Source organism: Enterobacter sp. CC120223-11 (assembly GCF_900215375.1).
Taxonomy (GTDB): domain Bacteria; phylum Pseudomonadota; class Gammaproteobacteria; order Enterobacterales; family Enterobacteriaceae; genus Scandinavium.
The window spans coordinates 1-57,671 of the sequence record NZ_OBEF01000023.1; the positions used below are offsets into that span (position 1 = coordinate 1).

Sequence of the window (57,671 nt, forward strand, 5' to 3'; positions counted from 1 at the left end):
AAGACGTCACCAATAAAATTGGTGGGTCGTGCAGGATTCGAACCTGCGACCAATTGATTAAAAGTCAACTGCTCTACCAACTGAGCTAACGACCCATTGGGTGTTGCTTCGAAGAGGTACTGCTGAATACTCGGCACCAATTAATAAACAGAGTTAAAAATTGGTGGGTCGTGCAGGATGACTCGACTAACGTCTCGCCCTTCGGGCCGTTGCTGAAGCAACGTTATCCTTCACGCTTTACACTCGATTTCACCAAAATATTGGTGGGTCGTGCAGGATTCGAACCTGCGACCAATTGATTAAAAGTCAACTGCTCTACCAACTGAGCTAACGACCCGAGTGGTGGGTGATGACGGGATCGAACCGCCGACCCCCTCCTTGTAAGGGAGGTGCTCTCCCAGCTGAGCTAATCACCCGATACTACGCTGGATACTTCTTACTAACTGAAGTTAGTGGTGGGTCGTGCAGGATTCGAACCTGCGACCAATTGATTAAAAGTCAACTGCTCTACCAACTGAGCTAACGACCCACTATTTTCGCGGCTTTCAGGATGTTTGATATCCCTTGGCAACGGCGGCATATATTACTGGTTTCAGATTTCAGCGCAACAAATTTTTCTAAGAAAAAACGCTAAGTGCTTATGATTCATGCGGCATGACCAGAAAGAGTGCAATTTCAGGTCATGCCATGAGCATCAGAGCCCACTCAGGCGTTTTTGCGCCTGTTTGGCCCCTTCGGTGCCGGGATACTTCGCGACCACCTGCTGATAAACCGCTTTGGCTTTCGCAGTGTCACCTTTGTCCTGCATGATTACGCCAACTTTAAACATGGCGTCAGCAGCTTTCGGAGATTTCGGGTAATTTTTCACCACGGAGGCGAAATAGAACGCCGCATCATCTTTTTTACCCTTGTTGTAATTCAGCTGTCCGAGCCAGTAGTTGGCATTCGGCTGATAAGTTGAATCAGGGTACTTTTTGACGAAGGCCTGGAATGCGGCAATCGCATCATCCTGGCGCGAGGCATCCTTCACCAGCGCGATAGCGGCGTTGTAATCCGTATTGGCATCACCGCTTTGTACCGGCGCGCCTGACGCCGCAGCGCCCGCTGCTGGTGCCGCAGTGGCCGCAGCAGCCCCACTCTGGTCGCCCGTCGTGGATGGCGTCTGAGCCGCATTAGCGCCGCTGCTCATCCCATCCAGCTGTGACTGAATCTGCTTCTGGCGATCGACCGCCTGATTAAGCTGATACTGACTTTCCTGGATTTGACCACGCAGGGCGTCAATGTCGGCCTGGTTGTCCTGGAGTTGCTGCTGGAGTTGGGTCAAAAGTTGACTGTGAGCGTTGGAAATACGCTCGAGTTGAGTGACGCGGTCTTCGACCGAGCCTGAGCCGACACTACTGATTGGCGCCTGAGCATTAGCGGCCCAGGGGGCCGCTATGCCAACCAGTAACGACAGACTCAACAGGTGATGTCTGAAGTTACTGCTCATGCAATTCTCTTAGTAAACCAGTACGGCACGACGGTTTTTGGAGTAAGCCGCTTCGTCGTGACCCAGTACTGCAGGTTTTTCTTTACCGTAGGAAACGATAGAGATCTGGTCAGCAGAAACGCCTTTACCCTGCAGGTACATTTTAACCGCGTTAGCACGACGTTCGCCCAGCGCGATGTTGTACTCAGGAGTACCACGTTCGTCAGCGTGACCTTCTACGGTGACTTTGTAAGACGGGTTGCTACGCAGGAAGTTTGCGTGCGCGTCCAGCATGGCAGCGAAGTCAGAACGGATATCGTACTTGTCGAGATCGAAGTAAACGATGTTGTTCTGCTGCAGCTGCTGCATCTGCAGACGAGCTTGCTCTTCAGAAGACATGTTGCCGTTACCGTTAGCATCCATACCAGTGCCTGCACCCATCATGCCTTCACCGCTCTGATCGTTGCTGGCATTCTTGTTAGAAGAACACGCCGCGATAGCCATAACTGGCAGAGCGATCATCAGTCCTTTCAGCACTTTGTTCAGTTGCATTTCTTTGATTCCTATAATATTCAATTAATTATTATTACAGATACGGCGACCAGGCAGGGAATTTGACCTGTCCATCAGTTGCCGGAAGACGCGCTTTGAAACGCCCATCTGTAGAAACCAGATTCAGCACAGATCCCATCCCCTGAGAAGAGCTGTAGATAACCATTGTGCCGTTCGGTGCCAGACTTGGCGTTTCATCCAGGAACGTTGACGACAGAACCTGTACGCCACCCGCTGCCAGATCTTGTTTGGCGATGTGCTGCTGGCCGTTGGCCGAGCTCACCATCACCATAAACTTACCGTCGGCGCTCACATCAGCATCCTGGTTCTGAGAACCTTCCCAGGAAATACGCTGCGGAGTACCGCCGTTAACATTAACTTTATACACCTGCGGACGACCGGCCTGGTCTGAAGTAAAGGCCAGATTCTGGCTGTCCGGGAACCAGCTTGGTTCGGTGTTGTTGCTACGACCCGTTGTCACCTGGCTAATCTGCCCAGAGCCCAGGTTCATTACGTACAGCTGCAGGCTACCGGTTTTCGACAGCGCAAACGCAAGCTTAGAACCGTCTGGAGAGAAGGTTGGCGCGCCGTTGTGCTGCGGGAAGGAAGCAACCTGACGGATAGCACCGTTGGCCAGCGTCTGGATAACCAGCGCCGAACGACCGCTTTCGAAGGTCACGTAGGCCAGTTTAGACCCGTCCGGAGACCACGCCGGAGACATCAGCGGCTGTGGAGAACGGTGAACCACGAACTGGTTGTAGCCGTCGTAGTCGGACACGCGCAGCTCATACGGGAACTGACCGCCGTTGGTCTGCACCACATAAGCGATACGGGTACGGAAGGCACCTTTGATACCGGTCAGCTTCTCGAACACTTCGTCACTGGCAGTGTGACCGGCATAGCGCAGCCACTGCTTGTTCACTTTGTAAGAGTTCTGCGCCAGAACGGTACCTGGTGCACCACCGGTGTCCACCAGCTGGTAAGCGACGGTGTAAGAGCCGTCACCGTTAGGCGTCACCTGGCCGACAACAACGGCGTCAATACCGAGCGCAGACCATGCCGCAGGCTGAACTTCCTGAGCCGAGCCCGGCTGCTGAGGCAGGCGAGAACGGTCCAGTGGATTGAATTTACCGCTGTTGCGCAGGTCAGCCGCAACAATGCCGCCCACATCTTCAGGTGCCGCACCTGGCCCGGCCCATTTGAATGGCGCCACGCCGATTGGGCGTGCCGAGTCCACCCCTTGGGTTATCTCGATACGTACTTCTGCATGCAGCGCCGCTGCAAACAGCATCAGAAAACCAAATGCTACTTTTAATGCCTGCTTCATCATATCTCCCTTATCCAGGCGGAAAGCCCACGATAATTTAGCAGAATGTTAACAAACTCAAATACACAAAACTACCAAAACCCTGTGACCAGCCTGGTACATTTTTCCCCGTTTGCGCGAGGAAATTTGCCTTAAGGTTTGAAGTCCAGCGGCGCATTTTTGAACACTTCATACACGGCATCTGATGGCGGTTTAGGGAACCGTGCCTGTCGTGCTGCAGCCAGTGCCGCAGTGCAGAGCGCCGGATCGCCGCCTTCAGAGGTGATATTGGCTAACGTACCGTCCGTATTCAGCTTAATGCGCAGCGTACACACTTTGCCTGCGTAAGAAGATGCATCATAAAAACGACTCTCAATGGCCGCTTTTATCTGTCCGGCATAGTTGCTGATATCCGCGCCTGAAGCGCCGTTGTTCTTAGTGTTACCGCTCCCGGCTGCGGCGGCATTGTTTCCTTTCGCCCCACCACCGGTTTTCGGCGCATTCTTACCCGAGCTGAGATCGCCCAGCAGGTCGTCAACGCCTGATGCATCTTTGGCTTCTGCTGCTTTCTTCGCTGCGGCGGCTTTTGCTGCTGCGGCTTTATCAGCGGCGGCCTTCTCTGCTGCTGCTTTCTTGGCTGCAGCCTTCTCGGCCGCGGCTTTGTCTGCGGCGGCTTTATCGGCTGCCGCTTTTTCAGCTGCTTTTTCAGCTGCTTTTGCTTCGGCTGCTTTCTCAGCGGCTGCTGCTTTCTTCGCTGCATCCGCCGCTGCTTTTTTCTCAGCGTCCTGCTGAGCTTTTTTCGCTGCTTCGGCTTCAGCTTTCTTCTGAGCGTCAGCTGCGGCTTTGGCGGCTTCCGCCTCGGCTTTCTTCTGAGCATCCGCCGCCGCTTTCTTCGCGGCTTCGGCTGCAACTTTCGCCTGGGCATCTGCTTTGGCTTTCGCCAGCGCCTCCGCTTTCACGGCGGCCTCTTCAGCCTGCTTCTGCTGCTCCTGAGCCTGCTTAGCCGCCTGCTCTGCTTGTTTTTGCGCATCAGCCTGCTTAGCGGCTTCTTCCTGTGCCTTCAGGCGATCCTGTTCGAGCTGCTTCAGATGCTCCTGCTCAGCGGCCTGCTTCTCGCGCATCTCTTCCGCCTGCTGCTGCGCCTGCTTTTCGCGCTGCTCTTCGGCACGACGAGCGCTGGCCTGCTGGTTCTGCTGACGGTTGTAGTTCTGTACGACCGCTCCCGGATCGACCATCACCGCGTCAATAGAAGAGCCACCGCCCCCGCCTGCCGAAGCCTCTATATGCTCGTCGAACGAACTCCAAATCAGCAGTGCAATCAGGATGATATGCAGGACGACTGAAATGATGATCGCGCGTTTAAGCTTTTCGTTTTGTTGGTCGGTTGCCTTTGACACTCTCGGTTCCCAAAAACTGTTAGCCTGCTAGCCGGGTCAGATTGGCTGGGTCATTAAACCCACTGATTTCACGCCCGCGCTGTGTAACAGGTTTAGCGCTTTAATGATTTCATCGTACGGCACATCTTTCGCACCACCGATCAGGAAGATCGTCTTCGGATTCGCCTGCAGTCGACGCTGAGCTTCAGCAACGACCTGCTCAGGCGGCAGCTGTGGCATCTTGTCCGGACCGACATTGACGCTGTACTGCCCTACTCCCGACACTTCCACAATCACCGGCGGATCGTCATTGGTGCTGACGGCCTGCGATTCGGTCGCATCTGGCAGATTCACATCCACGCTCTGCGAAATGATCGGCGCTGTCGCCATGAAGATCAGCAGCAGCACCAGCAGCACATCCAGCAACGGAACGATGTTAATTTCGGACTTCAGTTCACGACGTCCGCGTCCACGTCTGGCCATGGTTTACCCCTTGTTGCTTTCGCTGGTGGTAAACGCCTGGCGGTGCAGAATCGCGGTGAACTCTTCCATAAAGTTGTCGTAATTCAGTTCCAGTTTGTTCACGCGCTGGTTCAGGCGGTTGTACGCCATTACCGCAGGAATTGCCGCAAACAGACCAATCGCGGTGGCGATCAGCGCTTCAGCAATACCCGGGGCAACCATCTGCAGCGTCGCCACTTTTACCGCGCCCAGCGCGATAAAGGCATGCATGATCCCCCACACCGTACCGAACAGACCGATATACGGACTGATGGAGCCTACGGTGCCGAGGAAAGGAATGTGGTTTTCGAGATTCTCCAGCTCGCGGTTCATGGAAATGCGCATCGCACGCGAGGCCCCTTCCACAATGGCTTCTGGCGCATGGCTGTTCGCCCGATGCAGACGCGCAAACTCTTTGAATCCGCTGTAGAAAATCTGTTCTGAGCCCGTCAGATTGTCGCGACGGCCCTGGCTTTCCTGGTACAGGCGAGAGAGTTCGATCCCGGACCAGAACTTATCTTCGAAGGCTTCCGCTTCGCGGCCTGCCGCATTAAGGATGCGCGTTCTCTGGATGATGATGGCCCAGGAAGCGATTGAAAAACCAATCAAGATCAACATGATAAGTTTAACCAGAAGGCTTGCCTTCAGGAACAAATCAAGGATATTCATGTCAGTCACTGCTTAAACTCCGCGACAATAGACTTGGGAAGCGCACGAGGCTTCATTAAGAGTGGATCAACGCAAACAATCAGCACTTCTGCCTCATTGAGGACTTTGTTTTCTGCGTTGACTATTCGCTGCGTGAACACCAGAGAGGTGCCCCGCATCGCTGTAATTTCCGTCTGGACTTCGAGCATGTCGTCGAGTCTGGCGGCGGCGAAATACTCCAGCGTCATCTTGCGCACCACAAAGGCAACGCGTTCAGCCAGCAGGACCTGTTGGCTAAAGTGATGGTGGCGCAGCATCTCTGTGCGTGCTCTCTCATAGAAAGCGACATAGCTGGCGTGGTAAACCACACCACCGGCGTCGGTGTCTTCGTAATAGACTCGAACCGGCCATCGAAACAGCGTTGTATTCACTTTACATCCCGGTAATGCAAAAAAGATTTAGGGCTTTCAAACTTCGCTACTATACGCGCGGCAATGATGGTTTGGAATGGGGGAAAGTAAACGGAGAGTAAATTTTTATGGGCTTGAACAAGCCCATAGCGATTAACGGATGTTTCTGAATCAGGCGTAGAAGAAAATCAGCCCGGCGAGAAGAACCAGGTCGGCCAGCAGTGGGCAGAATATCCCCTGCCAGTGAATGGCCTTTGGACGAAAACCGACGCCATGAATGACGCCTGCACACACCGCCCACATGATCAGGAAGCCATGCCAAATTTCAAGCGCGCTGGTTTTCGCCGCAAAGCGTGACGGGTCCCAGAAGATGCAGCCTGCCAGCACCAGCGCCATCAGTAACGAAAGGGCCCTTAAAGGGCCCTTATCCATTACCGCATACAGCGTTGCGATAATTTTGGTCATTAATGATCTTCTTTTTGTCCGGATTCGACGTGCTCAAGCGCCAGGGCGGTGATCACGCCGAATGCACAAGCCAGAAGCGTTCCCAGAATCCATGCGAAGTACCACATATCTTGCTCCTTACTCAGTACAGGGAATGGGTGTTGCGTTCGATGTCTTCTTTAGTGATACGACCGAACATTTTCCAGTAACACCAGGTGGTGTAGAGCAGGATAATCGGTACGAACACCATCGCCGCGTAGGTCATCACATTCAGCGTCAGCTGGCTGGAGGTCGCATCCCACATGGTCAGGCTCACGTTCATCATCGTGCTTGAAGGCATAATGAACGGGAACATAGCGATACCTGCGGTCAGGATGATGCAGGCCAGCGTCAGTGAGGAGAACAGGAACGCCCAGGCGCCCTTCTCCGCACGTGAAGTGACGATGGTCAGCAGTGGCAACACCACGCCCAGCGCCGGAATCGCCCACAGGGCTGGCATGTTGTTGAAGTTCACCATCCAGGCACCCGCTTCACGCACCACTTCTTTGGTCAGTGGGTTTGATGCAGCATGATGATCGAGAACCGATTTCACCACGTAGCCATCAATGCCGTAGTAAACCCAAACGCCCGCCAGGGCGAAGCACACCAGAGTCGCCAGCGCCGCCACCTGAGAAACGGTACGCGTGCGCAGATGCAGTTCGCCGACGGTACGCATTTGCAGATAAGTTGCGCCCTGCGTCAGGATCATCGCCACACTCACGATCCCTGCCAGCAGGCCAAACGGGTTCAGCAGCTGGAAGAAATTACCGGTGTAGTAGAGGCGCAGATACTCGTCCACGTGGAACGGCACGCCCTGCAGCAGGTTGCCGAAAGCCACACCAATCACCAGCGGCGGTACAAAGCTGCCGATGAAAATGCCCCAGTCCCACAGGTTACGCCAGCGGGTGTCTTCAATCTTCGAACGGTAGTCGAAACCAACCGGACGGAAGAATAAAGACGCCAGCACCAGAATCATCGCCACATAGAAGCCGGAGAAGGCAGCGGCATAGACCATCGGCCAGGCAGCGAACAGCGCACCACCAGCGGTGATCAGCCACACCTGGTTTCCGTCCCAGTGCGGGGCGATGGAGTTGATCATAATTCGACGCTCGGTGTCATTACGACCGAGGAAACGGGTGAGCATGCCCACCCCCATGTCGAAACCATCGGCAACCGCAAAACCGATCAGCAGAATGCCAATCAGCAGCCACCAGATAAAACGCAATACTTCATAATCGAACATTTGACGACTCCTGTCTTAGCGTGCCGGCTGACCAGACACCGGGGTCTGCTCAAAATGGTAACGACCGGTTTTCAGGCTGCTTGGACCCAGACGCGCAAACTTGAACATCAGGAACATTTCAGCCACCAGGAACACGGTGTACAGGCCGCAAATCAGCAACATCGAGAAGATGAGATCGCCTGCGGTCAGCGAAGAGTTCGCCACGGCTGTCGGCAATACTTCACCAATGGCCCAGGGTTGGCGGCCATATTCCGCAACGAACCAGCCCGACTCAATCGCAATCCACGGCAGCGGGATGCCATACAGGCAGACGCGCAGCAGCCATTTTTTGCTGCCGATGCGGTTACGAATCACCGTCCAGAAGCAGGCCGCGATGATGCCCAGCATCAGAATGCCGCAGGCCACCATGATACGAAACGCAAAGTACAGAGGCGCAACGCGTGGTATAGAGTCTTTCGTTGCCTGCTGGATCTGTGCTTCCGTCGCGTCAGAGACATTCGGCGTGTAGCGTTTCAGCAGTAGACCGTAACCGAGGTCTTTTTTCACATCGTTGAATTCGTTACGCACGGACTGATCTGCGGAGCCAGAACGCAGCTCTTCCAGCAGCTTGTACGCCTTCATGCCGTTGCGGATACGCTCTTCGTGCTGCGCCATCAGCTCTTTCAGGCCCGTTACCTGCTTATCAACAGAACGGGTGGCAATAATGCCCAGCGCGTAAGGAATTTGAATCTGAAGATGGTTTTTCTGCGCGTCCTGATCGGGAATACCAAACAGGGTAAAGGAAGCCGGAGCTGGCTGCGTTTCCCATTCGGCTTCGATGGCCGCCAGCTTGGTTTTCTGTACGTCGCCCATCTCGTAACCGGATTCATCACCCAGCACGATAACGGAAAGGATCGCCGCCATACCAAAGCTTGCTGCAATCGCGAAAGAGCGTTTTGCAAAAGCAAAATCACGCCCGCGCAGCATGTAGTAGGAGCTAATGCCCAGAATGAACATGGCGCCACAAACGTAGCCAGATGCCACGGTGTGGACGAATTTAACCTGAGCGACCGGGTTCAGGACGAGCTCGGAGAAGCTCACCATCTCCATACGCATGGTTTCGAAGTTGAAGTCTGATGCTACCGGGTTCTGCATCCAGCCGTTCGCGACCAGAATCCAGAGTGCGGACATGTTTGAACCCAGTGCGACGAGCCAGGTCACCGCCATATGCTGGACTTTGCCCAGACGATCCCAGCCGAAGAAGAACAGACCTACAAAGGTGGATTCGAGGAAGAAGGCCATCAGCCCTTCGATAGCCAGCGGCGCACCGAAGATATCGCCCACGTAGTGGGAATAGTAAGACCAGTTAGTCCCGAACTGGAACTCCATGGTCAGGCCGGTTGCCACACCCAGAGCGAAGTTGATACCAAACAACTTGCCCCAGAACTTGGTCATATCTTTATAAATCTGTTTGCCGGAAAGGACGTAGACCGTTTCCATAATGGCCAGCAGGAACGCCATACCGAGCGTCAGTGGCACAAAAAGGAAGTGGTACATCGCGGTCAAGGCAAACTGTAAGCGCGACAGTTCGACTATATCTAACATCATGACTCCTTGCTCATCGCATGAAGACTCCGAGAGTGGATCCCGTTAGAGAGGATTCACACGCATGCCCCAATACAAATTGATTTGCTTCCCGCCCGCTGTCGCGCTCGTATGCGATAACGACAATGAACAAAGGTTACAAATACGTTAATAAAAAACCCAAATTGATCCCACGAATATATTACGCCGTAAAACCCTTACAATAAACAGGTTTTTACCGAGTAAAATTTACGTTTTTCGACACTGATCAATATATAGCTAAGATGACTCATTTCGACCACTTTGATCGGCGACAATTTACCGCTTTGCGCTTCGTTTTTCCAAGCATTAGATATTGATTTAAATCAATTTTACATTTCAGTGTTAATTCTGTATGCGCTTGATGATGCATAGTAAAATCAATGTTAAAAATATGTTTTTAACATGACATTGACGGTTATCAAATAAGAGGGAAATAGCGAGAAAGGTAATGTTTTTTTAAACCAGAGCCGCGCCGCTGGAAGTATAGCTGCGGGCAATGCCAGGGAAGCAGAGGGAGAAATAATTTTCAGGCAGATAAGTATAGTCCGTTTTTATTACATTTCATTCACTGTATTGATTTTATTAATTAACACCACTCCGTGATTATCCTCTAAAAGCAAAACGGCAACGCAGGGCATGGCCGGGTTTGTTTGCTCTTTTGTTCATCAATGCTGACGCGCCAGACAGACATGCCTGATACTCAGACCATAAAAAAGGCCACTCGCTAAAGTGGCCAACCATGTCGAAAACGGACATATAAAGCTCCCCGCACGGGGAGCAGAGAGGATTATCAGTTAATGATAGTTTTCAGCGCTTCGCCGATGTCGGCGAGGCTGCGAACGGTTTTCACACCGGCAGCTTCCAGGGCGGCGAATTTCTCATCCGCGGTGCCTTTACCGCCCGCGATGATTGCGCCTGCGTGGCCCATACGCTTGCCTTTCGGCGCGGTAACACCTGCGATGTAGCCAACAACTGGCTTCGTCACATGATCCTTGATGTAAGCCGCCGCTTCTTCTTCAGCGCTACCGCCGATTTCACCGATCATTACGATCGCTTCGGTCTGCGGATCTTCCTGGAACATTTTCAGGATATCGATGAAGTTAGAGCCCGGGATCGGGTCGCCGCCGATGCCCACGCAGGTGGACTGGCCGAAACCGTAGTCGGTGGTCTGCTTAACCGCTTCGTAAGTCAGGGTACCAGAGCGGGAAACGATGCCCACTTTGCCTGGCTTGTGAATGTGGCCTGGCATGATGCCGATTTTGCTGGCACCTGGCGTGATCACACCCGGGCAGTTCGGGCCAATCATACGCACGCCTGCTTCATCCAGCTTCACCTTCACGGTCAGCATATCCAGCGTCGGGATACCTTCGGTGATGGTGATGATCAGTTTGATGCCTGCGTCGATGGCTTCCAGGATGGAGTCTTTGCAGAACGGTGCCGGAACGTAGATAACGGTGGCGGTTGCGCCCGTTGCTTCTACTGCTTCACGCACGGTGTTGAACACCGGCAGGCCCAGGTGGGTGGTGCCGCCTTTGCCTGGCGTTACGCCGCCAACCATGTTGGTGCCGTAAGCAATCGCTTGTTCAGAGTGGAAAGTCCCCTGGCTACCGGTGAAGCCCTGGCAGATAACCTTGGTGTTTTTATCAATTAAAATGGACATTATTTCCCCTCCACTGCGTGAACGACCTGCTGAGCCGCATCGGTCAGACTTTTCGCTGCAATAATATTCAGGCCGCTGTCAGCCAGTCTCTTCGCGCCGAGTTCGGCGTTGTTGCCTTCCAGACGCACGACCACTGGCACGTTCACGCCCACTTCTTCTACTGCGCCGATGATGCCGTCAGCAATCAGGTCACAGCGGACGATGCCGCCGAAGATGTTCACCAGAACAGCTTTTACGTTGTCATCAGAGAGGATGATTTTGAACGCTTCGGTCACGCGCTCTTTGGTTGCGCCACCGCCCACGTCGAGGAAGTTAGCCGGTTCGCCGCCGTGCAGCTTAACGATGTCCATGGTGCCCATTGCCAGGCCCGCACCGTTAACCATGCAGCCGATGTTGCCGTCGAGCGCAACGTAGTTCAGCTCCCACTGTGCAGCCTGCGCTTCACGTGGATCTTCCTGAGACTGGTCGCGCATTTCACGCAGATCAGGCTGGCGGAACAATGCGTTGCCGTCAGCGCCCAGTTTGCCGTCGAGGCAGATCAGGTCGCCCTGCTTGGTGATCACCAGCGGGTTGATTTCGATCAGCGCCAGGTCACGCTCAAGGAAGATGTTTGCCAGGCCCATGAAGATCTTGGTGAACTGCTGAACCAGTTTGCCTTCCAGACCCAGTTTGAACGCCAGCTCGCGACCCTGGTAAGGCATTGGGCCTGCCAGCGGATCGATAGCCACTTTGTGGATCAGGTGCGGGGTTTCTTCCGCCACTTTTTCGATTTCCACGCCGCCTTCGGTAGACGCCATGAACACCACGCGACGGGAGCTGCGGTCAACTACCGCGCCCAGATAGAGTTCTTTCGCGATATCGGTCGCTGCTTCAACCAGAATCTGGTTTACAGGCTGGCCGTTCGCATCTGTTTGATAGGTTACCAGGCGTTTACCCAGCCAGTGTTCAGCGAAAGCGCGAATGTCTTCTTTGCTGTTAACGACTTTTACGCCGCCTGCTTTACCGCGGCCGCCAGCGTGTACCTGGCATTTCACGACCCATGGGCCCGCGCCGATTTTTGAAGCGGCTTCTTCAGCTTCACGCGGAGTTGAGCAGGCATAGCCTACTGGCGCAGGTAAACCGTAGCGGGCAAACAGCTGTTTGGCCTGGTATTCATGTAAGTTCATGCGTTCTATCCACTTTTAGGGTAATCGTTATCATTTTACCTTCGGGCCGCAACCGACCCGAAGGACTGGTGATTCAGAGGTTTCTACACGTCCAGCAGCAGACGAGTTGGATCTTCCAGCAGCTCTTTAATGGCCACGAGGAAGCCCACGGATTCGCGGCCGTCGATCAGGCGGTGATCGTAGGAGAGCGCCAGATACATCATCGGCAGGATCTCTACTTTACCGTCTACCGCCATTGGGCGATCTTTGATGGCATGCATGCCAAGGATCGCGCTCTGCGGTGGGTTGATGATCGGGGTAGACATCAGGGAACCGAACACGCCGCCGTTGGTGATGGTGAAGTTGCCGCCGGTCAGATCTTCTACGGTCAGCTTGCCATCACGGCCTTTCACCGCCAGCTCTTTGATGTTCTTCTCGATGTCCGCCATGCCCAAGGTATCCACATCACGCAGAACCGGGGTCACCAGGCCACGTGGAGTAGAAACGGCCATGCTCACGTCGAAGTAGTTGTGATACACCACGTCGTCGCCGTCGATGGAGGCGTTCACTTCCGGGTAGCGTTTCAGCGCTTCAACAACCGCTTTCACGTAGAAGGACATGAAGCCCAGACGGATACCGTGACGTTTTTCAAACGCGTCGCCGTACTGCTTACGCAGATCCATGATTGGCTTCATGTTGACTTCGTTGAACGTGGTCAGCATGGCGGTAGAGTTTTTCGCTTCCAGCAGACGCTCGGCTACGCGCTTGCGCAGACGGGTCATCGGAACGCGTTTTTCAGAGCGGCCGGCCAGCGGGGCTGGTGCAGCAGCCGGAGCCGCGGCAGGCGCTTTCGCTTCTGCTTTAGCCGGGGCTTTCGCCAGGTGTTTTTCCACGTCTTCACGGGTCAGACGGCCGCCAACACCGGTACCTTTGATGGCGCTGGCTTCGAGGCTGTGCTCAGCCAGCAGGCGACGGATCGCCGGGCTCAGGGCATCGTTGTTCTGCTCTTCCAGAGAAGCCTGCTGGCGCTGGGCCGGAGTAGACTCTTTGGTGTCTGCTTTCGCTTCGGTGGCTTTGCCAGCGCTGTTGCCTTCACGCAGGCGACCCAGGATCTGACGGGAAGTCACGGTAGTGCCTTCATCTTCCAGTACGGCATCCAGAATGCCGTCCGCCGACGCCGGTACTTCCAGTACCACTTTGTCAGTTTCGATTTCGACCAGCACTTCATCGCGGACAACCGCGTCGCCTGGCTTCTTGTGCCAAGTGGCAACCGTGGCATCGGCTACGGATTCTGGCAGGTCGGGAACAAGAATATCTACGCTACTCATTTTGTATCCTTTAATTAATCGACGTTCAGCGCGTCATTGACCAGATCTTGCTGCTGCTTCTGGTGAACGGACATATACCCTACTGCCGGAGAGGCAGAGGCCGGGCGACCTGCGTAACGCAGGGCAGACCCAAATGGAATCACTTCACGTAAGTGATGCTGGCTGCAGTACCAGGCGCCCTGGTTGAGCGGCTCTTCCTGACACCAGACAAAGTCATGTACGTGAGCATAAGGTTTCAGCGCGTCCTGCATCGCCTGATGCGGGAACGGATAAAGCTGTTCGATACGCACGATGGCGACATCTTTCTGATCGTTTTTGCGACGCTGTTCGAGCAGATCGTAGTAGACCTTACCGGAACACATGACGACGCGTTTAACGGCTTTCGGATCCAGCTCGTCAATCTCACCGATCGCAGGCTGGAAGGTGCCGTTTGCCAGTTCGTCGAGGCTTGAAACCGCCAGCGGGTGACGCAGCAGGGATTTCGGTGACATGACCACCAGCGGACGACGCATCCCGCGCAGCGCCTGGCGACGCAGCATGTGATAAACCTGAGCCGGGGTAGAAGGCACGCAAACCTGCATGTTCTGCTCAGCGCAGAGTTGCAGATAACGTTCCAGACGCGCGGAGGAGTGCTCCGGGCCCTGCCCTTCGTAGCCGTGCGGCAGCAGCATGGTCAGGCCACACATCCGGCCCCATTTCTGCTCACCGGAGCTGATGAACTGGTCGATAACCACCTGAGCACCGTTGGCGAAGTCGCCGAACTGCGCTTCCCAGATGGTCAAAATGCGTGGCTCTGCGGTGGCGTAGCCGTATTCGAACGCCAGAACGGCCTCTTCGGAGAGCACGGAGTCCCAGACGCGGAACTGGCCCTGGCCGTTGTGCACGTTTTCCAGCGGAGTATAAGTAGAACCGTTGGTCTGGTTATGGATAACCGCATGGCGGTGGAAGAAGGTGCCGCGACCGGCATCTTCACCGGACAGACGGACAGGAATGCCTTCATCAACCAGCGTTGCGTAGGCCAGCGTTTCCGCGCCGCCCCAGTCGAACAGCTTCTCGCCTGCGGCCATGGCCTGACGGTCACCGTAGATTTTCGCTACGCGGGACTGCATTTCAACGGCTTCCGGCACGGTGCTGATGCGCTTCGCCAGCTCCTGCAGACGCTTCACTTCTACCTTGTTCGGGTAGCTCTCATCCCACTCGTGGTTGAGGTACGGCGACCAGGTGAAGGAGTGCATGTTCATCGGACGCCACTCTTTCACCACGCATTCGCCGGCATCCAGCGCGTCGCGGTAAAGATTGACCATCTCGGTGGCATCTTCCAGCGTCGCCACTTTGTCGCCTTCAAGCTTGTCGGCGTACAGTTTGCGCGGGGTCGGATGCTTTTTGATTTTCTGGTACATCAGCGGCTGGGTTGCGCTTGGCTCGTCGGCTTCGTTATGGCCGTGACGACGGTAGCAAACCAGGTCGATGAACACATCACGTTTGAAGGTGTTACGGAAGTCCAGCGCCAGGCGAGTCACAAAGGCTACCGCTTCCGGGTCATCCGCGTTCACGTGGAAGATTGGCGCCATCACCATCTTACCGATGTCGGTGCAGTACGGTGTGGAACGCGCATCGAGCGGGTTGGAAGTAGTGAAGCCAACCTGGTTGTTGATAACGATGCGAACGGTACCGCCCACTTCGTAACCACGCGCTTTGGACATGTTCAGGGTTTCCTGAACCACGCCCTGGCCTGCAACGGCGGCGTCGCCGTGAATGGTGATTGGCAGCACTTTATTGCTGCTTGGCTCTTCCAGACGGTCCAGACGGGCACGCACGGAGCCGATAACTACCGGGCTCACAATCTCAAGGTGAGACGGGTTGAACGCCAGCGCCAGGTGCACCAGGCCGCCTTCGGTTTCCATATCAGACGAGAAGCCCATGTGGTACTTCACGTCGCCGGTGCCGAGGTGTTCTTTGTGTTTGCCCGCAAATTCGTCGAACAGGTCCTGTGGCTTTTTGCCCAGTACGTTGATCAGCACGTTCAGACGACCACGGTGCGCCATGCCCAGCACCACTTCGCGAGTGCCGCTCTTACCCGCATGGCGGATAAGCTCTTTCAGCATTGGCACCAGCGCATCGCCGCCTTCCAGCGAGAAGCGTTTTGCGCCAGGGAATTTCGCGCCCAGATAACGCTCCAGGCCTTCCGCTGCGGTCAGCTCGGTCAGGAAGCGTTTTTTCTCGTCCGCAGTGAAGCTCGCGTGGCCCACCACCGATTCGATACGCTGCTGGATCCAGCGCTTCTCTTCCGTGGAGGTAATGTGCATGTATTCCGCACCGATAGAGCCGCCGTAGGTTTGCTTCAGCGCGGCAATCAGGTCGGCCAGCTTCATGGTCTCTTTGCCGATGGCAAAAGAACCCACGTTGAAACTGTCCTGAAGATCGGCTTCAGTCAGATCGTGGAACGCAGGCTCCAGATCGGCCACCGGATCTTGCTTCCACAGGCCAAGCGGATCAAGGTTCGCGGCCTGATGGCCACGGAAACGCCAGGCGTTGATCAGCTGCAGGACTTTAACCTGCTTCGCGTTGGTATCAGGATCGGAGATCGCGGAAGAGTAACGCGAGGCATCTTTCGCCAGACGGCGGAAATAATCACGCGTTGTGGAATGAAATTGATCGGGTTTGACTCCGGTGCCAGGCAGCTGCTGGAACATGGAACGCCAGTTAGCGTCGACAGAGTCAGGATCGGTTAAGAAGTCTTCATAGAGCTGTTCAATCCAGCTCTGGTTGGAACCAGAGAGGAAAGAAGAGTCCAGCCAGGCTTTCATTGCGCCGTTCTGCATCGTGATCCCTTAAGCATTTTTATGCTTACTTTCGCCGTAGAAACTACCACGCACACCGGGGTACCTGGTCTGCGTGCCGGGGTTCACTTGCGAGCTCTTCTGTTCAGGCCCGCGAAGGAACCTTTAGAAACTGTCTTAGGGCCGTTGCCCCCTTCCCTGCTTTCTCACCTGAGAAAGGGAAGTCCATCGGCAGTTTTTAAAGGTTTCCTGCAAATTCCATTTTGCCCGGAGGCACTGCGTTTAACGGGCCTACTCTTCATAGGCCGTATAAGCGCAGCGCCATCCGGCGTTACTGATTACGCACTGCGCTGCAGCAGCATCGACTTAATGTGGCCGATGGCGCGCGTCGGGTTCAGCCCTTTCGGACAGACACTGACGCAGTTCATGATGCTGTGACAGCGGAATACGCTGAAAGCGTCACTCAGCCCTTCCAGGCGGTTGTCGGTTTCGGTATCACGGCTGTCGATCAGGAAGCGGTACGCCGCTAACAGACCGGCCGGGCCGATGAACTTATCCGGGTTCCACCAGAATGACGGGCAAGAAGTGGAGCAGCAGGCACAGAGAATACACTCGTACAGGCCGTCCAGTTTTTCACGCTGCTCAGGCGACTGTAAATGCTCGCGAGCGGGTGGATTTTGCCCATTATTCAACAGGTAAGGCTTAATCTTCTCATATTGGGCATAGAACTGCCCCATGTCCACCACCAAATCGCGCACCACCGGCAAGCCCGGCAGCGGACGAATCACGATTTTCTGCCCTGCGCGCTGCAAAGCGGAAATCGGGGTGATACAGGCGAGGCCATTCTTACCGTTCATGTTCACGCCGTCTGAGCCACAAACGCCTTCACGGCACGAGCGACGGAATGACAACGTTGGGTCCTGTTCTTTCAGCTGGATTAAAGCATCCAGCAGCATCATGTCGCGCCCTTCTTCCGCTTCGAGGGTGTAATCCTGCATGTGCGGAGCGTCGTCGACATCCGGGTTATAACGATAAACTGAAAATTCGAGTTTCATCTTCCTGTCTCCGCAATTAGTAGGTACGCACTTTCGGCGGGAATGCCGGACGCAGTTTCGGCTCCATGTTCACCTCACGGCGGGTCATGGATTCCGTCTGCGGCTGGTACAGACTGTGGCAGAGCCAGTTTTCATCATCACGATCCGGGAAGTCGAAGCGGCTGTGTGCGCCACGGCTTTCGGTACGGAAGTTGGCCGACACCGCGGTGGCGTAGGCGGTTTCCATCAGGTTATCCAGCTCCAGGCACTCGATGCGCTGGGTGTTGAACTCGCTGGAGGTATCGTCCAGGCGGGCATTTTTCAGACGCTCGCGGATGGCCTTCAGCTGCTCCAGACCTTTCGCCATCGCATCGCCTTCGCGGAACACTGAGAAGTTGTGCTGCATACATTCCTGCAGCGCTTTGCGGATTTCGACCGGGTCTTCGCCGTCGCGGTTGCCGTTCCAGCGGTTGAGACGTTCCAGGGAAGCATTCACTTCTTCTTCGGTGGCATCACGCAGCGTGCCCTGCTCGGCGATGGATTCCTGCAGATGCAGGCCAACCGCACGACCAAACACCACCAGGTCCAGCAGCGAGTTGCCGCCCAGACGGTTGGCACCGTGAACGGATACGCAGGCAATTTCACCCACGGCGAACAGGCCCGGGATCACCACGTCTTCGCCTTGCTCGTTGACGGTCAGCGCCTGGCCGCTCACTTTGGTCGGAATACCGCCCATCATGTAGTGGCAGGTTGGGATGACCGGGATCGGCTCTTTCACTGGATCGACGTGCGCGAAGGTGCGGGACAGTTCGAGGATACCCGGCAGGCGGGATTCGAGAACGTCTTTACCGAGATGGTCAAGTTTCAGCTTGGCGTGTGGACCCCACGGGCCATCACAGCCGCGACCTTCACGGATTTCGATCATGATGGAACGTGCCACCACGTCACGACCCGCCAGGTCTTTTGCATTCGGAGCGTAACGCTCCATGAAGCGCTCGCCGTGTTTGTTCAGCAGGTAACCGCCTTCACCGCGGCAGCCTTCCGTTACCAGAACGCCTGCGCCCGCGATACCCGTCGGGTGGAACTGCCACATTTCCATGTCCTGCACTGGCACGCCTGCACGGATAGCCATACCAACGCCGTCACCGGTGTTGATGTGCGCGTTAGTGGTGGACTGGTAAATACGGCCCGCACCGCCGGTCGCCAGCACGGTGGCGTTGGCTTTGAAGTAAACCACTTCGCCGGTTTCGATGCACAGGGCGGTACAACCCACCACTGCGCCATCGGCATTTTTCACCAGGTCCAGCGCGTACCACTCGGAGAAGATGGTGGTGTGGTTTTTCAGGTTCTGCTGATAAAGCGTGTGCAGCAGGGCGTGACCGGTACGGTCCGCTGCCGCTGCGGTACGTGCCGCTTGCTCGCCGCCGAAATTCTTCGACTGACCGCCAAACGGACGTTGATAGATGGTGCCATCTTCCAGACGGGAGAACGGCAGGCCCATATGATCCAGCTCCAGAATCGCTTCCGGGCCGGTCTTACACATATATTCGATAGCGTCCTGGTCACCGATGTAGTCTGACCCCTTCACGGTGTCATACATGTGCCATTCCCAGTTATCTTCATGGGTATTACCGAGCGCCACGGTGATGCCACCCTGCGCAGATACGGTATGAGAACGGGTCGGGAACACTTTGGAGAGCAGCGCACAGGTCTGGCCGCTCTGGGAAATTTGCAGCGCGGCACGCATACCTGCGCCACCTGCGCCTATAACAACAGCATCAAATTCTCTGACTGGCAGTTTCATCACACACCCCACACCACAACAAATCCATAAATGACGTAAACCACCAGCGCCACGACAATAGCGAGCTGCAACGGCAGACGAACTGCCAGCGGTTTAACGTAGTCGGTCAACACCTGCCACATGCCGATCCAGGCATGAATCAAGATGGAGAATAAAGCCAGCAGGGTGAAGACTTTGGTGAAAGCGGAAGAGAAGAAACCCGTCCAGACTTCCCAGGTGAGCGAGCCATGGGTCGCGAAGAAACCTACCATGTAGATAATGTACAGGGTGAGGACAATCGCGGTGGCACGTACGAGGATGAAGTCATGTACGCCGTTACGTCCTAGTGCTGAGGCGTTGCTTACCATACGAGGACTCCTGCGAGAAGTGAAAGCACGACAGTAATAACAAATGAAACGTTGGCAGATTTTTTACCTGCTTCGAATGTCTCTTCCAGATAGCCAAAGTCCATCATCAGATGGCGAATGCCGAGCACGGCGTGATATGCCAGCGCCGTCAGGATGCCCCACATGATGAATTTGACGAAGAAGCCGCCCATGATGGCGCTCGCCGTCTGGAAGCCTTCAGGAGAGGAGAGACTGGTGCCCAGTAACCACAACAGAATGCCAACCGCCACAAAAGTGATCACGCCAGAAACGCGGTGGAGGATGGACGCTATCGCCGTTATGGGGAACCGGATCGTTTTCAGATCCAGATTGACAGGTCTTTGTTTTTTCTGATTTTTTATCATGAATAACGCCCACATGCTGTTCTTATTGTTTCCTTCCTCCGGTCTGCGTGCGGGTCAGACAGCGTCCTTTCTATAACTGCGCGTCATGTAAAAACTCCATTTCAAGAGCTAAAACGACACATTTCAACGCTGGGTGGCTCGGGATTGCAGGGGTTTCCGGAGACCTGGCGGCAGTATAGGCCGTTCACAAAATCATTACAATTAACCTACATATAGTTTGTCGGGTTTTATGCGGAACAGTGATCGGGGTCACGATAACAACATTATTTTAATTTTTACTCACCTGATTTGACAAATATTAAACATTATTGTTACAACCATCACCTGAAAAGGCATATAATGCGTAAAAGTTATGGGGTCATGCTTTCACCTGAGAATAAGTTATGTAACAGTGAGAAAGTATTGACCGATGTAATCTGACAGTGAATAGTGATAGACAGGTTTGAATAATCGGACTGCTAAGACCCTGATTTGCTGTAGTTTCATAGTGCGATGAACGTATGCCCCCCGGCGCCCTTTGCTCTGTACCCTGGTTTACCCTCGTGAGCTCGGCGGTGAGCCAAATAACAAACTGGTAACGTCTACCCGCACCCTGAAAGCGAATCCGGCATCCCGCAGTCTTATGTAATAAGGCGCTAAGGAGACCGTAAATGGCTGATACAAAGGCAAAGCTCACTCTCAACGGTGACACCGCTATTGAACTGGACGTGCTAAAAGGTACGCTCGGCGAAGACGTGATTGATATTCGTAGTCTGGGTTCGAAAGGCGTATTTACATTTGACCCAGGTTTTACCTCCACCGCTTCCTGCGAATCCAAAATTACCTTTATCGATGGTGATGAAGGTGTTCTGCTGCACCGTGGCTTCCCTATCGATCAGTTAGCCACCCAGTCTAACTATCTCGAAGTGTGCTACATCCTGCTGAACGGTGAGAAACCGACCCAGGCGCAATACGACGAATTCAAAACCATCGTCACTCGTCACACCATGATCCACGAGCAAATCACCCGCCTGTTCCACGGCTTCCGTCGTGACTCTCACCCGATGGCGGTGATGTGCGGCGTGACCGGTGCGCTGGCAGCGTTCTATCACGACGCGATGGACGTGAATAACCCACGTCACCGTGAAATTGCCGCGTTCCGCCTGCTGTCCAAAATGCCAACCATGGCGGCGATGTGCTACAAATACTCCATTGGTCAGCCGTTCGTTTATCCGCGCAACGACCTCTCCTATGCGGGCAACTTCCTCAACATGATGTTCTCCACCCCTTGTGAAGAATACGTGGTGAACCCGGTGCTGGAACGTGCCATGGACCGCATTCTTATCCTGCACGCGGATCACGAGCAGAACGCATCGACGTCTACCGTCCGTACCGCAGGTTCTTCAGGCGCGAACCCGTTTGCCTGTATCGCTGCCGGTATCGCGTCCCTGTGGGGACCGGCGCACGGTGGTGCTAACGAAGCCGCACTGAAGATGCTGGAAGAGATCAGCACCGTGGAGCACATTCCTGAATTCGTGCGCCGCGCGAAAGACAAAAACGATTCGTTCCGTCTGATGGGCTTCGGCCACCGCGTGTACAAAAACTACGACCCGCGTGCCACCGTGATGCGTGAAACCTGCCATGAAGTGCTGAAAGAGCTGGGCACCAAAGACGACCTGCTGCAGGTTGCCATGGAGCTGGAGCACATCGCGCTGAACGACCCGTACTTCATCGAGAAGAAACTCTACCCGAACGTGGACTTCTACTCAGGCATCATCCTGAAAGCAATGGGCATTCCGTCTTCCATGTTCACCGTGATCTTCGCGATGGCGCGTACCGTCGGCTGGATTGCCCACTGGAACGAAATGCACACTGAAGGCATGAAAATCGCCCGTCCACGCCAGCTGTACACCGGCTACGACAAACGCGAATTCAGTTCAGACCTGAAGAAGCACTAAGTTTGCATTTAGCGAAATAACTGCCCGGCGGCGCAAGGCTTGCCGGGCCTACAGATTTACTGGAATCTGATTATTTTGTAGGCCGGGTAAGGCGTAGCTGCCACCCGGCATTTTTATTTCTGGCAGGCAGGACAGCCGTAAAACGGCCTGGACGACACCATCGTCCTTTCGATAATGCCGCCGCAGCGCTCGCAGGGCTTTCCGTCCCGATGGAACACCTTAAAGCGGAACAGCGCCCCGTGATGTTTGTTTTCATCCGCCTGACCACGAGTCTGATACGACAGACGTGGGATGGCCAGCAGCGCATGCGCGAGTCTGTCAATCTGCGGCTCCGTAAGCTCACTAGCTTTGTGTGTCGCCGCCAGCTCGCACTCCCACAAAATCTCCACCCGCAGATAGTTACCCAACCCGGCAAGAAAAGCCTGGTCCAGCAGCAACCCGGAAAACTGCCGGTTGCGAAAGCGCTTTGAGAGCAGGCGGGCTTTCACCTCCTCTTCCGTTAACGAGGGATCGAGCACGTCCGGCCCGACACGTTGTAAAAATGGCTGTGTGGACAGCTGTTCTGGCGTGAGCATTTCAATATCTGAGGCGCTGTAGAGCAGAATCGCTTTCTTCGCCGTTTGCAAACGAACCCGCAGCACGCGAGTGGTTTGCGGTGCTTCCCCCGCATTCGCCACGCGCCAGACACCGTAAAGCTGATTGTGGCTGTACAACGTCAGCCCGCCGGAAAAGTGCGTCAGAAGTGCCTTGCCGCGCGTTTCAATATGGGTCACGGTTTGCCCTACAAGCAGTGCTTCAAACGCTTTCAGCTGCGGAAAAGCGAACCACGCATCTGCAATCTTCTCACCTTTTACCGCTGCTTCAAGGGTATCCGCCGCCCGGCGGATCTCCGGTCCTTCCGGCATAACTTGTCCTTATTGTTCTCCGTTGAGTCGCCACGCCAGCTGCTCAAAATAACGATGCTGATCGTCGCGCGCCTTCAGCGCTTCTTCGAGAGAGCACTGAACAAAATGTATCGGTTGTCCGAGCGGAATCTGCGCCAGCTGGAACATATCCGCTTCGATGATGCACGCTATGCGCGGATAGCCGCCTGTAGTCTGCGCGTCATTCATCAGAACAATGGGCTGGCCGTTGTGCGGCACCTGCACCACGCCCGGCAACAGGCCGTGTGACAACAGTTCGCGATCGGTGGTACGCACCAGAGGCTGACCTTTCAGACGGTAGCCCATCCGGTTGCTCTGAGGGCTAAGTTGCCAGGGCGCGCGCCAGAAATTCTCCTGTGAAGCGGCATCAAACTCATGGTATTCCGGCCCCGGCAAAGCGCGAATACGGTTGCCACGAAGCAGCAACTTCACGCCCTGCGGGCCGCTGAATGAGCGCTCTGAAGGAAACACCTTCAGGCTGTCGCCATCCCGCAGACGACGCCCCTCCAGACCGCCAATGCCCACTTTCAGATCCGTGCTGTACGAGCCGAGCACTTTCGGCACATCAATGCCACCGGCAACGGCCAGATAGCTGCGAATACCGTGCAGCGGACGCTTCATCACCAGCGTTTGCCCGGCCTTGACCGGCAGACGCCAGCCTGCCCAAACTGCCTCGCCGTCGAGCGTGGACTCACAACCTGCCCCGGTCAGGGCAAACCAGCCGTCCCGAGTGAACTGCACGGTGAACTGGCCGAGCGTAATTTCGATCGCTGCCGCGTTCGGATTGTTGCCCACCAGCAGGTTGGCGGTCATCAGCGCAGGTTTATCCAGCGCGCCACAGCGGCTGACGCCCGACTGGCGCAGGCCGTAACGCCCGCCGTCCTGCACTGACGTATAAAGTCCCGAGCGAATAATGTTCAGCATACGCCCTCCTTCTGCGGCACAAAGCGCACCCTGTCGCCAGGCCGCAGTAAAACAGGCTCCGGCTGGCTGGCATCAAACAGTGCCAGCGAGGTATGCCCAATCAGCTGCCAGCCGCCGGGCGTGGTTAGCGGGTAAATGCCCGTAAGCTCTCCGCCGATCCCCACGCTGCCCGCAGGCACCTCCACGCGAGGCTCAGCGCGGCGCGGCATCGCCAGTTTTTCAGGCAAACCGCCGAGATAAGCAAAGCCTGGCTGGAAGCCCAAAAACCACACCACATATTCCTGCGATGAATGCAGCTCCACTACCTGCTTCGGCGTGAGGCCACTGTGTTCAGCCACCAGCGTTAAATCAGGTCCCAGCTTGCCGCCGTAGACCACAGGAATATCAATCTGACGCGAGTCGGGCTCCAGCACCTCACTCTCTTCCCACCAGCGCTGGAGACGCTCGATAGCATCCAGCGCCAGGCTCTGCGGGTTGCGCAGGATCACGGTGATGTTGTTCATCCCTGGAATGGCTTCCAGCACTTCGGGGTATTCCGGCAAGCGCTGGGTCAGCCGCCAGATACGCTTCTGGCTCTCCAGCGTTACGGGCGGTTCAAGTTCCAGAACGACTGCCGTCTCTCCCAACAGGTAACAACGCGCTCGCTGCACTTTTTCCCTCTCTCATCAGGCCGGGTTAGGGATATCAATAAAGGTGACATCCAGATCGGTGTTTTCGGTCAGCCATTCGCTTAGCGCACGAATACCGCCACGTTCGGTCGCGTGATGCCCCGCCGCATAAAAGTGCAGGCCCTGCTCACGTGCAGAATGGATGGTCTGTTCGGAGACTTCACCGGTAATAAACGCATCCACGCCGAAGCGCGCCGCATTGTCGATAAAGCCCTGGCCGCCGCCGGTACACCAGGCCACGCGGCTGACTTTGTCCGGCCCGGTATCACCGGACCACAGCGGTTTGCGGCCTAAACGGGCTTCAATCCAGGAGGCAAATTCGAGCCCGGACACCGGCATCGACAATTCACCCCACGGCACCAGTTGCTCAATCTCACCTCTGATATTGATGCCAAGCAGCGCCGCCAGCTGGGCGTTATTGCCAAGTTCAGGGTGCGCGTCGAGCGGCAGATGCCAGCCATATAAGTTGATGTCATTCGCCAGCAAGGTTTTCAGACGATTACGCTTCATGCCGCGGATAATCGGCGACTCGTTTTTCCAGAAATAGCCATGATGGACAATCACCGCATCGGCCTGCTGGCGGACGGCTTCATCCAACAGCGCCTGGCTTGCGGTAACGCCGGTGACGATTTTGCGGATCTCTTCCCGCCCTTCAACCTGCATGCCGTTCGGGCTGTAATCGCTGAACGCGCCGCTGTTCAGTTTCTCGTTAATCAGTTGTTCCAGTTCACTGTTTTTCATCGTCACTCCAGACTTTCTTTCGATACTGAGGGATACCATAGCCGCCCGGCAGCGATACGTCGATAGCAGGCCTGCGACAGGCTTCATGCGCACCGAAACCTCGCAGCAAAAATCGCTTAACGACACGCAGCACAATCGTGTATATTTATGCACTAGGACAGCATATAAATTGAGCTTTCATGCTCAAATACCATGGATAGCATATAAGAAACGAATAATGCGGAATGATTATCTTCTGCACTTCTGGCAAGACTGAGAGCAACATGAAGACACCATCGTCACAACCACGTGCTATCTATTACGTGGTCGCCCTGCAAATCTGGGAATACTTTAGCTTTTACGGCATGCGCGCCCTGCTGATCCTGTACCTCACCAACCAGCTGAAATACAACGATAATCACGCCTACGCCCTGTTCAGCGCCTACTGCTCGCTGGTGTACGTCACGCCGATCCTTGGCGGCTGGCTGGCCGATAAGGTCCTCGGCAATCGCATGGCGGTGATGATAGGCGCCTTTTTGATGGCGGTAGGGCATCTGGTGCTGGGCGCCAGCGAAATCTCTTCGCTGTTCCTCTATCTGTCGCTGGCTATCATCGTGTGCGGCTACGGCCTGTTTAAATCCAACGTCAGTTGCCTGCTCGGCGAACTGTATGAGCCCACCGATCCGCGCCGCGACGGTGGTTTTTCGCTGCTATACGCGGCGGGTAACGTCGGCTCCATCATCGCGCCAATCGCCTGTGGCTACGTGCAGGAAGAGTACAGCTGGGCGATGGGCTTCGCGCTGGCGGCCATCGGCATGCTGGCAGGCCTGGTGATTTTCCTTTGCGGCAATCGCCACTTCAGCCACACCGTCGGCGTCAACAAAGCCGTGCTGAACAGCAAAAAAATGGCTGTGCCCGTCTGGGGCTGGCTGCTGGCGCTGTTGGTCATTTCGCCGATCGTTATTGCGGTGCTGTTCTGGAAAGAGTGGTCTCTGTACGCGCTGATTGTGGCCACCGTGATTGGTCTGGCGATGCTTGGCAAAATCTATAAGAAGGCGGAAAACCAGAAGCAGCGTAAAGAGCTGGGCCTGATTGTGGTCCTCACCTTCTTCAGCCTGCTGTTCTGGGCCTTCGCGCAGCAGGGCGGCAGCTCTATCAGCCTCTATATCGATCGCTTCGTAAACCGTAACATTCTCGGCTACGAAGTGCCGACGGCGATGTTCCAGTCCGTCAACGGCTTCGCGGTGATGATGTGCGGCGTGTTCCTTGCCTGGGTGGTAAAAGAATCAGTGACCGGTAACCGCGCCGTACGCATCTGGGGGAAATACGCTTTAGGCCTCGGCCTGATGAGCGCCGGGTTCTGTATTCTGACCCTCAGCGCGCGCTGGTCGGCGTCCTTCGGACACTCTTCCATGCCATTGATGATTCTTGGCATGGCGGTGATGGGCTTCGCTGAGCTGTTTATCGACCCGGTCGCTATGGCGCAGATCACGCGTATAGAAATTCCGGGCGTTACCGGCGTACTGACGGGTATTTATATGCTGCTTTCAGGCGCCATTGCGAACTATGTGGCAGGCGTGATTGCCGATCAGACCTCGCAAAGCTCTTTCGACGCGGCAGGTGCCATCAACTACTCGATCAACGCCTACATCGAAGTGTTCAGTCAGATAACCTGGGGCGCGCTCGCCTGCGTCGCCGCGGTGCTGATTATCTGGATTGCTCATGCGATGAAGGTCCGCTCCCGCAGCCTGGCGCTGGAGTCCTAAGCCTTTCTGGCGGCTTCATAGGCCGCCAGCGTTTCCTGCCGCGCCTGTTTGTGATCGACAATCGGGCGCGGATAATCCAGCTCAATCCCTTCTTTTTCTGCCCACTTCCAGGGCTCGTGAATGGCTTTGTCCGGCACGGCTTTTAGTTCAGGCAGCCACTGGCGAATAAACTCCCCTTCTTTGTCAAAGCGTTCACCCTGAGTCGTTGGGTTGAAGATCCTGAAATACGGGGCAGCATCGGTGCCCGTTGACGCCGCCCACTGCCAGCCGCCGTTGTTTGCCGCTAAGTCACCATCCACCAGCTGCGACATGAAATACCGCTCCCCTTCCCGCCAGTCGATGAGTAAATCCTTCACAAGGAAACTGGCAACAATCATCCTCAGGCGGTTGTGCATCCAGCCCGTTTCACTGAGCTGACGCATGGCCGCATCCACGATCGGGTAACCGGTTTTCCCCTGCTGCCAGGCGGTGAGCGCCTTTTCATCCTGATTCCAGGCGACTTTGTCGGTCCAGACAATAAACGGCTTATGGCGGCAAAGCTCAGGGTGGAACGTCATCAGGTGGCGGTAAAACTCCCGCCAGATAAGTTCGTTCAGCCACACCGCGCCGGGGCCGCCCTCCAGTGCCTGAGGGCATTCGGTCAGCAAGCGGTGCAGACACTGGCGCGGGGAAAGTACACCGAGCGTCAGGCATGCCGATAAGCGGCTGGTGCCTTCGATGGCAGGGAAATCTCTTTTCTCTTCATATTCAGCAGCCTGCTGCTGGCAGAAATGGCGTAGTCTGGCGATGGCCTGCTTTTCATCAGCGGCAAACAGCTTCGCGTCGAACGGAACCTGAGGATAATTAAGCGTAATTTCCGTCATTTCTTCTGCCTCTTCGGCACGAGGCGCAGGCGCCGCAACGCACTCCGGCAGCCCCTCTTTCAGTCGCCGGAGATAGGCATTTTTAAAGGGCGTAAACACTTTGTACATCTGATGATTGCCGGTGATCACGCTGCCAGGGGGCAGCATCACGCTGTCGTCAAAACCCTGGCACATGACGGTATCCAGCGTTTTCTCCAGCAGCGCATCACGTTTACGCTCATTGATTTCATACTGATAGTTGTAAAAAAGCTGGCTGACCTGATGCGCATCACACACCTTTTCGACTTCAGCCACCGACGCCGCAAAATCCTCCACCTCCCGAAAGATCAGTGGAATGTTTTTAAGCGCCAGCTGACTTTGCAAGGCGTTGAGATGTGCCTGTAAAAAAGCCGCCTGACGCGGGGCCATCTCATGCTCTGCCCACTGCTTCGGCGTGGCGATATACAGGGCGATAACCTTTGCCTTTGGGTGGCGGCAAGCGGCAGCCAGGGCCAGGTTGTCATGCAGGCGTAAATCGGTGCGAAACCAGACCAGATGGGTGGGCATAATTCTCCGTTAATGTCCGTAACGTAAACGCAAAGCTTCCGGCCAGGGGTCGAAGTAGCGCTGCCCGGCCAGATAAGCATCAGGAAATTCAGCCATATAGTGTTTTAACAGCGTGACGGGCGCAAGTAGCGGCTGCGTACCCTGCCGGTATTTGTCGATAAGGTTCGCCAGCTCCTGCCGCTGGCGGCTGTTAAGCTGTTTACGGAAGTAGCCCTGGACGTGCATCAGCACGTTGGTATGATTGCGCCGGGTCGCCGGGTGCGCCATCAGAGTCATCAGGCGCAGACGATACTCCACAAAGAACTTGTCCAACGATGGCCACTCCGCCATCGCGGCCACAAAGCGGCCAAGCTCCCGATACAGAGGCTGCGAATGTGCCAGCAGCAGTAGCTTGTAGCGACTGTGAAAGGCCATCAGTTCGCCGCGGGTTAGCCCTCGTTCACGCAATGCATTGAGCTCATGCAGGGCATAAATACGCTCGACAAAGTTCTCCCGCAGCACGGGGTCCTGCAGTCGCCCGTCTTCTTCCACCGGCAGCCACGGAAAAGTCTGCATCAGCAGTTGGGTGTAAATACCTCGGCCTGCCTTACGGTTGTTTTTGCCGTCCACATCGTAGATTCGCACCCGCTCCATGCCGCAGCTTGGCGAGTTTTTACAGACGATGTAACCGCACAGATTTTCGAAGCGGGCGATGCGCTTGTGGGTAAAGTCACTCATCGCTTCGGTTAAATCACCTTCCCGCCCGTCGCTGAATCTCAGATGCAGCTCGCCCTGTTCATCTTTGACCATGCGCAGAGCAGGTCTGGGTACGGGAAGCCCAATTGCCATCTCCGGGCAAACCGCTTCAAACGCTACCCAGGGGCTGAGTTCGTCTACCGCGAAGAGCAATCTTTTATGCCCCCCGTCAAAGCGGACCTTCTCGCCCAATAAACAGGCGCTGATGCCTACCGGGATCTTCTCACTCATACAGCACTCCTTTCAGGCATATAAAAGAAGTGTAGACGCAAGAAAACGAAAAAGGCCGCACGGGGCGGCCTGGAAACATCCTAATGCTTTTCCAGCCACTGATGAGAGAGGACAACGCAGTTTAGGAATTAATCAAGGTGGCGTGCCTTGACGAACCTTGCAGGGAAGCCCAAAATCAACGCTCCTGGGTAGGAACTTAAAGTATTCCCCAACGGACCGCGAATCCTGAGGGCATAAAAAAACCGCCACGTTTAACGTTGGCGGTTTTTTTATGTTCAGCAATCGGCTTCTGGCTTAGTAGAAATCGCAGGTCGCTTTTTCTGCCTGATCCATCCACACCGGTTTTTCACTGGTTTTCGACCAGACACGGTGCAGGTAGCTGTAAAAACGCCCGCGATCTTTCCAGAACAGCATCACTGGCAGTGCTACAACGCCCGCCACGATGGCGAAAGCTCGACGCATCAATACAACATGTGCAGGAAACTCTTTGTACATAATCTCTCTCCCCTTTCATGGCCGGCAATCAACGCCGGTAAATGTGATCTGCTTAAAATAATACCTTCCTGCGTGTAATTTTACTACTCATCCGACCACTTTATTTAGGCTATTTAGTGCTTATTTACATTCCGTGACGTAATTAGGTTACATAAACGTTAAATAAATACTAATCATTAGTTAATGAATGGCTTCTACCCATTTTTATATAATTTTTACACCCCGCCTTTTGATTTTTGCGAAATCTTTGCACTGAAAAACATACCGTTATGGCACGTCATTAAACACCTGGAGGTGGACTGTGAGTGCAGGCGTGCTAACCGGCATCGTGCTGGTTTTCCTGTTAATGGGCTATCTGGTTTATGCCCTGATCAATGCGGAGGCATTCTGATGGCTGCGCAGGCTTTTTTACTTATCGCCAGCTTTTTACTGGTTCTTTTCCTACTGGCAAAACCACTGGGCTCGCTTCTGGCGAAGCTTATCGCTAACACCTCTCTGCCCGGCACTGCAACGGTTGAGCGCGGTCTTTGGCGCGTGATGGGCATCTCCCCGTCTGAAATGAACTGGCGCCAGTATTTATTCGCTATTTTGTGGCTCAACATCGCGGGCGTATTCCTGCTGTTCACGATGCTGATGTTGCAGGGTTCGCTCCCGCTGAATCCACAGAAACTTCCGGGCCTGTCCTGGGATCTGGCGATGAACACAGCCATTAGCTTCGTCTCCAACACCAACTGGCAGGCATACAGCGGCGAAAGCACGCTGAGCTATTTCAGCCAGATGAGTGGCCTCGCGGTGCAGAACTTCCTTTCTGCGGCGACCGGGATCGCCGTCGTGTTCGCACTGATTCGCGGATTCGCACGTCACAGCACTGACAAACTCGGCAACGCATGGATGGACATCATCCGCGTCACGCTGTGGATCCTGCTGCCGCTTTCCTTGCTGATTGCGCTGTTTATGATTCAGCAGGGCACGCTGCAAAACTTCCTGCCGTATCAGCATTTCACCTCGCTTGAAGGCGTAAAAGGGCTGCTGCCGATGGGGCCTGTCGCCTCGCAGGAAGCGATCAAAATGCTTGGGACTAACGGCGGCGGCTTCTTTAACGCTAACTCCAGCCATCCGTTTGAAAACCCGACGGCGCTGACCAACGCCGTACAAATGCTGGCGATTTTCCTGATTCCCGCCGCGCTCTGTTTCGCCTTTGGTGAAGCGGTGAATGACAAACGCCAGGGCCGCGCCATCCTGTGGGCGATGTCGGCGATCTTCGTGGTCTGTGTGGTGGTGGTGATGTGGGCAGAGCTGAAAGGCAACCCGCACTTCCTGAGCCTCGGCGCTGACAGCGCAGCCAATATGGAAGGCAAAGAGAGCCGCTTCGGCATCCTGCAAAGCAGCCTGTTTGCGGTGATCACCACGGCGGCATCCTGTGGCGCAGTCAACGCCATGCACGACTCCTTCACCGCGCTGGGCGGCATGGTGCCGATGTGGCTGATGCAGATTGGTGAAGTGGTGTTCGGCGGCGTTGGCTCAGGGCTGTACGGCATGCTGCTGTTCGTCCTGCTGGCGGTGTTTATCGCCGGGCTGATGATTGGCCGTACGCCGGAATACCTCGGTAAAAAAATCGACGTCCGTGAAATGAAAATGACGGCGCTGGCGATCCTCGTCACGCCAGCCCTGGTGCTGCTCGGCACCGCGCTGGCCATGATGACCGAAGCGGGACGCGCCGGGATGTTCAACCCGGGCATTCACGGCTTTAGCGAAGTGCTTTACGCCGTCTCGTCTGCCGCCAACAACAACGGCAGCGCCTTTGCGGGCCTGAGCACCAACTCTCCATTCTGGAACTGCCTGCTGGCGTTCTGCATGTTCGTCGGCCGCTTTGGCGTGATTATTCCAGTGATGGCAATTGCCGGCTCACTCGCCAGCAAGAAAATTCAGCCCGCCAGCCCTGGCACGCTGCCGACCTGCGGCCCACTGTTCGTCGGCCTGCTGATTGGTACCGTGATTTTAGTCGGCGCCCTGACCTTTATTCCTGCCCTGGCGCTAGGCCCGGTCGCAGAACATCTCTCTTCTTTATAAGCACGCTGGAGACACGTTTTATGAGTCGCAAGCAAACGGCAATTTTTGAACCGGCCCTGGTTCGCCCGGCCCTGCTGGATGCCGTGAAAAAATTGAGTCCAGCCGTTCAGTGGCGCAACCCGGTGATGTTCATCGTCTGGCTGGGCAGCGTGCTGACCACCCTGCTCGCCGTGGCGATGGCGATGGGGAAACTGCCCGGCAGCACCGGTTTCACTGCCGCAATTAGCGTATGGCTCTGGTTTACCGTGCTGTTCGCCAACTTTGCCGAAGCGCTGGCGGAGGGTCGCAGTAAGGCTCAGGCCAACAGCCTGAAAGGGATCCAGAAGACCTCCTTCGCCCGCAAGCTGCGCGAGCCCAAATACGGCGCGCAGATGGATCACATTCCGGCAGACGATCTGCGCAAAGGCGACATCGTTCTGGTTGAAGCGGGCGATATCATCCCCTGCGACGGCGAAGTGATTGAAGGCGGGGCTTCCGTCGATGAAAGCGCCATCACCGGGGAGTCCGCGCCGGTGATCCGCGAGTCCGGCGGTGATTTCGCCTCGGTCACCGGCGGGACGCGTATTCTTTCCGACTGGCTGATTATCGAGTGCAGCGTAAACCCAGGTGAAACCTTCCTCGACCGAATGATTGCGATGGTAGAAGGCGCACAGCGTCGTAAAACCCCCAACGAAATTGCCCTGACCATTCTGCTGGTTGCGCTGACGATTGTGTTCCTGCTGGCCACCGCCACGCTATGGCCATTCTCATCCTACGGTGGCACGGCGGTGAGCGTCACGGTGCTGGTTGCCCTGCTGGTCTGCCTGATTCCGACCACCATCGGCGGTTTGCTGTCCGCCATCGGCGTGGCCGGGATGAGCCGCATGCTCGGTGCCAACGTGATTGCCACCAGCGGCCGCGCCGTGGAAGCGGCGGGTGATATCGACGTGCTGCTGCTGGACAAAACCGGCACCATCACCCTCGGCAACCGTCAGGCTTCTGAATTCTTGCCTGCGCCCGGCGTGGATGAAAAAACGCTGGCGGATGCCGCTCAGCTGGCTTCTCTGGCGGATGAAACGCCGGAAGGCCGCAGCATTGTGGTTCTGGCTAAGCAGCGTTTCAACATCCGTGTTCGCGACGTTCAGGAGCTGCAGGCGACGTTCGTGCCCTTTACCGCCCAGACCCGAATGAGCGGCATCAACATTCACGATCGCTCTATTCGCAAAGGCTCTGTCGATGCGATTCGCCGCCACGTGGAGACCAACAACGGTCACTTCCCGCCGCAGGTTGACGCGCTGGTGGAAGGCGTTGCACGCCAGGGCGGCACGCCGCTCGTCGTGGTCGAAGGTGCCACGGTCCTCGGCGTGATTGCGCTGAAGGATGTCGTCAAAGGCGGTATCAAAGAGCGCTTCGCCCAGCTGCGTAAAATGGGCATCAAAACGGTGATGATCACCGGCGACAACCGCCTGACTGCCGCCGCCATTGCCGCCGAAGCGGGCGTCGATGATTTCCTTGCGGAAGCCACGCCGGAAGCCAAACTGGCACTGATTCGCCAGTATCAGGCGGAAGGCCGTCTGGTGGCGATGACCGGCGACGGCACCAACGATGCACCCGCGCTCGCTCAGGCGGACGTGGCAGTGGCAATGAACTCAGGCACCCAGGCGGCGAAGGAAGCGGGCAACATGGTTGACCTCGATTCCAACCCGACCAAGCTGATTGAGGTGGTTCACATCGGCAAACAGATGCTGATGACCCGCGGCTCGCTGACCACCTTCAGTATCGCCAACGACGTGGCGAAATATTTCGCCATTATTCCGGCTGCGTTTGCCGCCACCTATCCGCAGCTGAATGCGCTGAACGTGATGCATCTGCACTCCCCCGCCTCGGCGATCCTGAGCGCGGTTATCTTCAACGCCCTGATCATTGTGTTCCTGATCCCACTGGCGCTGAAAGGTGTTAGCTACAAACCGCTGTCGGCGGCGGCAATGCTGCGTCGTAACCTGTGGATTTACGGCCTCGGTGGCCTGCTGGTGCCCTTCGTCGGCATCAAAGTGATTGACCTGCTGTTGACCCTGTTCGGTCTGGTTTAAGAGGAAATAAAAATGGCGACTTTACGCCCTGCTCTGGTAGTACTGATTTTTCTGACTCTGATAACCGGCGGCGTTTATCCGCTGTTGACGACGGCGCTGGGACAATGGTGGTTTCACGACCAGGCGAACGGCTCGCTGATTTTGCAGGACAATGAAATCCGCGGTTCACGCCTGATTGGCCAACAGTTTTCCGCGCCAGGATATTTTCACGGTCGCCCTTCCGCCACCGCCAATAGCCCCTATAATCCAGAGGCATCTGGTGGCAGCAATCTGGCCGGCAGTAACCCCGAGCTCGACAAAGAGGTGGCGGCACGCGTGGCGCAGCTGCGTCAGGAGAATCCGCAGGCTGACGCGCAGGTCCCCGTCGAACTGGTAACCGCGTCCGCGAGCGGGCTGGATTACAGCCTGACGCCGCAGTCGGTCATCTGGCAGATCCCTCGCGTGGCGAAGGCGCGAAATATGTCCGTTGAGGCGCTAACCCGGCTGGTCGCCGAGCGCACACAGCAGCCGCTGGTGAACTTTATCGGCCAGCCGGTGGTAAACATTGTTGAGCTGAATATGGCGCTGGATGGCCTGAACAAACCCTAAGGACCAAGCATGACTGACGAGCCCTTGCGCCCGAACCCTGACCGCCTGCTGGAGCAGTCCTCTGGCTGGCACCGCGGCAAACTGAAAGTCTTTTTTGGTGCCTGTGCGGGCGTCGGGAAAACCTACGCCATGCTCAGCGAGGCGCAGCGTTTACGGGCGCAGGGGCTCGATATTTTAGTCGGCGTGGTGGAAACCCACGGCCGCCAGGAAACCGCCGCACAGCTGAGCGGCCTGGCAACGCAGCCGCGAAAACGTATTCATTACCGCGGCAGGCAGGTGGAAGAGTTCGATCTCGATGCCGCCCTCGCCCGCCGTCCGGCCCTGATTCTGATGGATGAACTGGCCCACACCAATGCGCCCGGTTCGCGTCACCCCAAGCGCTGGCAGGACGTGGACGAACTGCTGGAAGCCGGGATCGACGTTTTCACCACCGTGAACGTGCAGCATCTGGAAAGCCTGAATGACGTGGTCAGTGGCGTCACGGGCATCAAAGTCCGTGAAACGGTTCCCGATCCCTTCTTTGATTCTGCCGATGAAATCGTACTTGTCGACTTACCGCCGGATGACCTGCGTCAACGTCTGCATGAAGGCAAAGTTTATATCGCAGGCCAGGCAGAGCGCGCGATTGAGCACTTCTTCCGGAAAGGCAACCTGATCGCCCTGCGTGAACTCGCCCTGCGCCGCACCGCCGATCGGGTGGACGACCAAATGCGTGCCTGGCGTGACCGTCAGGGCGAGGAAAAAGTCTGGCACACGCGCGATGCTATCCTGTTGTGCGTAGGGCACAGCGGCGGCAATGAAAAGCTGGTGCGAACGGCCGCGCGTTTGGCCGCCAAGTTTGGCACGGCGTGGCACGCGGTGTATGTCGAAACGCCCGGCCTGCATCGTCTGCCGGAACATCAGCGGCGTAACATCCTCTCTGCATTACGCCTCGCTCAGGAACTGGGCGCGGAAACCGCCACCCTCTCTGACCCGGCGGAAGACAAAGCCATTCTGCGCTACGCCCGTGAGCACAACCTCGGCAAAATCATTATTGGCCGCCGCAGCCAGCGCCGCGGGTGGAGCCGCGAATCCTTTGCCGACAAACTGGCCCGTCGCGCGCCGGATCTCGATTTGCTGATTGTGGCACTTGAAGAACAGATCATCACGAGCGCCGCCCGCAGCACGGACAGCCGTCCCTGGTTAGACCGCTGGCGCGTGCAACTTCGCGGCTGTATCGTCGCCGTCGTGCTTTGCGCCTTCATCACGCTGTTTGCCAGCCACTTCCTGATGGCGTTCGAAGCCGCCAACCTTGTGATGCTCTATCTGCTCGGCGTGGTGATCGTGGCGCTGTTTTATGGCCGCTGGCCGTCAGTGCTGGCCACTGTGATCAACGTTATCAGCTTCGACCTATTTTTTATTGCCCCACGCGGTACGCTGGCGGTGTCGGACGTGCAGTATATTTTGACCTTCGCCGTGATGCTGACCGTCGGGCTGGTTATCGGTAATCTGACCGCCGGGGTACGTTATCAGGCTCGTGTGGCACGCTATCGTGAACAGCGAACCCGCCATTTGTATGAAATGTCCAAAGCGCTGGCGACAGGACGTACGCAGCAGGATGTCGCGCGCACCAGCGAACAGTTTATCCATTCCACCTTCCATGCGCGCAGCCAGGTGCTGCTGCCCGACGGTAACGGGCAGCTCCACGCGCTGACCGACGGCAACGACATCACGCCGTGGGACGAGGCCATCGTCCGCTGGAGCTTTGACAAAGGCCAGCCCGCGGGCGCAGGCACGGACACGCTGCCCGGCGTGCCTTACCTGATCCTGCCGCTGAAAACGGCGGAGAAAACCCACGGCGTGGTCGTGGTCGAGCCAGGCAACCTGCGCCAGCTGATGATCCCGGAACAGCAGCGCCTGCTGGAAACCTGCACCCTGCTGGTCGCCAGCGCGCTGGAGCGTCTGGCGCTGACCACCAGCGAAGAGCAGTCCCGCCTGGCGAGCGAGCGGGAAAGCCTGCGCAACTCGCTGCTGGCAGCGCTTTCTCACGACCTGCGCACGCCGCTGACGGTGCTGTTCGGCCAGGCCGAAATCCTGACCCTGGATTTGGCAACGGAAGGTTCGAAGCACGCCCCGCAGGCCAATGAAATTCGCCAGCACGTCCTGAACACCACGCGACTGGTGAACAACCTGCTGGACATGGCGCGCATTCAGTCCGGCGGCTTTAACCTGCGCCGGGAGTGGCTGACGCTGGAAGAAGTGGTCGGCAGCGCGATCCGCACTCTCGAAATGGGGCTCGGCGGGCGGCATATACAGCTTGCGCTTGGCGACCCGCTGACGCTTATCCACGTCGACGGCTCGCTGTTTGAACGCGTGCTGATCAACCTGCTGGAAAACGCGGTGAAGTATGCCGGACCTGCCGCCGCCATTGGTATTTCCGCGGAGGCTAAACCAAATCAGCTGCAGCTTGAAGTGTGGGATTCCGGCCCCGGCATCCCCGCTGGTCAGGAACAGGCAATCTTTGCTAAATTCTCCAGAGGCCACAAAGAGTCGGCCATTCCGGGCGTCGGGCTCGGGCTGGCGATATGTCAGGCCATTGTTGAAGTGCACGGCGGCGAGCTGGCCGCGCACAATCGCCCGGAGGGCGGGGCGAGCTTCGTCATCACCCTGCCGCTGGATGCGCCGCCTGAACTGGATGAACTTCCCGAGGAACTGTGATTAACGTACTGATCGTTGAAGATGAACAGGCCATTCGCCGCTTTCTGCGCAGTGCGCTGGAGGGCGACGGCCTGCGGGTATTTGAGGCAGAAACGCTGCAGCGCGGCCTGCTGGAAGCCGCCACGCGTAAGCCAGACCTGGTGATTCTGGATTTGGGCTTACCGGACGGCGACGGCATTGAGTTCATCCGTGACTTCCGCCAGTGGAGCCAGGTGCCGGTGATCGTCCTTTCGGCCCGCGCCGAAGAAACCGACAAAATTACCGCGCTGGATGCCGGAGCGGACGATTACCTCAGCAAACCTTTCGGCATCGGCGAATTACAGGCCCGACTGCGCGTCGCCCTGCGCCGTCACGGCAGCGCGGAACAGCAGCAGCCGGAGATTGCGTTTGCAGATATTCAGGTCGATCTGGTCAATCGTCGTATTTTGCGCGGCAGCGAAGAGATCCACCTGACGCCGATTGAGTTTCGTCTGCTGGCCGTGCTGTTGAACAACCACGGTAAAGTGCTCACCCAGCGCCAGCTGCTGAGCCAGGTCTGGGGCCCGAATGCCGTGGAGCACAGCCACTATCTGCGGATTTATATGGGGCATTTACGCCAGAAGCTGGAGGCCGACCCGGCAAGGCCGAAACACCTTCTGACCGAAACGGGGATCGGTTATCGGTTTATGCTTTAGGCGATCGGCGAAAGCACAACGGATTTACCCCAGCCTGACGTTCATCTCTTTGGCCAGTTCGAGAAAGCGTTCACGCCAAGCGAGCTCTCTCTCCTGCTGCTGCTGTTTTATTATCAGCCTGAGCTCTGCAACAAGCTCGTGGGTCGGTGCAGGCAGCTTATTTTCATCAACAGGAATTTCCCGCCCCGTTTCGCGGTGATAGACCTTTACACCATAAGTCGGGACGTGGGCAAAAACGGCGTTCTCCTGAAGCGTTTCGCTGATACCCGGCATCGACTTCCCGTCAAAGCGAAGCCGGACCGCCTTGTTCCATTTATCCCCGAAGTAAATCATTCTTGATAAAAAATAGCTGCCAAAAGGCTCTCTGACGCCGCTTTCCGAGTGCATAAACCATGCCCTGGAATCGTGAATATAGTTGTCGTACAGATTGATAAGCCCGGTTATCTTATCATTCCGCTCCCTGCCCAGCAGATTTGGCTCAATAAAGTGGGTGAATTTATATTCGCCCGCGCTCTTAAATCTGAGGTATTCAAGCGCTTCATCCTGGTGGGTATAAATATAGGCAGTACGGGAAAGCAAAGGATCTAACTTCTGCAGAAAGGTCGCTGTTGCGCTAACATCCCAGGAAAAACCGCTCTCCATTTTTGCTGCAATGGTGCAGGTTTCTGAGTCGATGGCTCCTGCCGCCTTCAGATTAACAGCAGGTTTGAACAATGGGGCCGGACGAAGTTTACGCGCATAGTCTGCCGCAAATTCCATCGCGGCTTCCCAGAGCTGACCACGGGCGTTATTGGCATCATATAACGGCTCGCCAATCAGCTCATTTCCCGGAAACCAGTTTTCATCGTAATAATGATTCATCTCCTCTTTTTGACGTGACTTGGCTAACGCCTCGGCCTGACACCGTCGCAGCGTCCACTCCCGGGCGAGGGCACTCTGCGCCTGCTGACTGAACGCTGTCTCGTAAGGCTGGGCTGTGATTTCCGGATTCTGAGCGGCCTGACGGAAAAAGGGTTGTGACGCAAGGTTCATCCCTGATGATCTCGGCGAGGCGTAGCGCGCAATGCGCCAGCCGGTCATCCAGATCATCTGATCTTCCACCATCTCTTCCAGGCAGGCCGATTCAAAGCGAAACGGCACGTAGCTGGCATCGTCCGCTGACGGATCTTCCTGCTGGTTATCGAGGGAGAGCGTGGAGCGCCAGTTATTGAACGTGGCAACTAGCCGCGGTGATATTTCAAATTCATCAACAGTTAAACCTTGCATTTCCCGAAACGCAAAAATGTGCCTCAAATCCGGATGCAGCAGAGCAAAAACATCCGGGCGAAGCGACAGTGGAGCTCCGGCATCAATGGCAGCCAAATACATATCATGCAGAGTAATTTGCGACAGCACGTCTCCCGCGCCGTCGCGGCCTTTGCCCTGGTCACCCAAGGGGTAACCGCCGCCAACGTCGGAGTGCATCCCGGGGTAGACCACCTCCTGGGTACCGGGCAAATAGTTTCCCGCGGCGGTGCGAATGGAATCCAGCGAGAACGACTGCCGCTGCTCGTGAGCCGCCACAAAGTGGCAGCCCCGCTTCAGCAGCCCCGACTGCGGCAGCGGCTGGGTCTGCCCCGCCCAGCCGTTGTGCCCGCTGAAGCCCGGCACCACGTTGGCGATGCCCACGGCGGGCACAGTGTCAAATACCCCTAAAAACTCCACCGAGACCTTTATCCCCAGCAGCGTCCCCGCCGGGAACCCGAGCAGGCCCGCAGCCAGCGCCTCATCCAGCCAGCTGACAAAAGCGCGAGCCTCGGCCGCGCCGCGAGAGAAGCCATAAACAAACAGCTTAATCGCCACGGTTTTACACTGCGCCCGCACAATGTTTTCGCGCACCGGGGTTAACAGTTTTTCCATCTCACGAGGCCGCGTCGGCATCTGGTCGATAAACTCTTTCAGCGAATCAAAATAGGCCTGATTAACCTGTTCACGGTTGAAAGCCGCAGAGGCGGAACCGGCCAGGGCCAGCAGGCGCTTCTGCTGAGCTTTGTCAGGGCCTGCAGAGCTGTCCATCGCCTGCACTGCCGCTTTCATCCTGCCGTTAGGTAGAAAATTGCCGGTCGAGGTGTGGCTCAGGGCATTGCACAGCTGTACCAGCCCCCAGTTGATGCGGTCTTCTCCCCCCACCGCAAACTGTAACCCGCTGGAGTAATAGTCATAGGTGCCTATCTGCGGAAAAGGTGTGCCAACGCCTGGGATATAGAACGCATAAAAGCCCCGCTCATTTGCCCGGCGGTCTTCCGGCGCGCAGGCGTGGTAGAGCTTTGCCACGTTGGAAGGGTGCGACGGAGCGGCGGCGGTATCCTTTGGCTCGTTATTATTGGTGCCGTCAAAAAACAGGCTGATATGCAGACTCTTGCAGCAGGGATTGTTCCGGGTTCCTCGACATTCCTGCCGGAACTGAGCCTCCTCCCGCTCCGTTTTTTTGATATTTTCGATAGCCTCCCTGTGACTTAAAGGCAATCTCCCCCGCTCAGGGAACGCGGGTGGTACCCAGCAGGGATCGCCGCTGGTGGTGAACTGATTATTATCAAAGTGTTTTTTCAGGGATGCTTTTATTGAGGACATTGGGCAGCCTCCGGCAGATCGAAAGGCTCTTTAATCGGGTGGTCCGGGTGGCTGATGCCGTGGCAGGTGGCGGTGACCTTTACCTGCTGACAAGGTAAAAAATGCACCTGCAGGCCGCAGGATTCTCCGTATTCTGGAATGGTGGCGACTGCTTTATACTGACGAAAATTGGCCTTATATTTTTTCATATAAGGCTTATAATTCGGATCGTTAAATTCCGGTATATCCTTAGGAAACGGGTTGGGATTCACCTCCCATTCAATCGCCACCTTCATATTCGGCTGCCATTTTTCCGGCAGCGACACGCAGCAGGTAAAACCCCCGGTGCGGCCCCGGTAGCCGTTCACCGAGAACCAGTTAATATTGGTGCCTGCCACGTGGTTATAGCCCAGCAGATTCGCTGCCACGTAGCTTGTCTTCTCCTTTCCGCGCGGTTCAGGCTTATCATCCGGCCCGCATCCCAGCAGTAAAAAAGACAGAAGTAATATCGGTTTTAACCATCCCTGCATATCTGATCCTCCCTGGCGTGATTAAATGACGCCGTTATTCGTTATGGATTTAAAACACAATTCGTCATGGTAACGCTCATGGCTTTGCCGACGGACACCGGGCAGGCTCCGGCAGATCGAAAGGCTCTTTAATCGGGTGGTCCGGGTGGCTGATTCCATGGCAGGTGGCGGTGACCTTAACCTGCTGGCAGGGTAAAAAATGCACCTGCAGGCCGCAGGACTCCCCGTATTCTGGAATCGTGGTCACCGCTTTATAGTGGCGATAGTTAGCTCTGTGCTTTTCAATATAAGGCTCATAATTTGGGTCGCTGAATCTGGGTATATCCTTAGGAAAGGGATTAGGATCCACCTCCCACTCGATCGCCACCTTCATATTCGGCCACCATTTTTCCGGCAGCGACACGCAGCAGGTAAATCCCCCGGTGCGGCCCCGGTAGCCGTCCACCGAGAACCAGTTAATATTGGTGCCTGCCACGTGGTTATAGCCCAGCAGATTCGCCGCCACGTAGCTTGTCTTCTCTTTACCGCGCGGTTCAGGCTTATCGTCCGGCCCGCATCCCAGCAGTAAAAAAGACAAAAGTAATATCAGTTTTAACCATCCCTGCATCTCACATCTTCCCTGACGTTATTCAATAACGCCGTTATTTGCTATGAATTTAAAGCACAATTCGTCACGGTAACGCTCATGGTTTTTCGGACGGACACTGGGCAGGCTCCGGCAGGTCGAAAGGCTCTTTAATCGGGTGGTCCGGGTGGCTGATGCCATGGCAGGTGGCGGTGACCTTAACCTGCTGGCAGGGTAAGAAATGCACCTGCAGGCCGCAGGACTCCTCGTATTCTGGAATGGTGGTCACCGCTTTGTAATGACGATAATTCGCTTTATGAACTGCCGCAAAATCTCTGAACGCTTCGGTTCCCATCGGCGGCATATTTTTTGGAAATGGATCAGGATCCACCTCCCACTCAATCGCCACCTTCATATTCGGCCGCCATTTTTCCGGCAGCGACATGCAGCAGGTAAATCCCCCGGTGCGGCCCCGGTAGCCGTTCACCGAGAACCAGTTAATATTGGTGCCTGCCACGTGGTTATAGCCCAGCAGGTTTGCCACCACGTAGCTTGTCTTCTCCTTTCCGCGCGGTTCAGGCTTATCATCCGGCCCACACCCCAGCAGTAAAAAAGACAGAAGTAATATCGCTTTTAACCATCCCTGCATCTCACATCTTCCCTGACGTTATTCAATAACGCAGTCAGTATCCGTCATGGATATAAAATAAACAATTAGCCAATATGGCTTTACAGATTTTTCAGGAAATTACCGGCGAATGGAGAGGCTTTTAATCAGATTTTAGAATAATCGTCATGAGGTTTTTTATCAGCATAAAAAAGGCACCCGGAGGTGCCTTTTTTATGCTTCATTGACTTACGCGTTCTTCAGCACTTCGCTGACAATCTCTACCGCTTCTTTCTCAATCAGCTTACGGTGTTCCGCGCCGAGGAAGCTTTCGCAATAGATTTTGTACGCATCTTCCGTACCGGAAGGACGCGCCGCAAACCAGCCGTTTTTGGTCATCACCTTCAGGCCACCGATAGAAGCACCGTTGCCCGGTGCCGCCGTCAGACGGGCGGTGATTGGGTCGCCCGCCAGGGTATCAGCGCTAACCATTTCAGGAGAAAGCTTAGACAGCGCGGCTTTCTGTGCAGAAGTGGCCGAGGCCTGCAGGCGGTTGTAGCTCGGCGCGCCGAAACGTGCGGCCAGTTCGTCATAGTGCTGCTGCGGGTTCTTGCCGGTTACGGCGGTAATTTCCGCCGCCAGCAGGCACATGATGATACCGTCTTTGTCGGTGGACCACGGCGTGCCGTCGAAGCGCAGGAAGGACGCGCCCGCGCTCTCTTCGCCGCCGAAGCCGAAGCTGCCGTCGAACAGGCCATCAACAAACCATTTGAAGCCCACCGGCACTTCTACCAGCTTGCGGCCCAGGTCTTCCACCACGCGGTCGATCATCGCAGAGGACACCAGCGTTTTACCAACGGCTACATCTTTGCCCCACTGCGGACGATGCTGGAACAGGTAGTTGATGGCCACGGCCAGGTAGTGGTTCGGGTTCATCAGACCCGCAGGCGTCACGATACCGTGACGGTCATAGTCAGGGTCGTTGGCGAAGGCCAGGTCGAATTTGTCACGCAGCGCCAGCAGGCCCGCCATCGCGCACTCGGAGGAGCAGTCCATGCGGATCGCGCCATCTTTGTCGAGGTGCATAAAGCGGAAGGTCTGATCGACGTGATCGTTGACGATGGTCAGATCGAGTTTGTAGAACTCCGCGATGCGCTTCCAGTATTCGATCCCGGAACCACCGAGAGGATCCACACCCAGCTTCAGGCCCGCTTTCTGAATCGCTTTGATATCAACGATATCCGCCAGCCCTTCAATGAACGGCTGAACCAGATCCTGCTCTTTAATATGGCCGGACGCGTAAGCCGCATCCAGAGAGAGGCGCTTCACGCCCTTCAGGCCATCAGCCAGCAGCGCATTCGCACGGTCTTCCACCACTTTGGTGACGTTGGTGTCGGCCGGGCCACCGTTAGGCGGGTTGTATTTGATGCCGCCATCTTCCGGCGGGTTGTGCGATGGCGTGATGACGATACCGTCCGCCTGCGCACCCCCTTTTTTGTTATGAACCAGGATAGCGTTTGAGATGGCAGGGGTTGGCGTGTAGCCGTTATCTTCCTGCACGATCACGTCAACGCCGTTGGCCGCCAGCACTTCCAGCACGGAAATGATCGCCGGTTCCGACAGCGCGTGGGTATCCTTACCTACGTAGCACGGCCCGGTGACGCCATTTTTGGCTCGCTCTTCTGCAATAGCCTGGGCAATTGCCAGGATATGCGGTTCGTTAAAGCTCTGACGACCTGCGCTGCCACGGTGGCCGGAGGTACCGAACTTCACCGCGTGTTCTGCGTTACCCACTTCCGGCTTCAGCACGTAGTACTGCGAAGTCAGCTGTGCGACGTTGATCAAATCACTCTGTTGTGCAGGCTGACCTGCACGTGGATGAGTTGCCATTGCCTGGTCCTTCTTATGCAAGGGTTAGATAGTGCCGCAAACCTTATCGGTCAGTTCCGCAGGGAACTGCATTGACTGCATGATGTGCTCCACCATGCTGCATTTGCGGCCTGTATTGGTATTGGTGATCACCCAGTATGGGGTTTCAGGCACTTGCTTAGGCTTGGTCTGGTTGCCGTTTTTCAGCAGCGTGGCTTCATCGGAAGCGAAATAGACGCGCGTACGACCGTGCAGCGACTCAGTGGCCTCAGCAAATGACTTGTTGTCTAAGGAGTAAAGTGTAGTCAGCACCAGCAGGAAGCGATTGACCGCTTTTTTCTGCTCGGCGTATTCGTCAGATAGTAGCAGTTCACGCACCGCGCGAACGTTGTCCTTCGGCGAAGACGTTTTTTTCACAGGCGCCGCAACGACCGGCGCAGCGCTCGGGGCCGGGGTCTCTTTGACAACGGGGGCTGCACTCTGGGCTACGGCAGAAATTTTCAGCATGCGCCGTAAAATGTCGGATGCGCTCTCGCCAATGTGCTTAGTGTGGCTGGCAATAAAGCCGTAGAGTTCGTCATCAACTTCGATCGTTTTCATCTTAATCCAGTGATATTTCTTTGCTGAATACAAGTCGTTGGGATTATAAGGACAAAACCCAACAGCGGATAGCGTGTCGGCAAAAACTCAGACGATGACTGAGTGTTGCAGCCGGGCGGCAGAATGCTCAACATGATACCCTAACCCGACGTAGCGAAAAAAAGAACTTTGCCATGAAATTAAACAGCCGAGCGCAATCTGCACAAAACCTGCACACGAATTCTCCCATCGTCCTCGTTCACGGCCTTTTTGGCAGCCTGGATAACCTCGGGATCCTCGCCCGCGATCTGATTGCTGACCACGATATTCTGCAAGTCGACATGCGCAACCACGGCTTGTCGGAAAGAAGCCCGGAAATGACCTACCCGGCGATGGCCCAGGATCTTATTGATACGATGGATGCCAACGGCATCGAAAAGGCCACGCTGATTGGCCATTCAATGGGCGGCAAAGCAGTGATGGCGGTGACCGCCCTCGCGCCTGAACGCGTGGAGAAACTGGTCGCCATCGACATTGCGCCAGTGAATTATCAGGTGCGTCGCCACGATGAGATTTTTGCCGCCATAAACACGGTAACGGAAGCAGGCGTCGCCACGCGTCAGCAGGCTGCCGAAGCGATGCGTCAGCATGTTAAAGAAGAAGGCGTGATTCAGTTTCTGCTGAAATCCTTTGTCGACGGCGAATGGCGTTTTAACGTGCCGGTGCTTTGGGAGCAGTATCCGCACATTGTTGGCTGGGAGACTATTCCGGCCTGGGATTGCCCTGCCCTGTTTATTCCAGGCGGTAATTCGCCTTACGTCACCGCTGAATATCGCGACACGCTGCTGGCGCAATTCCCGCAGGCTCGCGCGCACGTCATTGCCGGTGCCGGGCACTGGGTTCACGCCGAAAAACCAGAGGCGGTCCTGCGCGCCATTCGCCGCTATCTGGCGGAATGATTAAAATCCGAGCAAGCAAGCGCCATTGTGGCTCCCGGCGTTGGCGCGCGGGTTTCGCTGATGTATGATTGCGCGCTATCTGCGCCGGGCCTGTTGTCCGGCGGCTTGTTTCCCCGAAGTCACTCTGAATCATGGCAAAAGAACAAACGGACCGAACGACATTAGATTTGTTCGCAAACGAGCGTCGCCCGGGAAGGCCGAAAACCAATCCGCTCTCGCGCGACGAACAGTTACGCATTAATAAGCGTAATCAGCTGAAACGTGACAAAAGCAATGGTCTCAAACGTGTTGAGCTGAAGCTCAATCATGAAGCCGTGGATGCGCTCAACGAGCTGGCGGACGCCAGAAACATGAGCCGCAGCGAACTGATTGAAGAGATCCTGATGCTCCAGCTGGCGGCGCTGCGCCGTCAGGAATCCGTCTGAAAATCCAGCGAAAAGTCACTTTCATGTAGCAGAGAGTGCAGTCCGGCGCGATTGCGGTTCCCGCGCCCCTCTCCTCCTGCTATTATTGCCTTTATCTGTGGGCAACTTTCCACCATCATTTCATTACGTTTCAAGAGGTTATTTTACTCATGGCAATTACAGGCATTTTCTTCGGCAGCGACACCGGCAACACCGAAAATATCGCGAAGATGATTCAGAAGCAGCTTGGTAAAGACGTTGCTGAAGTGCATGACATTGCCAAGAGCAGCAAAGAAGACCTCGAAGGCTTCGACATCCTGCTGCTGGGTATTCCAACCTGGTACTACGGTGAAGCACAGTGTGACTGGGACGACTTCTTCCCGACGCTGGAAGAGGTAGACTTCAACGGCAAACTGGTGGCCCTGTTCGGCTGCGGCGACCAGGAAGATTACGCTGAATATTTCTGTGATGCGCTGGGCACCATTCGCGACATCATCGAGCCACGCGGCGCAACTATCGTTGGTCACTGGCCAACCGCGGGCTACCATTTTGAGGCCTCCAAGGGCCTGGCCGATGACGATCACTTTGTCGGTCTGGCCATCGATGAAGACCGCCAGCCAGAACTGACCGCCGAGCGCGTGCAGAAGTGGGTTAAACAGATCTCCGAAGAGTTGCATCTCGAAGAGATCAAAAACGCCTGATAAACCTGCGGCGCGGCCCTCAGGTTGCGCCGTATTAGCGATAAATTGCGTGAAATTAATAGCTAAAAGCAATCAAATTAATCGCTACAAATTTTTAACTTTTGAGCACATGTCTGTACAATGTCAGCTGTTTTAACGAGGGCGGATGTTTCGCTTTGCAGATGATGCCTCGTTTCTGAAAAGCATACTTTGCTCAGGGTTTGCCATTTTCATTTAGATGACGCAGTTCTATAATGAGACGCATTATCCTGAATTCATTCTTAGTAATACTTCCAATAAGGAAGTGTATCGCCTAGCAACAGGACTGATTCCGCATGACTGACAACAATATCGCATTAAAGAAGGCAGGCCTGAAAGTCACGCTTCCTCGTCTCAAAATTCTGGAAGTGCTTCAGGAGCCGGACAACCACCATGTCAGTGCGGAAGACCTCTATAAACGCCTGATTGATATGGGCGAAGAAATTGGTCTGGCAACGGTTTATCGCGTTCTGAACCAGTTCGACGATGCCGGAATTGTCACCCGCCACAACTTCGAAGGCGGTAAATCTGTTTTCGAACTGACTCAGCAGCATCACCACGATCACCTGATCTGCCTCGACTGCGGCAAGGTTATCGAATTCAGTGATGACTCCATTGAAGCGCGTCAGCGCGAAATCGCCACCCGCCACGGCATTCGTCTGACCAACCACAGTCTTTATCTTTACGGCCACTGCGCTGAAGGCGACTGCCGCGAAGATGAACACGCCCACGACGCGGCCGATAAATAATCGGCCCTCGTGCAAAAGCAAAAAGCCAACCTGACGGTTGGCTTTTTTTATGGGCATAGTTTGGGGTAATAACAGCGCTGAGGGTTACGGCGTGGTGGTGTTGTTGCTACGAATTTCCTTCCAGATTTGATCGCAGCGCGCCTTCACGGCCTGGTCATTCCCTGTGCGGGTCGCCTGGATACACTGCTGATAATCCAGCGTGCGCACCGTTTCCTGATCGGCAAACTGCTTGTGTTCCTTCTCCTGCTTCAGCACATCCAGCACGCTCTGGCAGGCCTGAACTTTGTCCGGATTACCTTCAGCAGTGTTGATACAGGCGCTGTAAGCCGCTTTCAGTTTGCTGTCTTCCTTAGGTGCCTGTGGTTGTGCACAAGCCACCAGCCCGGACGCCATAATCGCGACAAGAATCAATTTTTTCATGATACGACCTCAGATTGTGCGGCAGGCTTCTGCCCGCCGCGTCGCTTATCAGAAGATGGTGAACGGGGCGATAACGATGAACTTCACGTCTCGCTCATCCTGGAAGATGTTGCCGTAACCGCCGCCATAGCTTGGAATATCGGAGTGGTTGTCATACTGCGTGAAGTGCAGTTTGAACAGCGTGCCTTTCGCACGACCTTCCTGAACGGTGTACATCGCATCGAGGCTGTAGGCAGACTCTTTAATCTTGTTGGAAGCGATGCTCTCTTTCTCACCTGCGCTGTTCAGGAACCAGTCAGCAGGTTTGGCATCCCACGCGTAAGCATAAGATGCACCCACCGCCCAGCCAGGCATATTCCAGTTTTTGAGATCGTACATTGCGCCGAAGAACACCGCTTTTTCGCCGTTGGCGTTGAAGTCGGAACGGTTATCCCACCAGATATCCAGACGACCGTTTGAAGAGGCGTAAGTTGGCGTCATGCGCTGCAGGAAGTAGCCCTGCTGGCCTTCCGCCTTAACCCAGGTCCCTTCGAGGCGCAGGTCCACCACGTCACCGACCTTGTAGCCGAAGGTCAGTGCCTGTAACCAGGCGGTGCCGTCATAAATATCGTTCACGGTGTTTTTGTCCACGGTGTCACGTGCGCCGTAGAACTGATAGCTAGTCGACAATGGAGCCCCGGCTACGTCAAATTTGTAGCTGGCTTTGGCGAAGTACTGATCCATAAAGCCTTCAGCCTGGCCAAATGCTGCTTCGAGGATCAGATTGTTTTTGAAGTCGTATTTCGCACCGACAGAATGCAGGTAATCCACACGGGTTTTCCTGTCATTCTGGTAGAACTTATCCATCTCAATGTGCCACGGCGCTTTATACTCGTTGGTCCACATGTAGGAGAAGCTCAGCGCGCCGGCATCACCGTAGTCAAAGTTTGCCCCGGCTTCAGCACCCTGATAGGTACCAGGCATAAAGCTCCAGTGCGGCGCTAACAGCGTCTGACCGGTTGGCTGAATGTAACCGGCGCGTGCCCAGGCAGGCCCGAGTTTGAATTTCGCTGCCGCTTTATAAAGGCTAATCCCGCTCTTATCACCAGACCAGTCTTCCTGGTAAGCTTTGTTGGTAGAGGAGAACGCGATTTCGTTAGGGTGTCCGCTTTCGGCAGATTCTGCCATTTCGATAGCGGTGAAGGCGGCGATATCCAGCCCGATGAAATCAGCGGCGTAGCCGGACTGGAAGTCGAGGTTAGCGTTCCAGGTGGAGTGAGACAGGTTGGTTTTGTACTTGTCGCCGTCGGTTACGTCTTTACGGTCACGCTCACGCTGCCAGTAATAGATGCCGCCGGTTAAGGTTGAATCGTCTACGAATCCTGCTGCACTGGCCTGCGGAGATGCAACCCAGCCCGACATTGCGGTGACGGCGGCAATAGCCAGCGCCAGCGTACTACGTTTGCCACTGAACGTACGCATGTGTATATCCTCTTTGACTTTAAAAACGCCGTCGCAAAAGGCGAAAGCGATAAAATAAGTACTGCAAAAAAGTAGCGAGGCAGAAAGGTCCTAACGCTATGTCGATAGACTATTTTTCGCGACGCGAATTATCAATCCTTTTTCCGCACGAATGCGCAAGAGTATGACAGTGCGCACATATTTGATTGCGTTTTGTTACAAGGTGCGTATTGGTGATGAAGTGGCGGGAGCCGCTAATAGCAGGGGTTTATCGGCAAACCTGAAAACAGGTAGCGGGAAAATGTAACAGGACCCATTCCTGTTTCATTCAGTTAAATGAGATTATTTCGCATCGCGAAAATGCAATAAAAAAAGCGCCGCACAGGGCGACGCTTTTTAAGGTTTGGCGCTAAACATTACTCGCCCGCTTTCGCCCAGGTGTCACGCAGGCCTACGGTGCGGTTAAAGACCAGCTTCTCAGCAGTGCTGTAACGGCTGTCGACGCAGAAGTAACCTTCACGTTCGAACTGATGCGCAACGCCTGCTTCAGCCGCTTTCAGCGAAGGCTCAGCGTACCCCTGCTTGATCACCAGAGAGTCCTGGTTGATAACGGAGAGGAAATCTTCCGCCGCACCCGGGTTTGCCACGCTGAACAGACGATCGTAGAGACGAATTTCAACCGGCAGCGCATGCTGTGCGCTCACCCAGTGAATCACGCCTTTCACTTTACGACCATCGGCCGGATCTTTGCTCAAGGTGTCGGCATCGTAAGAACAGAAGATAGTCGTGATGTTGCCTTCGGCATCCTTCTCAACGCGTTCTGCTTTCACCACGTAGGCATTGCGCAGACGCACTTCTTTGCCCATCACCAGGCGCTTGTACTGCTTGTTCGCTTCTTCACGGAAGTCTGCGCGATCGATCCAAATCTCACGGCTGAACGGCACTTCGCGGCTGCCCATCTCCGGTTTGCTCGGGTGATTCGGCATGGTGACGATTTCGCCTTCGCCCGCGTAGTTTTCGATAACCAGTTTCACCGGGTCGATAACCGCCATCGCGCGCGGTGCGTTCTCGTTCAGATCTTCACGAATGCAGGATTCCAGCGAAGCGATCTCGATGGTGTTGTCCTGCTTGGTGACGCCGATACGCTTACAGAATTCACGAATAGAAGCAGAGGTATAGCCACGGCGACGCAGGCCTGAGATGGTCGGCATGCGCGGGTCGTCCCAGCCTTCCACGTGCTTGTCGGTGACCAGCAGGTTCAGCTTACGCTTGGACATCACGGTGTATTCCAGATTCAGACGAGAGAACTCGTACTGGCGCGGATGCACCGGAATGGAGATGTTGTCCAGAACCCAGTCATACAGGCGACGGTTGTCCTGGAATTCCAGGGTACACAGAGAGTGCGTAATGCCTTCCAGCGCATCGCTGATGCAGTGGGTGAAGTCGTACATCGGGTAGATGCACCACTTGCTGCCGGTCTGGTGGTGATCGGCGAATTTGATGCGGTACAGCACCGGATCGCGCATCACAACAAACGAGGACGCCATATCAATTTTGGCGCGCAGGCACGCTTTACCTTCTTCGAAACCGCCGGTGCGCATTTTTTCAAACAGCGCCAGGTTCTCTTCCACGCTGCGATCGCGATACGGGCTGTTTTTGCCCGGCGCGGTCAGCGTGCCGCGGTATTCGCGGATTTCTTCAGCAGAAAGCTCATCGACGTACGCCAGGCCTTTGTTGATAAGCTCAACAGCGTACTGATGCAGGGTATCGAAATAGTCAGAGGAGTAGCGGATATCGCCAGACCAGTGAAAACCTAACCACTCAACGTCGTTTTTGATCGACTCCACGTATTCGATATCTTCTTTCACCGGGTTTGTGTCATCGAAACGCAGGTTGCACTGACCCTGATAATCCTGGGCGATGCCGAAGTTCAGACAGATCGATTTAGCGTGACCGATATGCAGATACCCGTTCGGCTCTGGCGGGAAACGGGTGTGAACGGTCGTGTGCTTACCACTGGCCAGATCTTCATCAATAATCTGGCGAATAAAGTTAGTCGGGCGGGCTTCAGCCTCACTCATCGCGGGTTCCTCAAGGCGTAAACAACATATAACGGCGTATGATCTTATAACCCGGCAGGTGTGACAACTGTTTGTTGCAGAAAACTGGCGATAAATGCTCTGAACGGGGGTTTTCCCGATCCAGGCCTTTGCCTGAACCGGGAGAATCAGGTCAGCCGAGCTGCCCGAGATTCATATATTTCGTCTCCAGATACTCTTCAAGCCCCACGTCAGCCCCTTCGCGCCCAAGGCCGGACTCTTTTACACCGCCGAAAGGTGCGACTTCCGTGGAAATAATCCCTTCGTTGACGCCGACCATGCCGCTTTCCAGTGCGCGAGTTACGCGGAATGCTCGAGCCAGGTCGCGCGTATAAAGATAAGAAGCGAGGCCGAACGGCGTGGCGTTCGCACGCTCCACGACTTCGTCTTCGCTGCTGAAGCGGAAACAGGCAGCCACCGGACCGAAGGTTTCTTCATGCGCAATGCGCATCTCTTCGGTGACGTTCGCCAGCACGGTGGGCTGGTAAAAGCTTTTGCCCAGCGCGTGGCGTTCGCCGCCGCACATCAGCCTCGCCCCACGGCTCAGCGCATCGCGAACGTGAATATCCACTTTTTCCACAGCCTGCTGATGAATCAACGGCCCCTGCTGCGCGCCTTCACTCATGCCTGGCGCAACGCGCAGTGCTGCTGCGGTCTCCGTCAGCCGGGAGACAAACTGGTCGTAGACGCCATCCTGAATGTAGAAGCGGTTGACGCAGACGCAGGTTTGCCCGCTGTTGCGGAACTTCGCCGCCATTGCACCGTTCACTGCGGCTTCAATATCCGCATCATCAAACACGATAAACGGCGCGTTTCCGCCCAGTTCCAGCGACAGCTTTTTCACGTTGTCCGCGGCCTGGCGCATCAGCAGTTTGCCGGTCGCAGTGGAACCCGTGAAAGAGATTTTGCGCACCGTCGGACTCGCCATCAGCGTTTCGCCAATCGCGCGCGTATCACCCGTGACGGCATTTAATACACCTGCGGGCACACCCGCCTGCTCCGCCAGCACCAGCAAGGCAAAAGCGGAAAGCGGCGTTTCGTTCGCCGGTTTAATCACGGCGGTGCAGCCCGCCGCCAGTGCAGGGCCGAGCTTGCGCGTCAGCATCGCCAGCGGGAAATTCCACGGCGTGATGGCCGCTATTACGCCCACCGGTTCTTTGAAGGTAATGATCCGGTTGCCATTTTTACTTTCAGGAATGGTTTTGCCATAGGCACGTTTACCCTCTTCGGCAAACCACTCGATAAAGCTTGCGGCGTACATCACTTCACCCATCGCCTCTGCCAGCACTTTCCCTTGCTCGGCTACCACCAGCTCCGCCAGCGCCTGCTGGTTTTCCACGATTAGCTGATACCAGCGTTGCAGAATTTTGGCTCTGGCACCCGCCGTCTGCGCTTTCCAGGCGGGAAGCGCACGGGATGCTGAGGCAATTGCCTCCAGCGTTTCGGTTTTTCCTGCCATCACCACCTGGGCTACGGTTTCCTCCGTTGCCGGGTTAATGACAGGATAATGTTCGCCTGCATTGCGCCATTCACCTTCGCAATACCAGCCTGTGCGGATCAGCTGCTCAAAACGGCTCATGCGATTTTCCTTGTGTTCAGTTCGTCGATAAAGATGCCCTGTGCCGGGCGGGGTTCACGTGCAATACGCTTACCTGCGGTGTAGTCGTTGATCACATCACACGGCGTGTAGTTGCGTTCCAGCTCGTAGCGCTCATCAATGCTAAGCTCCGTTTCCAGTGCCGCCACTGCGGTGTCTATCTGTGCGATCGAATCTGCTCCCACCAGCATGCAATCCACGCCCGGATGGTGCAGCACCCACGACTGCGCCACTTGCGCGGGCATTACGCCTCGCAGCGCTGCAACCCGGCTGACGGACTGCGCCACTTCCAGCGACGCACCATCGGCATACATTTCCTGGGTGAAGAAGTCTGTTTTATTACGCACGGAGTTGAAATCGCAGCTCAGCAGCCCCCGGGCCAGCGGGCTGAAGACCGACACCCCAAGCCCCTGATCGCGACAGAACGGAATCATCTCCCGCTCTTCTTCGCGGTAAGCGCAGTTCAGCTGGAGCTGCATGTTGATCGGCTTAACGAAGCCGTTACGCTCGCAGCACCAGAGGATTTTCGCCAGCTGCCACGTGTACATGGTCGACACACCGACGTATCGCGCCTTGCCCGAACGGACAATCGCATCCATCGCCGCCCAGGTCTCTTCCACCGGCGTGTTCACGTCGAAATAGTGCAACATGTAGATATCGACATAATCGGTGCCCAGGCGGCGCAGACTGGCATCGATACTGTCCATGATGTGCTTGCGCGAGTGGCCCTGATTGTTGAGCCCACCGCCAATCGGATAGCCAACTTTAGTGGTCAGCACCAGTTCGTCGCGATTCGCGATGCGGGAAATCACACGCCCAACAACCTCTTCCCCCGCGCCGCTGGAGTAGAAATCCGCCAGATCGATGAAGTTGATGCCCTGCTCCAGCGCATGGCGAATGAGCGGCTCGCTCTGGGCCTCGTCAAAAATCCACGGCTTCCACTGCTTGCTGCCCATGTTCATGGTGCCAAGGCACAGTCGGGAGACTTTCAGGCCACTTTGTCCCAGATGAATGTATTGCATGGTGTTGTCCTCAGGCCTTAGGCGTATAGAACGGGTTAGACGGCTGGCTGACGGCGTCGGCAATTTCGCTGCGCTGCGGCAGCCCTTTCATCGCCGCACGAATGGCGTTGCGGCAGGCGTTGTAGTTGTTGCGGTAAACCTCATCCAGATCGTTACAGCCTGGATTGACCCAGTTTGCGGTCACCACGCACCACTCGTTTTCTGCTTCAGCAGGCAACACGCCCTCCAGCAGGGCTTCCGTAACGGCTTTAGCAATCGCTGCCTGGGAAGCGCCCCAGGTCGCGTTGGCGTGCATCTCGCCGTTGATTTCCGCCTTATTGACATACAGCGTCATCGGCTTCGCTGGAATATTGGGTTTGATCACCACCATAAACGGACAGTGGCCCTGGCTTGGCGAAGCGAGGCTTGAGGAGAACGCCTGCCCGACCACGCCGCTGCGTGGCCCAATCATGATGTTGATGTGCGAGGCGTTAACGCCGTTCCCTTCAAAGCCTTCACCGATATACATTTCCACGTGATACTCCTCAGATGATGTTATTCCGCCGGCACCGCGGCGCGAGCGTCAGTTCGTTGTTGCGTGTCATGGGCGGCGTCGACCAGGGTCAGACCTTTGGTTTCAGGCGCCCATGCAAGAGAGACGATGGCGCCAATCACCAGAATCAGCGCGAGGATGCCGGTGGTGACGGGCATACCAAAATGAACGATAGAGAGCGGTAACATGGCTGTGCCAATGGCTGAGCCAAGACGGCTCATTGAAGTGGCAAACCCGACGCCCATGGAACGCACTTCGGTCGGGAAGCTTTCCGCCGGGAAGACGCCCACCAGATTGCTGACGGCAGACATCATCAGCGTGAAGGCCGCGAACAGGACAATCAGCCCGAAGTGGAAGCTCCCCGGCAGCAGGCTCATCAGCGCCAGGCAGGCAGCGAGGAACACGAATGCGCCAATCAGGAAGCCGCGACGAGAGCAGACCACCGTCAGCACAATCCCGAGCAGTGCACCGACAATCAGCAGGCCGTTCAGCAGTAAATCAGTGCCAAAGTTTTGATCGAGCCCCATCACCTTCAGAATCGATGGCAGGAAGGTGTAGATCGCGAAATACGGGATCACCAGACAGACGAAGAACAGGCTGTTAAACGCGGTGCGACGGCGGTACTTCGGCCCGAACAGCGACAGGAAACGCTGGCGTGACACGACCGGTGCTTCATCCACGAGAAGAACGTTCGGGCCAAAATAGCGGTGCACGATGTCCATCGCCTGCTGTCGTCGGCCTTTGCCCATCAGCCAGCGCGGCGATTCAGGCGTGCCGATACGCAACAGCAGAATAATGAACGCCGGGATGGCGGAGGAAGAGAGCAACCAGCGCCAGGCGTCCGGCCCGAGCAGCGTCATAAAGTGTCCGGCGAAGCTTGCGGCGACGTAGCCCACCGTCCAGATAACGCTGAACGACCCAAGCAGCACGCCGCGATGTTTGCGGGGTGAAAACTCCGCCAGCATGGTGTGACCGACTGAGAAATCGCCTCCAAGCCCCACGCCCACCAGCACGCGCAGCCAGAAAAGCTGTTCTGGCGTGGTGGCAAAGAACTGAGCCGCCGAGGCAAGCGTGATGACCACGAAGCTGAAGCAGAATATTTTCTGGCGACCGACATAGTCGGAGATCCAGCCGAGGATCAGGCTGCCGAGAAACAGGCCCAGCAACGCCGAGCTGCCTAGCATCCCCTCCTGAAAAGGCGTGAGCGCCATCTGCGGACGGATTTGGGAAAGGGCAAAACCAATGACCCCGAGAACATAACCGTCGGTGAAATGCGCGCCAAAGGTGAGGCCCGCGATTTTAAGATGGAACCGGTTTAACGGGACATCATCCATCCGCACAGCTTGTTGTGTCAGTTGTTGCATTGACTCGTCCTCCATCAGGAGCTGAGTTTGTAGGGTTGTAGTTTTTATGTTTCATTTCGGTTAACAACATGACAACAAAGCATCGGGCTGGCGAGCGCGTTCTGTGCATACCCCTATGAGTAAAATGCATGTGATCGCCCTCTTCTTTCTGCGAAATAGTCATACCCGCACCTCGTTTTTGCCTGCTATTTGATAACAATCAATTAACACAAATGTTATTTAAGGCACCTCACAGTGAGAAAACTGCCCTCGTTAAGTACCCTGCGCGTATTTGAGGAAACCTGCCGCACGCTCAGCCTCAGCAAAGCGGCCCAGGCGCTGTGCATCACGCAAAGCGCTGCCAGCCGACAGATAAAACAGCTGGAGGAATTTTTAGGCAAACTGCTGTTTATTCGCGCTCACAGCGGCCTTGAGCTGACGCAGGATGCCGCCCTGCTGCTGCCCGTCGTGCGTCAGTCGCTGGACATGCTTGAAGGCGGGATCGGTCAGGTGCAGCTGCGTAACCCCTTTCAGCATTTACGCCTACAGGTGGCTCCGACCTTTGCCACGCGCTGGCTGGCTCCCCGTCTGGTGGCGCTGCGGCAAAAGAACAGCCAGCTGCAAATTGCGCTGGTCAGCGAGGCACGGCAGAAATATTGCGACTATGACTGCGCGGTGCGTTTCGGTACGCCATGGCAGGCGCAGCAGCACGGAGAGTGGCTGTGTCATGAACGACTGGTGCTGGTCGCAAGCCCACTGCTGATGGTTGGGGAGTCCTTCCCGCCGCTGGAGAGTCACCCGCAGCTGCACATTCTCAATGGTGACGTCCGCCTGGATAACTGGGCACGCTGGCTTGAAGCTGACGGGCAGCATCAGTGTGCCTTGAGCGATGGACTGGAATTCAGCACCGAAGATCAGGTGATTAACGCCTGCGTGACCGGGGCGGGGTTTGCCGTGCTGGATAAGATGATGATCCGCAATGAGCTGAGCAGCGGATTACTGAAATGGGTGTCAGCCACGGAGTTACAGAGCCAGAACGGCTACTGGCTGGAAACGGCACCGGGTAAGGAAAATCTGCCGCGTGTCGCCTATTTCCGCGACTGGCTGAAGGCTGAAGTGAACGATTTCTGGAAGCTGCCCGCTTTTGAAGCCTGTGCGAAAGCGGGATAAAAAAGCGGCGGAGGATATCCCCCGCCGCTAAGGCACATAAGATTTACTCAGGAACGATTATTTGCCTTTAATCTCATACAGCGGCGTGACGCCTGCAACAACCTGACCCTGCGCCATGATAACCAGGCCGCTGAAGTCGTCGATGTTGCTACACACAACCGGGCTTATCATGGAGCGCGCGTTGGCATTCAGGAAGTCCAGATCCATTTCCAGAACCGGCTGACCTGCCACCACTTCCGCACCCTCTTCTACCAGGCGAGTGAAGCCCTGACCGTTCAGTGCAACGGTATCAATGCCCATGTGGACAACGATTTCCGCGCCTTTCTCGGTTTCGAGGCAGAACGCATGGTTGGTGTTGAAGATCTTAACGATGGTGCCTGCTGCCGGGGAAACAACGGTTTTTTCCGTTGGTTTCACCGCCACGCCGTCACCTACCGCTTTGCTGGCGAACGCTTCGTCAGGAACCTGCTCCAGCGCAACGACATCACCGGTAACCGGG

The 57,671-nt window shown here is 55.8% G+C and carries 53 protein-coding genes and 4 tRNA genes (1 of these 57 running past the window's edge); 13 read left to right on the forward strand and 44 right to left on the reverse strand.

Annotated features, from left to right (window positions below):
* Positions 1–19 precede the first annotated feature (19 nt).
* The 23 genes from CRO87_RS20265 to sdhC all read right to left on the reverse strand — a co-directional run bounded on the left by CRO87_RS20265 (position 20) and on the right by sdhC (position 20,088).
* Positions 20–95: transfer RNA gene (locus CRO87_RS20265), tRNA-Lys, on the reverse strand.
* Between the two features lie 166 nt (positions 96–261).
* Positions 262–337: transfer RNA gene (locus CRO87_RS20270), tRNA-Lys, on the reverse strand.
* Between the two features lie 3 nt (positions 338–340).
* Positions 341–416, reverse strand: a tRNA-Val gene (locus tag CRO87_RS20275).
* 37 nt (positions 417–453) lie between these two features.
* A tRNA-Lys gene (locus CRO87_RS20280) sits at positions 454–529 on the reverse strand.
* Between the two features lie 165 nt (positions 530–694).
* Positions 695–1,489: a cell division protein CpoB gene (cpoB, locus tag CRO87_RS20285; RefSeq protein ID WP_097164730.1), complete on the reverse strand. Its 795-nt coding sequence runs from the start codon at positions 1,487–1,489 to the stop codon at positions 695–697.
* Between the two features lie 9 nt (positions 1,490–1,498).
* Complete coding sequence (gene pal / locus CRO87_RS20290) at positions 1,499–2,020, reverse strand: peptidoglycan-associated lipoprotein Pal (protein WP_013367056.1); 522 nt, start codon at positions 2,018–2,020, stop codon at positions 1,499–1,501.
* Positions 2,021–2,054: 34 nt separating this feature from the next.
* On the reverse strand, positions 2,055–3,347 hold the full coding sequence (gene tolB / locus CRO87_RS20295; RefSeq protein ID WP_097164731.1) for a Tol-Pal system beta propeller repeat protein TolB: 1,293 nt from the start codon (positions 3,345–3,347) through the stop codon (positions 2,055–2,057).
* 131 nt (positions 3,348–3,478) lie between these two features.
* Positions 3,479–4,723: a cell envelope integrity protein TolA gene (gene tolA / locus CRO87_RS20300; protein WP_097164732.1), complete on the reverse strand. Its 1,245-nt coding sequence runs from the start codon at positions 4,721–4,723 to the stop codon at positions 3,479–3,481.
* 36 nt (positions 4,724–4,759) lie between these two features.
* Positions 4,760–5,185: a colicin uptake protein TolR gene (tolR, locus tag CRO87_RS20305; RefSeq protein WP_097164733.1), complete on the reverse strand. Its 426-nt coding sequence runs from the start codon at positions 5,183–5,185 to the stop codon at positions 4,760–4,762.
* A 3-nt stretch (positions 5,186–5,188) separates the two neighbouring features.
* On the reverse strand, positions 5,189–5,881 hold the full coding sequence (gene tolQ / locus CRO87_RS20310) for a Tol-Pal system protein TolQ (RefSeq protein ID WP_097164734.1): 693 nt from the start codon (positions 5,879–5,881) through the stop codon (positions 5,189–5,191).
* Positions 5,878–6,282 carry a tol-pal system-associated acyl-CoA thioesterase gene (gene ybgC / locus CRO87_RS20315; protein ID WP_097164735.1) on the reverse strand — a complete coding sequence of 135 codons (405 nt, stop codon included), beginning with the start codon at positions 6,280–6,282 and terminating at the stop codon, positions 5,878–5,880. Before ybgC ends, tolQ begins: the two co-directional genes overlap by 4 nt.
* Positions 6,283–6,432: 150 nt before the next feature.
* Positions 6,433–6,726: a cyd operon protein YbgE gene (gene ybgE, locus CRO87_RS20320; protein ID WP_097164736.1), complete on the reverse strand. Its 294-nt coding sequence runs from the start codon at positions 6,724–6,726 to the stop codon at positions 6,433–6,435.
* The gene (gene cydX / locus CRO87_RS20325; RefSeq protein ID WP_097164737.1) at positions 6,726–6,833 is read right to left on the reverse strand and encodes a cytochrome bd-I oxidase subunit CydX; all 108 of its coding nucleotides are present in this window, start codon (positions 6,831–6,833) and stop codon (positions 6,726–6,728) included. The genes ybgE and cydX overlap by 1 nt, the downstream gene beginning before the upstream one ends.
* Positions 6,834–6,847: 14 nt before the next feature.
* The gene (gene cydB, locus CRO87_RS20330) at positions 6,848–7,987 is read right to left on the reverse strand and encodes a cytochrome d ubiquinol oxidase subunit II (RefSeq protein WP_097164738.1); all 1,140 of its coding nucleotides are present in this window, start codon (positions 7,985–7,987) and stop codon (positions 6,848–6,850) included.
* 15 nt (positions 7,988–8,002) lie between these two features.
* The gene (gene cydA, locus CRO87_RS20335; protein ID WP_097164739.1) at positions 8,003–9,571 is read right to left on the reverse strand and encodes a cytochrome ubiquinol oxidase subunit I; all 1,569 of its coding nucleotides are present in this window, start codon (positions 9,569–9,571) and stop codon (positions 8,003–8,005) included.
* Positions 9,572–10,382: 811 nt separating this feature from the next.
* A complete protein-coding gene (gene sucD / locus CRO87_RS20340) occupies positions 10,383–11,252 on the reverse strand; it encodes a succinate--CoA ligase subunit alpha (RefSeq protein WP_097164740.1) in 870 nt (289 codons plus the stop codon).
* Entirely contained in the window at positions 11,252–12,418 is a 1,167-nt protein-coding gene (gene sucC, locus CRO87_RS20345) for an ADP-forming succinate--CoA ligase subunit beta (protein ID WP_097164741.1), read from the reverse strand. The genes sucD and sucC overlap by 1 nt, the downstream gene beginning before the upstream one ends.
* A gap of 83 nt (positions 12,419–12,501) precedes the next feature.
* A complete protein-coding gene (gene odhB / locus CRO87_RS20350) occupies positions 12,502–13,725 on the reverse strand; it encodes a 2-oxoglutarate dehydrogenase complex dihydrolipoyllysine-residue succinyltransferase (protein ID WP_097164742.1) in 1,224 nt (407 codons plus the stop codon).
* A 14-nt stretch (positions 13,726–13,739) separates the two neighbouring features.
* A complete protein-coding gene (gene sucA / locus CRO87_RS20355; protein ID WP_097164743.1) occupies positions 13,740–16,547 on the reverse strand; it encodes a 2-oxoglutarate dehydrogenase E1 component in 2,808 nt (935 codons plus the stop codon).
* Between the two features lie 296 nt (positions 16,548–16,843).
* The gene (locus CRO87_RS20360; RefSeq protein WP_097164744.1) at positions 16,844–17,560 is read right to left on the reverse strand and encodes a succinate dehydrogenase iron-sulfur subunit; all 717 of its coding nucleotides are present in this window, start codon (positions 17,558–17,560) and stop codon (positions 16,844–16,846) included.
* 16 nt (positions 17,561–17,576) lie between these two features.
* A complete protein-coding gene (gene sdhA, locus CRO87_RS20365) occupies positions 17,577–19,343 on the reverse strand; it encodes a succinate dehydrogenase flavoprotein subunit (protein WP_097164745.1) in 1,767 nt (588 codons plus the stop codon).
* The gene (gene sdhD / locus CRO87_RS20370; RefSeq protein ID WP_097164746.1) at positions 19,343–19,690 is read right to left on the reverse strand and encodes a succinate dehydrogenase membrane anchor subunit; all 348 of its coding nucleotides are present in this window, start codon (positions 19,688–19,690) and stop codon (positions 19,343–19,345) included. The genes sdhA and sdhD overlap by 1 nt, the downstream gene beginning before the upstream one ends.
* Positions 19,684–20,088, reverse strand: coding sequence for a succinate dehydrogenase cytochrome b556 subunit (gene sdhC, locus CRO87_RS20375; RefSeq protein WP_176504345.1), 405 nt, complete (start codon positions 20,086–20,088; stop codon positions 19,684–19,686). The genes sdhD and sdhC overlap by 7 nt, the downstream gene beginning before the upstream one ends.
* 635 nt (positions 20,089–20,723) lie before the next feature.
* On the opposite strand from sdhC, the gene CRO87_RS20385 reads away from it, so the two are divergent.
* Positions 20,724–22,010 carry a citrate synthase gene (locus tag CRO87_RS20385; RefSeq protein ID WP_097164747.1) on the forward strand — a complete coding sequence of 429 codons (1,287 nt, stop codon included), beginning with the start codon at positions 20,724–20,726 and terminating at the stop codon, positions 22,008–22,010.
* A gap of 113 nt (positions 22,011–22,123) precedes the next feature.
* Here CRO87_RS20385 and nei read toward each other — a convergent pair whose 3' ends face one another.
* From nei to CRO87_RS20405, 4 genes are read right to left on the reverse strand one after another with little or no spacing between them, the layout of a single operon-like run.
* On the reverse strand, positions 22,124–22,915 hold the full coding sequence (gene nei, locus CRO87_RS20390; RefSeq protein ID WP_097164748.1) for an endonuclease VIII: 792 nt from the start codon (positions 22,913–22,915) through the stop codon (positions 22,124–22,126).
* 9 nt (positions 22,916–22,924) lie between these two features.
* Complete coding sequence (pxpC, locus tag CRO87_RS20395; RefSeq protein ID WP_097164749.1) at positions 22,925–23,857, reverse strand: 5-oxoprolinase subunit PxpC; 933 nt, start codon at positions 23,855–23,857, stop codon at positions 22,925–22,927.
* Positions 23,851–24,507 carry a 5-oxoprolinase subunit PxpB gene (gene pxpB, locus CRO87_RS20400; RefSeq protein ID WP_097164750.1) on the reverse strand — a complete coding sequence of 219 codons (657 nt, stop codon included), beginning with the start codon at positions 24,505–24,507 and terminating at the stop codon, positions 23,851–23,853. The genes pxpC and pxpB overlap by 7 nt, the downstream gene beginning before the upstream one ends.
* A gap of 15 nt (positions 24,508–24,522) precedes the next feature.
* A complete protein-coding gene (locus CRO87_RS20405; RefSeq protein ID WP_097164751.1) occupies positions 24,523–25,266 on the reverse strand; it encodes a type 2 GTP cyclohydrolase I in 744 nt (247 codons plus the stop codon).
* A 263-nt stretch (positions 25,267–25,529) separates the two neighbouring features.
* Here CRO87_RS20405 and dtpD point away from each other — a divergent pair, with 263 nt between their 5' ends.
* The gene (gene dtpD, locus CRO87_RS20410; RefSeq protein ID WP_097164786.1) at positions 25,530–27,011 is read left to right on the forward strand and encodes a dipeptide permease DtpD; all 1,482 of its coding nucleotides are present in this window, start codon (positions 25,530–25,532) and stop codon (positions 27,009–27,011) included.
* Here the strand turns inward: dtpD and phrB are convergent.
* The 3 genes from phrB to CRO87_RS20425 form a co-directional block, all read right to left on the reverse strand.
* Positions 27,008–28,420, reverse strand: coding sequence for a deoxyribodipyrimidine photo-lyase (gene phrB / locus CRO87_RS20415; protein ID WP_097164752.1), 1,413 nt, complete (start codon positions 28,418–28,420; stop codon positions 27,008–27,010). The genes dtpD and phrB overlap by 4 nt on opposite strands.
* Positions 28,421–28,429: 9 nt before the next feature.
* Positions 28,430–29,386 (reverse strand): 2-thiouracil desulfurase family protein, encoded by a 957-nt coding sequence (locus CRO87_RS20420; protein WP_097164753.1) that lies wholly within the window; start codon positions 29,384–29,386, stop codon positions 28,430–28,432.
* Positions 29,387–29,680: 294 nt separating this feature from the next.
* Positions 29,681–29,881 carry a YbfA family protein gene (locus CRO87_RS20425; protein WP_097164754.1) on the reverse strand — a complete coding sequence of 67 codons (201 nt, stop codon included), beginning with the start codon at positions 29,879–29,881 and terminating at the stop codon, positions 29,681–29,683.
* A gap of 301 nt (positions 29,882–30,182) precedes the next feature.
* Between CRO87_RS20425 and kdpF the strand changes: the two genes are divergently transcribed.
* The 6 genes from kdpF to kdpE are packed head-to-tail and all read left to right on the forward strand — an operon-like array spanning position 30,183 to position 37,979.
* Positions 30,183–30,272 (forward strand): K(+)-transporting ATPase subunit F, encoded by a 90-nt coding sequence (gene kdpF / locus CRO87_RS20430; RefSeq protein WP_097164755.1) that lies wholly within the window; start codon positions 30,183–30,185, stop codon positions 30,270–30,272.
* The gene (gene kdpA / locus CRO87_RS20435) at positions 30,272–31,951 is read left to right on the forward strand and encodes a potassium-transporting ATPase subunit KdpA (RefSeq protein ID WP_097164756.1); all 1,680 of its coding nucleotides are present in this window, start codon (positions 30,272–30,274) and stop codon (positions 31,949–31,951) included. Before kdpF ends, kdpA begins: the two co-directional genes overlap by 1 nt.
* A 20-nt stretch (positions 31,952–31,971) precedes the next feature.
* The gene (gene kdpB / locus CRO87_RS20440) at positions 31,972–34,020 is read left to right on the forward strand and encodes a potassium-transporting ATPase subunit KdpB (RefSeq protein WP_097164757.1); all 2,049 of its coding nucleotides are present in this window, start codon (positions 31,972–31,974) and stop codon (positions 34,018–34,020) included.
* A gap of 12 nt (positions 34,021–34,032) precedes the next feature.
* Complete coding sequence (gene kdpC / locus CRO87_RS20445) at positions 34,033–34,608, forward strand: potassium-transporting ATPase subunit KdpC (RefSeq protein ID WP_097164758.1); 576 nt, start codon at positions 34,033–34,035, stop codon at positions 34,606–34,608.
* Positions 34,609–34,617: 9 nt separating this feature from the next.
* On the forward strand, positions 34,618–37,305 hold the full coding sequence (gene kdpD, locus CRO87_RS20450) for a two-component system sensor histidine kinase KdpD (protein ID WP_097164759.1): 2,688 nt from the start codon (positions 34,618–34,620) through the stop codon (positions 37,303–37,305).
* The gene (gene kdpE / locus CRO87_RS20455; RefSeq protein ID WP_097164760.1) at positions 37,302–37,979 is read left to right on the forward strand and encodes a two-component system response regulator KdpE; all 678 of its coding nucleotides are present in this window, start codon (positions 37,302–37,304) and stop codon (positions 37,977–37,979) included. Before kdpD ends, kdpE begins: the two co-directional genes overlap by 4 nt.
* A 24-nt stretch (positions 37,980–38,003) precedes the next feature.
* Here kdpE and CRO87_RS20460 read toward each other — a convergent pair whose 3' ends face one another.
* From CRO87_RS20460 to seqA, 6 genes are all read right to left on the reverse strand, one after another.
* Positions 38,004–40,589, reverse strand: coding sequence for a DUF2235 domain-containing protein (locus tag CRO87_RS20460; RefSeq protein WP_097164761.1), 2,586 nt, complete (start codon positions 40,587–40,589; stop codon positions 38,004–38,006).
* Positions 40,577–41,098, reverse strand: a complete 522-nt coding sequence (locus CRO87_RS20465) for a DUF3304 domain-containing protein (RefSeq protein WP_097164762.1) — start codon at positions 41,096–41,098, stop codon at positions 40,577–40,579. The genes CRO87_RS20460 and CRO87_RS20465 overlap by 13 nt, the downstream gene beginning before the upstream one ends.
* Positions 41,099–41,174: 76 nt before the next feature.
* A complete protein-coding gene (locus tag CRO87_RS20470; protein ID WP_097164763.1) occupies positions 41,175–41,705 on the reverse strand; it encodes a DUF3304 domain-containing protein in 531 nt (176 codons plus the stop codon).
* Between the two features lie 76 nt (positions 41,706–41,781).
* A complete protein-coding gene (locus tag CRO87_RS20475; protein ID WP_097164764.1) occupies positions 41,782–42,312 on the reverse strand; it encodes a DUF3304 domain-containing protein in 531 nt (176 codons plus the stop codon).
* Positions 42,313–42,519: 207 nt separating this feature from the next.
* A complete protein-coding gene (gene pgm, locus CRO87_RS20480; protein WP_097164765.1) occupies positions 42,520–44,160 on the reverse strand; it encodes a phosphoglucomutase (alpha-D-glucose-1,6-bisphosphate-dependent) in 1,641 nt (546 codons plus the stop codon).
* Between the two features lie 24 nt (positions 44,161–44,184).
* Positions 44,185–44,739, reverse strand: a complete 555-nt coding sequence (gene seqA, locus CRO87_RS20485) for a replication initiation negative regulator SeqA (RefSeq protein WP_097164766.1) — start codon at positions 44,737–44,739, stop codon at positions 44,185–44,187.
* A 173-nt stretch (positions 44,740–44,912) separates the two neighbouring features.
* Between seqA and ybfF the strand changes: the two genes are divergently transcribed.
* From ybfF to fur, 4 genes are all read left to right on the forward strand, one after another.
* Positions 44,913–45,677, forward strand: coding sequence for an esterase (ybfF, locus tag CRO87_RS20490; protein ID WP_097164767.1), 765 nt, complete (start codon positions 44,913–44,915; stop codon positions 45,675–45,677).
* Between the two features lie 131 nt (positions 45,678–45,808).
* The gene (gene ybfE / locus CRO87_RS20495) at positions 45,809–46,102 is read left to right on the forward strand and encodes a LexA regulated protein (protein WP_097164768.1); all 294 of its coding nucleotides are present in this window, start codon (positions 45,809–45,811) and stop codon (positions 46,100–46,102) included.
* A gap of 149 nt (positions 46,103–46,251) precedes the next feature.
* Positions 46,252–46,782 (forward strand): flavodoxin FldA, encoded by a 531-nt coding sequence (gene fldA, locus CRO87_RS20500; RefSeq protein ID WP_176504346.1) that lies wholly within the window; start codon positions 46,252–46,254, stop codon positions 46,780–46,782.
* 314 nt (positions 46,783–47,096) lie between these two features.
* Positions 47,097–47,549, forward strand: coding sequence for a ferric iron uptake transcriptional regulator (fur, locus tag CRO87_RS20505; RefSeq protein WP_097164769.1), 453 nt, complete (start codon positions 47,097–47,099; stop codon positions 47,547–47,549).
* Positions 47,550–47,633: 84 nt separating this feature from the next.
* On the opposite strand, the gene chiQ is transcribed toward fur, so the two are convergent.
* The 7 genes from chiQ to CRO87_RS20540 form a co-directional block, all read right to left on the reverse strand.
* Positions 47,634–47,969, reverse strand: a complete 336-nt coding sequence (gene chiQ / locus CRO87_RS20510) for a ChiQ/YbfN family lipoprotein (RefSeq protein WP_097164770.1) — start codon at positions 47,967–47,969, stop codon at positions 47,634–47,636.
* Positions 47,970–48,017: 48 nt separating this feature from the next.
* Positions 48,018–49,430 (reverse strand): chitoporin, encoded by a 1,413-nt coding sequence (gene chiP, locus CRO87_RS20515; protein ID WP_097164771.1) that lies wholly within the window; start codon positions 49,428–49,430, stop codon positions 48,018–48,020.
* A 395-nt stretch (positions 49,431–49,825) separates the two neighbouring features.
* Positions 49,826–51,490, reverse strand: coding sequence for a glutamine--tRNA ligase (gene glnS / locus CRO87_RS20520; protein WP_097164772.1), 1,665 nt, complete (start codon positions 51,488–51,490; stop codon positions 49,826–49,828).
* Between the two features lie 151 nt (positions 51,491–51,641).
* The gene (locus CRO87_RS20525; protein WP_097164773.1) at positions 51,642–53,087 is read right to left on the reverse strand and encodes an NAD-dependent succinate-semialdehyde dehydrogenase; all 1,446 of its coding nucleotides are present in this window, start codon (positions 53,085–53,087) and stop codon (positions 51,642–51,644) included.
* A complete protein-coding gene (locus CRO87_RS20530) occupies positions 53,084–54,127 on the reverse strand; it encodes an aldo/keto reductase (RefSeq protein ID WP_097164774.1) in 1,044 nt (347 codons plus the stop codon). Before CRO87_RS20530 ends, CRO87_RS20525 begins: the two co-directional genes overlap by 4 nt.
* A gap of 10 nt (positions 54,128–54,137) precedes the next feature.
* Positions 54,138–54,641: a formaldehyde-activating enzyme gene (gene fae / locus CRO87_RS20535; protein ID WP_097164775.1), complete on the reverse strand. Its 504-nt coding sequence runs from the start codon at positions 54,639–54,641 to the stop codon at positions 54,138–54,140.
* A 20-nt stretch (positions 54,642–54,661) separates the two neighbouring features.
* The gene (locus CRO87_RS20540) at positions 54,662–56,023 is read right to left on the reverse strand and encodes an MFS transporter (protein WP_097164776.1); all 1,362 of its coding nucleotides are present in this window, start codon (positions 56,021–56,023) and stop codon (positions 54,662–54,664) included.
* 234 nt (positions 56,024–56,257) lie between these two features.
* Between CRO87_RS20540 and CRO87_RS20545 the strand changes: the two genes are divergently transcribed.
* Positions 56,258–57,172 (forward strand): LysR substrate-binding domain-containing protein, encoded by a 915-nt coding sequence (locus CRO87_RS20545; RefSeq protein WP_097164777.1) that lies wholly within the window; start codon positions 56,258–56,260, stop codon positions 57,170–57,172.
* Between the two features lie 57 nt (positions 57,173–57,229).
* Here the strand turns inward: CRO87_RS20545 and nagE are convergent, their stop codons facing one another.
* Positions 57,230–57,671, reverse strand: the end of a protein-coding gene (gene nagE / locus CRO87_RS20550; RefSeq protein ID WP_097164778.1) for an N-acetylglucosamine-specific PTS transporter subunit IIBC. 1,580 nt of this gene lie beyond the right edge of the window; the window shows 442 of its 2,022 coding nt (coding positions 1,581–2,022); its start codon lies off the right edge, out of view; the stop codon is at positions 57,230–57,232.

Excerpts from the sequence above, each read along its gene's own strand:
- cpoB (WP_097164730.1), bottom strand. The coding sequence starts at position 1,489 with ATGAGCAGTAACTTCAGACATCACCTGTTGAGTCTGTCGTTACTGGTT.
- pal (WP_013367056.1), bottom strand. The coding sequence starts at position 2,020 with ATGCAACTGAACAAAGTGCTGAAAGGACTGATGATCGCTCTGCCAGTT.
- tolB (WP_097164731.1), bottom strand. The coding sequence starts at position 3,347 with ATGAAGCAGGCATTAAAAGTAGCATTTGGTTTTCTGATGCTGTTTGCA.
- tolR (WP_097164733.1), bottom strand. The coding sequence starts at position 5,185 with ATGGCCAGACGTGGACGCGGACGTCGTGAACTGAAGTCCGAAATTAAC.
- ybgE (WP_097164736.1), bottom strand. The coding sequence starts at position 6,726 with ATGACCAAAATTATCGCAACGCTGTATGCGGTAATGGATAAGGGCCCT.
- cydX (WP_097164737.1), bottom strand. The coding sequence starts at position 6,833 with ATGTGGTACTTCGCATGGATTCTGGGAACGCTTCTGGCTTGTGCATTC.
- cydB (WP_097164738.1), bottom strand. The coding sequence starts at position 7,987 with ATGTTCGATTATGAAGTATTGCGTTTTATCTGGTGGCTGCTGATTGGC.
- cydA (WP_097164739.1), bottom strand. The coding sequence starts at position 9,571 with ATGTTAGATATAGTCGAACTGTCGCGCTTACAGTTTGCCTTGACCGCG.
- sucD (WP_097164740.1), bottom strand. The coding sequence starts at position 11,252 with ATGTCCATTTTAATTGATAAAAACACCAAGGTTATCTGCCAGGGCTTC.
- sucC (WP_097164741.1), bottom strand. The coding sequence starts at position 12,418 with ATGAACTTACATGAATACCAGGCCAAACAGCTGTTTGCCCGCTACGGT.
- odhB (WP_097164742.1), bottom strand. The coding sequence starts at position 13,725 with ATGAGTAGCGTAGATATTCTTGTTCCCGACCTGCCAGAATCCGTAGCC.
- sucA (WP_097164743.1), bottom strand. The coding sequence starts at position 16,547 with ATGCAGAACGGCGCAATGAAAGCCTGGCTGGACTCTTCTTTCCTCTCT.
- CRO87_RS20360 (WP_097164744.1), bottom strand. The coding sequence starts at position 17,560 with ATGAAACTCGAATTTTCAGTTTATCGTTATAACCCGGATGTCGACGAC.
- sdhA (WP_097164745.1), bottom strand. The coding sequence starts at position 19,343 with ATGAAACTGCCAGTCAGAGAATTTGATGCTGTTGTTATAGGCGCAGGT.
- sdhD (WP_097164746.1), bottom strand. The coding sequence starts at position 19,690 with ATGGTAAGCAACGCCTCAGCACTAGGACGTAACGGCGTACATGACTTC.
- sdhC (WP_176504345.1), bottom strand. The coding sequence starts at position 20,088 with ATGTGGGCGTTATTCATGATAAAAAATCAGAAAAAACAAAGACCTGTC.
- CRO87_RS20385 (WP_097164747.1), top strand. The coding sequence starts at position 20,724 with ATGGCTGATACAAAGGCAAAGCTCACTCTCAACGGTGACACCGCTATT.
- nei (WP_097164748.1), bottom strand. The coding sequence starts at position 22,915 with ATGCCGGAAGGACCGGAGATCCGCCGGGCGGCGGATACCCTTGAAGCA.
- pxpC (WP_097164749.1), bottom strand. The coding sequence starts at position 23,857 with ATGCTGAACATTATTCGCTCGGGACTTTATACGTCAGTGCAGGACGGC.
- CRO87_RS20405 (WP_097164751.1), bottom strand. The coding sequence starts at position 25,266 with ATGAAAAACAGTGAACTGGAACAACTGATTAACGAGAAACTGAACAGC.
- dtpD (WP_097164786.1), top strand. The coding sequence starts at position 25,530 with ATGAAGACACCATCGTCACAACCACGTGCTATCTATTACGTGGTCGCC.
- phrB (WP_097164752.1), bottom strand. The coding sequence starts at position 28,420 with ATGCCCACCCATCTGGTCTGGTTTCGCACCGATTTACGCCTGCATGAC.
- CRO87_RS20420 (WP_097164753.1), bottom strand. The coding sequence starts at position 29,386 with ATGAGTGAGAAGATCCCGGTAGGCATCAGCGCCTGTTTATTGGGCGAG.
- CRO87_RS20425 (WP_097164754.1), bottom strand. The coding sequence starts at position 29,881 with ATGTACAAAGAGTTTCCTGCACATGTTGTATTGATGCGTCGAGCTTTC.
- kdpA (WP_097164756.1), top strand. The coding sequence starts at position 30,272 with ATGGCTGCGCAGGCTTTTTTACTTATCGCCAGCTTTTTACTGGTTCTT.
- kdpB (WP_097164757.1), top strand. The coding sequence starts at position 31,972 with ATGAGTCGCAAGCAAACGGCAATTTTTGAACCGGCCCTGGTTCGCCCG.
- kdpC (WP_097164758.1), top strand. The coding sequence starts at position 34,033 with ATGGCGACTTTACGCCCTGCTCTGGTAGTACTGATTTTTCTGACTCTG.
- kdpD (WP_097164759.1), top strand. The coding sequence starts at position 34,618 with ATGACTGACGAGCCCTTGCGCCCGAACCCTGACCGCCTGCTGGAGCAG.
- CRO87_RS20460 (WP_097164761.1), bottom strand. The coding sequence starts at position 40,589 with ATGTCCTCAATAAAAGCATCCCTGAAAAAACACTTTGATAATAATCAG.
- CRO87_RS20465 (WP_097164762.1), bottom strand. The coding sequence starts at position 41,098 with ATGCAGGGATGGTTAAAACCGATATTACTTCTGTCTTTTTTACTGCTG.
- CRO87_RS20470 (WP_097164763.1), bottom strand. The coding sequence starts at position 41,705 with ATGCAGGGATGGTTAAAACTGATATTACTTTTGTCTTTTTTACTGCTG.
- CRO87_RS20475 (WP_097164764.1), bottom strand. The coding sequence starts at position 42,312 with ATGCAGGGATGGTTAAAAGCGATATTACTTCTGTCTTTTTTACTGCTG.
- pgm (WP_097164765.1), bottom strand. The coding sequence starts at position 44,160 with ATGGCAACTCATCCACGTGCAGGTCAGCCTGCACAACAGAGTGATTTG.
- seqA (WP_097164766.1), bottom strand. The coding sequence starts at position 44,739 with ATGAAAACGATCGAAGTTGATGACGAACTCTACGGCTTTATTGCCAGC.
- ybfF (WP_097164767.1), top strand. The coding sequence starts at position 44,913 with ATGAAATTAAACAGCCGAGCGCAATCTGCACAAAACCTGCACACGAAT.
- ybfE (WP_097164768.1), top strand. The coding sequence starts at position 45,809 with ATGGCAAAAGAACAAACGGACCGAACGACATTAGATTTGTTCGCAAAC.
- fldA (WP_176504346.1), top strand. The coding sequence starts at position 46,252 with ATGGCAATTACAGGCATTTTCTTCGGCAGCGACACCGGCAACACCGAA.
- fur (WP_097164769.1), top strand. The coding sequence starts at position 47,097 with ATGACTGACAACAATATCGCATTAAAGAAGGCAGGCCTGAAAGTCACG.
- chiQ (WP_097164770.1), bottom strand. The coding sequence starts at position 47,969 with ATGAAAAAATTGATTCTTGTCGCGATTATGGCGTCCGGGCTGGTGGCT.
- chiP (WP_097164771.1), bottom strand. The coding sequence starts at position 49,430 with ATGCGTACGTTCAGTGGCAAACGTAGTACGCTGGCGCTGGCTATTGCC.
- glnS (WP_097164772.1), bottom strand. The coding sequence starts at position 51,490 with ATGAGTGAGGCTGAAGCCCGCCCGACTAACTTTATTCGCCAGATTATT.
- CRO87_RS20525 (WP_097164773.1), bottom strand. The coding sequence starts at position 53,087 with ATGAGCCGTTTTGAGCAGCTGATCCGCACAGGCTGGTATTGCGAAGGT.
- CRO87_RS20530 (WP_097164774.1), bottom strand. The coding sequence starts at position 54,127 with ATGCAATACATTCATCTGGGACAAAGTGGCCTGAAAGTCTCCCGACTG.
- CRO87_RS20540 (WP_097164776.1), bottom strand. The coding sequence starts at position 56,023 with ATGCAACAACTGACACAACAAGCTGTGCGGATGGATGATGTCCCGTTA.